The organism is Methanosarcina sp. DH1 (assembly GCF_020804205.1).
In the GTDB taxonomy this organism is placed as follows: domain Archaea; phylum Halobacteriota; class Methanosarcinia; order Methanosarcinales; family Methanosarcinaceae; genus Methanosarcina; species Methanosarcina vacuolata.
Window position 1 is genome coordinate 57,672 of sequence record NZ_WJBJ01000021.1, and the last position, 57,671, is coordinate 115,342.

Here is a 57,671-nt window from a genome sequence, read left to right on the forward strand (position 1 = left end):
GAGCCCTGGGTGATCCGGTTTTATCCTGGAGGCACTTTCAAACGTTTCAAGGGCCTCTTCATAGCGTTTGAGTTTTAACAGGGTATTTCCCTTATGAAAAAGAGCTGGAAAATGCCTGGGATTTTCAGAAAGTACCGTATCGAAAGCCTCAAGTGCAAGCCTGAGCCTGCCCTGCCTATAAAGAATTACTCCTTCCTCATAGAAGCTCTCTCCACTTTTCGGGTTACTTTCTTCCGAACCCTCACCTTCAGGATAGCTTTTTCTGAGTCCGGTTTCTGAAAGGTATCTGAAATCCGGGGATGTTTCCGAGCCAGGCCTTGAATCAAGGAATATGAATTCTTCTTTTGGCACAAAAGACTTGCAAATCCATCCAGATTCAACTTTCCGGTTTGTAACAACGCAGTATCCGTTAACGCGCCTGGAACATACCTCACAGCAGTAGATTCTCCTTTTCAGTCGGTACCGGATCTGGTCAAGCTCAGTTGTAACCAGCCCCTCATTCAGCCGTGCTTTGAAAGTCTCGTACGGGATGTTTTTAATTTTGATATAGACTGTTGAAGGGGCAGGTGGGTCCCATTCAGGAGGGTTTGAGGTCGGTTTTTTGCAAATCATAGTTTTGACAGGGTTTTTTCTTGTAGAGTTTTTTCTTTTTACCTGAAATTTTTCGTTTTTTGGAAGTTTTTGTACTGAAAATGTTCTTTCTTTATTGGAGACTACGTATTGAAATCAAATGCTTATCTCAGTTTACAGATTTAATCGTAGATTAACTCTTTTATTATGTCCCATTCTCAGAAGAGTCAGTCCCTGAGGTTGAATCATTGAGTTTTGTCTCATTATCCGTTGAGGGCTGTTCTTGCGTTGAAGTTGATGTACTAGAGTTAGAAGCCGTTTGTTGAGAAGAAGACGTGGAGGACTCCTTTACAAGTACGACTTTAGTAACCACCGTGCTTCCAACCTCATTTGTGGCTGTCAGGGTATAAGTTGTGGTTTCACTGGGGGATATGCTTTGGCTGCCAGTTAAACCTACGGTTCCTATTCCAGGTTTGATTGAAACTTTCGAAGCCCCAGAAACGCTCCAGACAAGCTTTGAACTATCTCCTTCCTCGATAGTATCAGGATTCGCATTAAACGAACCGATAGATGGAAGGCTTTCTTTAGATGTTTGACTCTCCGTAAGTGCCGAATTATTTTGTGATGCTTGATTATCTTCCGATGACTGGCTTTCCTGCGATGTCTGAGTATCCTGGGAAGCCTGAGTATCTTCCGATGTCGGATTTTCCTTAGTCGATGAACTCTCCTGAGATGTCAGGCTTTCTTCCGAAGACTGAATATTTGATGTGGAAGTGTTTTCGGAGGAGGCAGCATTTTCCTCAACTGCAACAGTACAGTAAGCTTCGTCTTCTTTCTCGCCGTTTGAAGCTGTAAGTTTGTATGTCGTAGTACCGGCAGGAGACACATTAAATGTTCCGGTGGGATCTGTAACTCCTATATCAGGCTCGATAGTAACATTCGAGACCCCGGAAACGTGCCAGTTGAGAACTGCACTCTCGCCTGGTGTGATGGAATCAGGACTTGCATCAAATGAGCTGATAAGAAAAGGCTCTTGAGATTCATTAGATTCATTATTGACCGTAACCGTGCAGAGCGCGACTTTTTCATTTCCTCTACCAGCCGCTATCAATTTATAGGTTGTAGTCTCTGAAGGGGATACAGAAATGGATCCATTTGAACTTACAGGTCCTATACCAGGCTCTATTGTAATATTATCAGCTCCAGAAACGTCCCAGTTCAAAATAGAAGATCCTCCAGGTACGATAATTCCCGGCCCGGCATCAAAATTGCTAATTCCGACCGCCGCCGCAGGAAAAAGAGCTTTTAGAGCTATAGCTATACTCAGGATGGTACCTAATAATTTTAAAAATTCTGGCAATGAGTTCCACATTGACTTAATTTTTTCCCCAATTGAATTATTACTATCCTCTTTATCCATAATTAGACTCCGTACAACCTATAAATTAAAACAAACAACCATGTTTAGCAGGTTGAAAAACAATATTTTTCAGGAAAGGTAACCTGAAATGTAAGTTACACATTCGATTCTTTTTTGCATCGCAATTAGAATATATCTCATAGTTTAATAATATATATATTTATTAATTTGGGGATATATTTTCAAAAAGTTAGAAGAAAGGATAAAACTTAAGGATTAAAGCTAAGGGTTCAACTTAAGAGTTCAACTTCAGAATTTTTCAATTTAACGCCCAATTGGATCAATGTTATGATCTTCAAGATCGTCATCGAAATCGAATTTTTAATCGGAATTATTGTCTGGATAACGCAGATCTACGATGCCTATGGTGCATTAAAAATAAGTTAAGAAACTTTTGTAATAGATGCTTAATTCATTTTTAAGATATCTAATTCCTTTTAAAAAGTATGTTTTTAGAGGGGGACTATTTAAAAAGAAAAGATTTTTATATTAAAGGGAAAGGTCTTTTTATGTGAACTATTTATACACACCCTTTTATTAAGTACTTAAAGAAGGTAAGTTCTATGAACTATTGCAGAACACACGGAATTCCAGCCTTATTTTCTTTTTTCTTCCCTGGCCTGGGCCAGCTTGTAAAGGGCCATCTTTTCAAGGCACTGGGCATCTGGATAGCCTTCATTATCACAGGGACGATGCATATTTTCGGGGCTGGATTTTTATTATGGCCGATTATATGGGTCTGGCAGCTCTATGACGCCTACAACTCCTGAATAAAAGTAGACCTAAGAGCAATCCCGAAAAGGTAATCTGAAAAGGATATAATCTGAAAAGAATAAAACGAGTGTATAGTAAGCTAAGTTACTTAGCTATACATCAAACTTTTTTAAAACTCAGAGGAATGTAATTCTATTTTTTCAATTATTCTCTATGAGTCAGCTTCATCTGGTTGAGTCTAATCTATCTCTTTATTTTACGATTAATATTTATAAATATCTGTTAATATTTATAAATATTTATAAATGTCTATAAATATCTATCAAATTGATATAACTCAAAAATGAGAACGGCATCATTAAGCTGATCTCATAGGTATTTACAACGAATTTTCAAATGTATTAATACCTGCGTACCATTTCCGCCTGCCATTCTGTTTCCGGCCAGCCTCTGAAGCCTCTGAACTTGTTTATATCGTCCAGATAATTTATCACTTCATCAGCCTGAAAACCAAGATCTTTGAGCACACAACCAAGAACGGTTCCAGTTCTGCCTATACCTCCCATGCAATGGACAACAATGCCTTTTCCTGCGTCTATTTCTTTTAATATTACATTAGTTGCCCTTCTTACAAGCCATTCCAGTGTGTCAGGATCATATGGAAAATTACCATGATGAAGGTCTTCTAATTCTGCAGAAAAAAGGACCTTGAGAGGATAGGGGTTATATGATACTTCGGAATCACAGAGACATACAACGCTTGAGAAACCTGCACTTCTAATTTTCTCCCAGGGCGTGTACATTCCAGGATAAGACATGCCAGCCAGAGGTACAGGCTCCTTAAGAACTACATAAAAATTCATTGGGATTCGGATGCCTTCTATTTCAGGCATCGCCAGAGGACTCAATAAAGAAGATGCCATGCTATAAGAGTATGGAGTTAGAAGATATAAACTTCATTTAAGGACAGAAGATTTGAAGTATATGTATAACAGTTAAGGAATTTACTTAATATAAAATAATTAATGAGGTTTTTAAACAAGAAGCCGATGTAGAAAAAATAAGATTGTACAGAAAAGTAAGCTTGTACAGAAAAATAAGCTTGTACGGAAAAGTAAGCTTCTACAGAAAAGTAAGCTTCTGTAGAAAAAGGAAAATAACCCCCGCTGTTACCCACTACTGTTTTTCATTTTTCATAGTTTTTCAATTTAAGGCACTCATTTCCCTTATGCGACTTTGACATAGTCAAATACGGATTTAGTGCCGCAGTAGGTATTGTTTTTCTCTGTTAAGGTAACGGTATATTGTCCTGAGCTGTTGTACGTGTGCACAGGATTCTCTTCTGTCGAATTCGTCCCATCTCCAAAGTCCCAGTTCCATGATGTGGGCGATCCGGTACTATTATCAGTGAAAGCAACTTTCAGTGGTGCATTTCCTGAAGTTGGAGATGCTGAAAAATCAACTTTCTGAAGGTTCGAGTCAAGAGAATCCATGCGTAAATCGTCATTCAGAAGGTCATTGAACCAATCATCTGAATTAATGTCATTATTGAAGTCCTTGTTTATGAACCCGTTGAACCAGTTGTCCCATATTGTCCTGTCATTTGAGATAAAAGGTCTCAAATTATTTATTTCACTGGAAAGAAATGGAACATCCGACAGCCACTGATTAGCCTCATTTGAGACTATCTGAACATTTCTGGAAGTGGATAAGTTGGACGCATAAATATTCACACTATCTACACTCCCATTATCAGTGCTATTGTCATAATGCCACACGACTTTGCTGCTGTAGACGATAGGAGAGGACTGCGAGGACGACTCATTGATTACTGTCCCATTGCTTGTCATAACCTGAGTCTGAGTAACAATTACCGGACCATTCTGATCACTCGACGCCGATGCAACGGATAAAGCAGAAACTGAAAAGGATAAAATAAGGGCTGTTGAAGCTAAAAGTACATACAACTTTTCCCTATTTTTCATTTTTTATTGCCTTCTTTGTATTTCATTTATCCTTGTTTGATTGTTTTTCATGGGACTTACAGAGCTGCTGAGGGAAAATTATAACATTAAACTTCGAATTGTCTTGACTACAAGAGAATAATAGAGTCTCTTGTGCTTGATTACGCCCCTCAAACGTGTAAGTCCTGTAACACTAATTTTTCTTTGTTTATAATTATTTCCTGGCCTTTTGTTGCTCGTTAATGATTAAAGGTGTGCTGAAATGGCCAGATATAATCTGTAGACTAGACTTATCAGTTTGATAAAATGGAAGGAAAAAATGAATTGATAGAGAAAGTGGATGTAAGCTTCACAAATCGCAGAAAATCTGAGAATTATGAGCCACAATAAAGAGTCTTGAAAAGGAATAAGTGTGGCATATAGTACTGTCACTCTTCAATGTTTTCTTCTACCTCTTCACCCCACCACTTTTTTAGTTCCTTAACTGCACTCATCCGGACATACTCATTCTCATCGGTCGTGGCCCACTGTTTGATAAATTTGAGTGTTTCAGGGTCGTCATGCCAACCACGAGCAAGTTCCTSARCTGCACTCATMCGGACATTATAAGATTCATCGGTCGTGGCCCGCTGTTTGATAATATTGAGTGTTTCAGGGTCGTCATGCCAACCACGAGCAAGTTCCTGAACTGCACTCATCCGGACATYATAAKATTCATCGGTCGTGGCCCGCTGTTTGATAAATTTGAGTGTTTTAGGGTCGTCATGCCAACCACGAGCAAGTTCCTGAACTGCACTCATCCGAACAAAATAAAATCTACTTTGAGCTGAGATGTTTAAAAAGAGACGAAATAATTCTTCATCTTTTGGCTCATATTTTCCTAAGATTAAAACACCCAGAAGACTAGAATATGCTTTATTATTTATTTTTCTCGAAGCTTCTTCACGTAACTCTTCTGAGTTAGAATCCACTCCCGTTATAAATTCTGCCCATGTATTGTTAAGATCTATGTCAATATCTGGAGAAGCTAAAAAAGGATAATATCGCATATAGACCTGACTTCGTGAAAACTGATCAATTATAGTATCCCGGTGAGGCCAGCCATTACCTAACAGTTTTGCAGCCGGAACCATTTCTTCAGCAAGGAATTGATTGATGTCCTGCGTCCAGCGGACCATTTCAAACAGTCTGAGTACTCTTTCAAGCAGCTTCTTTGCAGTTTCTCCAATCGCATTCGGTTTCGGATTTCACTCAAACATTTGATCGCTAAAACGATATTCAAAGGAGGTCTATTGCCAAAATATTGGGGATCGTATATCTGCATCAGGCATCTTATAATGTCGTCTGCAAAATCTTCTTTCATGCCGCATACAAGACTCAGGACTTCGTGCCATGTGGGATCTTCCCAATATTTTTCAAAATAATTTAATTTCAAGGTTTCAATATTGAGTTCATGATTGTCGAATTTCTGGACGATATCCATTGCACAGAAATACTCAAGGAAGGTACGATGGACGAATCCGTAAAAATCGGCTCCGTAAAGACAGAGGATGAAATTTACTCTTCTTAGTTGGTCAATAATCGATTCTGCTATCTCTTTTGAGTCAGATGGATCTTTTTGGTAGCGACTCTGGAGATAAAACTCAATTTCTTGCTGAAGCGTTTTCCTGTGAATAAAATTGCCTGCGAGTCCGTCGGGGCCGGACTGCATTTTGAAGGCGATTCTCATGAGAAGCTCTTTTTTGTCGTCCTCACCGATAAAATCCATCTCTACAGAGCTTCTTTTCAAGTGTTTGTTAAGGTGTTTGTTAACTTCCCAGTTTTCTACAAGGACACTGGCAGCATGATCGAAAAGCTTCCACCTTTCTCTAGGAAGTTCCTGATGCTTGCCTATTATCGCCAGAATTGTCAGCAGTAAGGGGTTTCCGGCAAGCTGTCTTATTGAGGGTGAATCCTTAAGGGCTCTCAGAATCCTTGATTTTCTGCTTTCTATTTCGGTTTCATCAATAACACAAGGATACCATCTGTCAAGGAAGGTTTCTATCTGCTCTTTTTCGAAATCCTGAAGTGTAAAGTGAGCAAAACCTGCGTCATCAAGGATTTTACGTTTGTAGCCGATAATCCTTGAAGTTACAATTACCCTGACTTTAGGGTAGTCAAGTGTAAATCCTACAATCATGCGGTTTATTCGTTCCCATTCCTTGGGATCAAAAATCTCATCAAGTCCATCAAAGATGACTATTGCTTTACCGTCATTTTTGAGATAGTTGCCAACTTCCTCTTTTGTTAAACTGTAACCCTCAGTTTCTGAAAGGTTTTGAAAGTAATCAAGAAAAGTCCTGCATTCTTTTTCTGCACACAAGCCCGCAAATTCCCTGAGTTCGACTCTAAGGGGAAGATAGGAATTGAAAAGACTGGAAAGTTTTTCGTCATTGTTAATTTGTAAAACTGATAAAATAATATATTTTGTAAGTGTGGATTTGCCAGCACCGGGATCTCCAAGAATTACAATATATTTGTTACTCTCATCACGTATGACATCAAGTACGGCTTTTGAGTCCTTTGAATAATAAGATTCTTTTGCGCGTTTAAGATCTTCTGCGGTCAAGCCTTCTGGAAAACATTCTTTTTCAGGGTCCCATTCCTCATGCATTTTATTCCATATCTCTTTTGGAAGTTCAACTGGAGGTGGATTTTCTCTTACGTTCTGCTCGACAAACACGCTGCTGAGCTTGATCTTTAGATAATCTTCTTTTTTGGAGGGGGTTAGAGCATCGAGATCAATATTACAGTATCTTTTGGAAACAGCTTCTCTGTACTGTGTGAGATCAAGTTCTGCGATCTTCCCCTCTTCCAATATTGAATTCCTGTTTTTAGTTTCCCACTTGTGAATAGCTGCTCCTACTAAACTGGAAAGTTCATCAGCAGATTTAAAAAAGCTAACAATGCATTTAGTTGATAACTCGTTTCTCAAAGATGCGATTTTTTCTGCATCTTTTCCTTTGTCTACATATTTCGGTAGCCACGGTGCATCTTCATTGAGTAAAAATATTAGGCAATCTTTTCCTTCTTTTATCGCTTCTCTATACTCAAGTTCTGTTATGGATTTATCGTATCCTTCAGGTGTGTACCCATATCTCCACGCAAAAATACCTATGTAAAGGTCGCATGAAGCAACATCTCCCAGACACTTGTCAACAGGTATTTTATCTTCTGCGACAAAATATTCCATTGCTACATCTTCATGGCTCATCCTCTTCAGATTGAGCCTTACCTTTTCACGGCATTCTTCCAGATCCTTAAATGTAGAAGATACAAATACACGGGCCATTCTATCCACCAATCTTCCAGTTAATTTTTCCAGAAACAGATATAAAATAATAAAAGTTAAATCTTTTGAATTAATTTGATTATCTTAAAATAAAAAATCATATGGAAGTTCACAGTTTTCATTTATCCCATACCTTTTAATATTCCAAATACCGTAACTATGAAAACTTACGCACGCCAATCATCTTCAGGTGACTTTATCAATGTACTCTGATAGAATCAATGCACTACCCCCATATCTTTTTGCTACTATAGACGAAGCGAGGGACGAACTGATTGCCAGGGGAGTCGATGTTATCGACCTTGGCGTAGGAGATCCTGACCTGCCGACGCACCCGCACATTGTGGAGGCTATGCGAGAAGCTGTCTGCGACCCAAAAACGCACGATTATCCATCTTATGCCGGGATGCCGGAATTCAGGAAAGCAGCAGCGGACTGGTGTAAGAAATACAAGGGGATTGAGCTTGACCCTGCAACTGAAGTCCTTGCCCTGATCGGGTCAAAAGAAGCGGTTGCACACATTCCGCTCGCTTTTGTCAACCCTGGAGATGTCGTGCTCTATACTGAGCCCGGGTATCCGGTTTACAAAATAGGAACAATGTTTGCGGGTGGAGAGCCGTATCCGCTGCCGCTGACTGCTGAAAATAATTTCCTGCCTGACCTGGACTCAATTCCTGAGAATGTCCTGAAAAAGGCAAAGCTATTCTTCTTCAATTACCCGAACAACCCGACTGCTGCAACTGCTGATATGCAGTTTTTTGAAAAGGTCGTTGAGTTCTGCAAAAAGAATGACATCATTGCAGTGCATGACAACGCCTACTGCCAGATGACATACGACGGGTACGAATCTCCCTCTTTCCTTGCTGCCGACGGGGCAATGGATATTGGCATGGAACTTTATTCTCATTCCAAGACCTATAACATGACAGGCTGGAGGCTCGGGTTTGCAGTCGGAAATAAAGACCTTATAAAAGGGCTCGGCAAGGTCAAATCCAATGTGGATTCAGGTGTCTTTGACGCTATTCAGATCGCGGGCATTGCAGCTCTCTGTTCTTCCCAGGACTGTGTCGAAGAAACAAATAAAATCTATCAGGAGAGGCGGGATGCTCTCATAGAAGGGCTTACAGCGATAGGCCTTAAAGTAAAGCCGCCAAAAGCTACTTTCTACATATGGGCTCCGGTACCTGAAGGTTTTACATCAATGAGTTTTGCAAAACTCCTGCTCGAAGAAGCCGGAATCATTGCAACCCCTGGTGTCGGGTTCGGAGACGCTGGAGAAGGTTACATCAGGTTTGCCCTTACAAAACCGGTCGATAGAATTAAAGAAGCAGTCGATAGGATGAAAAAACTGAAATTCTAACTGACTGTACTTGAAGAAGTTCTGAACTTTAGAGAGGCTCTCATCACCTTTACACCTTTAGAGACGCTTTCATTACTTCTAAAGATTAGAACATTAAAAATAATCTGGCCAGACACACTGAATGCCAGGCCGGAATAAATTTCCCTTTTATATAAAATCTGTCTTTTTAGAGAGTCCTTATATGAGCCTTATTTTTACAAGTCTTGTATTCTTACAAGCATTATTTTCTATCGAAAAAGATATTTTTCCCGGTTACACTCAGCGGAATTCCAAAAACGACATCTGCATCAAGCAAACCAGAAACCCTGGCAGCTGCACCAATTGAGTACATTACTCTGTTGTCGATGCAGAAATCCTTGGCCTTTGCAACGGCTGCACCTATAGCTATTCCCAGGTCTACATATTTGAGCATGCAATTCGGACCCCTGAAATCTCCTTCTATCTTTTGCCGGTTCAGCATCTCAGCACAGGTTTCAGAGCCGCAGGCTCCACAGTCCAGGCCCGCAGCCCCGCTGGTTTTAACACCGATAAGAATAGCAGCCCCTGCGTTTCGAAGATTTGCAGCATCCCTTTTCAGAAAAGCAAACCCTGCGCTTTTTTCCTCTGCCAGCCTTTCCATTGTCGAGGCAAGTACTTCGATATCAGGTATCTCAACAAGGGCAGTCACTATATCATCTACGCCTTTGGCTTTCGGGGCAGTCCGTGCAGCTAGAAGTATACTCTTTGCAAGTGTTTCAAGCACTTCGGATTCAGGATTGAGAATCATATTCAGTTAATGGAACTTCTGGAGTTTAAGGCTTTGCAGATGACAGCTCCCGCGAGTAAATCAGGAATCTATGGTATTTCAACCAATGCTGTACTGTCCTGGAGCAACTATTTATTCATGTTTTGCTGCCATCGTTTCAAGTTTTACCTTTGAAACTTCTTCAAAGAACCTTATACCTGGAGTTTCAGAGCAAAGTCAAGCGGCTTCTGTAGTATTTGCAGCTTCCAGCACAAAACTTGACAATAGAATATAGTATAAGTGAAAGTGCTAACATCAATTCTAAAATCAATATATGATTCATACCCCAATTCTAAGATCAACACATGATTCATACCCATTGCAGCTATGAACATGAACATTTAATAAAATGTAAGAATAGCTGCATCAGCATCCTCTGTCAGCAGAATTCCGCGTCCTTCTTTATATAAAAAGCTAAAATAAAGTAATTCGCGGTTCCTAAAAAGTTATTTCCCTTATGCTTCAAAAGTTAAAAATTTTAACAGTTGCAAAGGCTGAAAACGCTTTTTATCATTTTCTATGCATTTTAATGTAAAAGTTCATTATCTTCATTAAAAAGTAAACAACTCCCCGTTTGCGGGCGCATATGCATCCACGCCGATTTCTTCCGAAATCCACTGTGCAAAGCTTTCGGTTTTGTCCCCATGCATTACAAAGACTCTTTCCGTACCTTTCCTGCAGAAATCCTTCACAACCTTTTTGAGCTCGCTATCGCCGCTGTGTGCTGAAAAGTCATACTGTTCTCTCCTGGACTTAAGAGTGAGTATATCTCCTCTGATCTCGACAAGTCTGTGTTCAAGTGCTAACCTGCCGTTTGTGCCTTCAACCTAGTAGCCTGTGAGCAAGACTTTGAAATTGGGATCTTTGTAAAGTCGGCTCAAGTAGTAAAGTACAGGCCTTCCATTCCGCATTCCGGCTGTAGTGACAATAACTCAAGGATAAGAGTGTCTGCTTCGGTAAATTTGGCTGCCTCCGGTACAAGCCTGTTTTCCTCCAAGTTGAAATCTCCCGTATAAAAAAGACTTTTTCTGGATTTGGATTCGAGATGAATTCCCTGAGCTTCCGGAATATGGCCTGCGTTGTGGAAGCAAGCCCTGTTGCCGTGTATTTTGAAAGTTTCCCCATAATCTTTTTTCTGGTTATCTGTAAAAGTTTCTGGAGTTCATCAGGGTCAAATGGGCTACACCCGAAAGCGTTATCTCTGCAAGTTTGAGGGTATCTCTCCCAAGAAGGAAGGAAACTCTGCTGTAGGCGGAGTCGTGAAGACCTCAGGATTCAGGTACATAAGGTTAGGGACAGAACCGCAGTGGTCCAGGTACTCATGTGAGATCATGATTTTTTTCGGCTCAATACAATTGTAGAGGATATTCTGAAAACTCGACTAGATAACGTCGGCTTTTCATTAATATCGATTCATGTTTTCAATATTGATTTCCTTATTTACAATTCTTATTATATTATATTCTCTAAATAATAATCTTGCTATCATTTAGACCCACTTCTTCGGCATATAATATGGAGATAGAGTTTATCCAATATTAATCTTCTAAAAAACGGACCTGGATGATTAATTGATAAAGCAAAATCTGCTTAATGTATTCATAAAACAGACCAAATGGTCTATTCACATACGGGGGGTAAAGAATGAAAATTGGATTGAAAACTGGATTGAAAACTGGATTGATAGTTTCTCTACTATTGCTATGCTTAGCTATTCCTCCTAGCGCCGCACAAGCATCAGAACCTGCAGGAACCATCGCAGTCAAAGCAGATAATGAAACTTCAATGAACACAACAACTTCGGCCCAAGGATCTGCACCGTGGCTCACGAGCCCAGGGCTGAACACGGAAGAACAGGGACTCTACCACTTTCCCAGGGACCACCAGTGGCATAGCGGACCTACCTACCACTTTAACGATTTCGATGAGTGGCACTACTTTACATTACTGGGCAAGGACCTGACGACAGGCCACAACATATCTTTGTTTGTGTGCAATTTACAGCAGGGGTGGCGAAATGACATACAAAGACCCAATACCAGGGTTCTCATGGCCTACCTCGACAAAGATGAAGCCAAGTTTTATGGTCATGGAATTGACCCGACGGGCAAGTTTGTGACCACGGGATCCAATGGAGATTTCAATTATACGGTCGGTGAGGTTGGCAAGGATCAGGGTTTTGCCACGAACTACAGCTATTCCCAAGAACGGTGGAATTTCAAAGGATGGGCGACAAACGAGAGTAATATAACCGTCGGCACTCCGTACAACTTTGACGTCACCGGGATCGTAAAGGCCCCAGGCTACATTCCAATGGCCTATTGGGGGCTGGAAAACATTGGATTCAACGATCAGTACGACCAAAACCCTTCGACTATGTACGGTCTTTCATACTACTATGTAGCCCCGGAGATGGAAATGAACGGTACGGTAACCCTGGATGATGGCGTTGCCCATGAGATTGAAGGCATAGCCTGGTTTGAACACCAGTGGGGTAACTTCCAGTCACCTGAACAGCTCCGATACTTCTGGGGGTATGCCCGTTTCCCCAACGGGGATTCATTTACCTGGAGGCAGTATTACGGTAGTCCTGCGGGAGTTGTAACTACCACCATACCTTTCAACATAACAGCCGCTATGATGGGTTGGGACTCTCCACAGATTCAACAAAACCGGTTCGCTTTTGTACCCAAAGGTCAGCCACCGCAGTACGCGTTCGGACCGTCCATCGTGTACACGCCGATCAAATGGTGGACATCGCCTATAACGAATATGTCGTACCCGTGGTGGGGCGAACTAAAGACGCCTAAAGGAACGTTCTTCATATCCCCATCTGCCACCCCCTCTCAGGAGAGCCCGGGAGCTGCGGGTCCATTCATAGAGGGAGCGTTGGAGCTCCATAGTGGCTCGATTGACGGACCAGTGGTAGCAGAAGGGTTCTGTGAACTGGCGCAGCTACCCCCACTAGGAGCGCCAAACGCCCGCGGGCTTCCCGAAGCTACTGCTCCGGGAGATATCCGTTTCGACGGTGGTCTGAACCACAGAGTGCAGAAACAGAACTGAACCTCTCGTGTGGGACCTGGACAGGTAACCGCGTCGCCGATATGGAACATCGGCGACGCTAAATCGACTGGGACAGCTTGTCCTTCCGTGGTATGAGAGGCTTGAAGACCTGGGAATCCCCAGTGACAGGACTTGATTACCCCCGACCGAGGGCTTTATAATGACTGGGTCAAGGGCGTCCGACTCACCACCGGAAGGTAACCCTGTTGATAGCGCTCAGCGGACATCCAACTTTCTTTAAGGAGTAGTTCTACCATGATGATCCATCAGTGCTCTATGAGTGTTTTTAAAATGGATGGTTATCAAGCCCTTGTTGATAATAAAGATATCTGGATGATTTAAATGCCAGAAATCCTGTCCAACGAGTGCAATAAAACCACAAATAGAAAAAGATGTTTAAGAATCATTTTTAATAACTGTTTATCCTTTCCTTTGATCTTTAAAAGGTAAAAGATTCCCCGTTTGTGGGTGCATAAGCTTCCACACCAATTTCCTCCAAAATCCACTCTGCAAAAGCTTCGGTTTTATCTCCATGCATTACAAAGACCCTTTCAGTGCCTTTCCTGCAGAAATCTTTCACAACTTTTTTGAGCTCACTGTCTCCACTGTGTGCGGAAAAGTCATACTGTTCTACCCTGGGTTTGAGTGTCAGGACATCTCCGTTGGTTTCTATCATCCGGTGTTCCAGAGCCAGCCTGCCGTTTGTGCCTTCAACCTGGTAGCCTGTGAGCAGGACTTTGGAACTGGGGTCCTTGTAAAGCCGGCTCAGGTAATAAAGTATCGGTCCTCCGTTCAGCATCCCGGCTGTAGTAACAATAACCGAAGGCTCTTTAAGTATTGAATCCCGCTGATGGTCTTTTACGGAAATGGCACGCCCGAAAGCCCGGTCAAGGAGCTCGGGGTTTTTAAGGTATTCCGGATATTTTTTAAGGAGCTTGTAAACGTCCCTGCCCATGCCGTCCACATAAGCCTGAATTCCGTGGGCATCAAGCAGCATAAGTATCTCCTGAGTTCTGCCTATGGCAAATGCAGGGATAAGGGCAGTGCCTCCCCTGTCAAGAGTGCTAAGGATCGATTCGATAAACCTCTCTTCGGTCTCTTTTCGTGGGATATGTTCTTCCCCAAAATATGTGCTCTCGAGAACAAGAGTATCGGCCTCGGGAAATTCGGCTGCACCGGGCACAAGCCTTGTTTCTTTAAGGCTAAAATCCCCGGTATAAAACAGGCTTTCTCCTGATTCCGACTCAAGGAAAATTCCAGATGCTCCAGGGATGTGACCTGCGTTGTAAAAACAGATTCTGTACCCATGACTTTTGAAAGGTTTGTCATAATCGATTTTTTGTGTCCGATTGGCAAGCTTCTGGAGGTCATCGAGATCAAAAGGAGACACTCCTGACAGCGTTCTTTCTGCAAGCTTCAGGGTGTCTTTTCCAAGCAGGAAAGTTAGATCTGCAGTCGGCGGGGTCATGAAAACCTCAGGATTCTGGTACATGAGGTTTGGAACAGCCCCGCAGTGATCAAGATGTCCATGTGAGACGAGCACAACCTTTGGTTCCATGCCGTTGAGAGGATATTCCGGGATATCCCCAGTCTTTATGCCGTAATCAAACAGAACATCCTCGTTTACCAGCAAACCCGAACGTCCTACTTCCCTGCACCCGCCTTTAAAGGTAAGTTCCAGAATAAAACCTCTTTAAAATTTATGAATTTATTAAATTTAATAAATTCTATCGCATTTATTCAGCTTATTAAATTATTAAGCCTAATAGTTTAATAAGCTTAGTTCTCAATAATTTTGCTTATTTTATTATTTCAAGCGGTTCTCTAGCTGTTTTCAACTGTATTCACTCTCCAAAAAGCAAAGTTCCATTGTATACTGCTGTATACTGCGGTCATATGAAACATGTCAATTTTATCTTCTTTATGTTTCGTCTCACGGTTTTCACAGTCATGCAAGACTCTGACCAGGGACAGTTTGAAAGAGTTATGCAGTTTCAAGGAGTTTAGTTTCAAGGAGTTTAGTTTTAAGGAGTTTAGTTTTAAGGAGTTTAGTTTTAAGGAGTTTAGTTTTAAGGAGTTTAATTTCAGGAAGTTTTACAGTTATATAGACAAAAAGTAGGCAATTTCAAAACGATTATATCTGAAAAATATTTCATTTTTAACTATTCAAGTACCGGTGAAAGATTAACCATAGGTACTAAAGTCTTGAGGAATAATAGAACAATATCCATGCCAGAATGTTAAAATGGATGAGTGATAGATTTGCAACAGAGCAAAATAAATGTTGATTTAAGTGGCATACCGCAAACTTCCTTATTGATCCTGTATGGCCGAGCAAAGGTGAGTAAAGAGCACGGCTCATTGTTCAATGATGACAAAGCACTTGAGCTCGTTGAACGATTGGATTACGATTTTTCAACTGAAAAGGCAATTACTGATTATTTATTGTTTGCTTCCGCAGCACGAGCGATGCAATTTGACAACAAGGTAAAGGAGTATATCACAAAGCATCCTCTTGCATCTGTGGTTAATCTTGGGGCTGGGTTTGAGACGGAATTTTATCGCATTGATAACGGCAAAATTCGCTGGTATGATCTCGACCTTCCCGGACTAATTGAAATCCGAAAGCGGTTGCTTCCGGAAACGGATAGGTCAACATGCATTGCAAAATCGTTTCTCGATCCAGGCTGGTGTAAAGATGTTAACACTCAAAACGGCCTACTTATCATCGCCTGTGGACTCCTGCGTTACTTTGATGAAGCAAAGGTACGCCAGCTATTCCTTTTACTTGCAGATCATTTCCCGGGTTGCGAAGTTGTGTTTGATATAGAATCAAAATCGAGCAGTGATGCTGATGGAGGAGGCTACGGAGCAGGATGGAGCAATGATGAACCTGAAAAACGAGAAGCAATGCTAGCAGAGCGTTTCAAGTCGTTTAAGAACGCCTGGAAGGCAATTCCACAAAGTTTGAAAGATAAAGTGCTAAGTACTCTGACAACAGCTACCAAACCCAGCGGAACAGAATGGGTTGATATCGAAATCTGGTGGAATGAGCTAAATGCTCAGGAAAAAAGCAAGGCGATGCATGAGTTTGGAGCATCCCTTGGAATCACCTGTAAATGGGCACTGGATGATGCAAATGAAATGATAAAGTGGGACAACCGCATTAAAGTTGTAGAACAGTTTTCCATGTTTAGAAATATTCCACGTGATCCTTCGCTGAGTACGTCAATCAGGCAATTCATGGATTACACGGATGAGAAAGGAAGAATGAAGATAATTCACTTACGAATCTGAGAACTATAGATAGTCTTTTCTTAAGGCGAAGAAGCCGGAAAAGGTAAAACTAGAAACATGAAATCATATAATGAAGAAATGGGCTCTTCATCCATTCGATATTTCAATTTTTTTGTTCATCCCTCAGGCCTTTTTAGCTTCTCGATTTTTCAGAAATAGGTGAATATTTTTATCATTGCCTTAAATGGCTCGGGAGTTCTCCTGCTTTATACATTAACCAAGCAGAACCTTCTAATTATAGGCAGATCCGAACATTACACAACAAATTCAATATTCTTATATAGTAACAGCGTGTAAATTTTTACATGGAAAACTTTTATCCGTGTCTGTTCTGTGAAGCAGTGTTTGTAGACCTTGGAGACGCAAAAGATCACATTAAGGTATGTCACTCTGAAGATGGGAGAACGTGTAATTTCTGTTCAGATATAATAGATTGAATTCAGGTATAATAGATTGAATTCAGGTATAATAGATTGAATTCAGGTATAATAGATTGAATTCAGATATAATAGATTGAATCATAATTCTCTTTCCTAATTACTGAGAGACAAAACCTTAATTAATTCACAAGTTTTAATTTCTATTTTTTCCATCTAACTGATCAACAGGATTACTTACTAACTGCAATCCGAGTGGTTCAAGCCTTTTTAACTCCATATTTTCAGGAATCCCTTTTCCATTATCTGAAATATTCAGCCTGGAGGTTCAGGAGATAAGAGATCATCTGTATGTTGTTCTTTATTATATGACCGATTTCTTTTTTCTGGCATCTTCAATTTTCGGATCATGTCTAAAAAGCTGCAAGGTTAGGAGTCCATAAGAACTATAAATATTGCACAGCTAAAATAAAGATGATCAACCAGAACCAAAAAAGAAGTAACACCTATAAGTAGCACTTATTTTACTGCAGAAAATGCATAAATCACGTCTAAAAAGATAGAGAAAGAAAGAGTTCAATTTTCGATATTTATTTCCATAGCACGATCACTTTCAAACTGAAAAATTACATTCGGCCTGCGAAAAAGTGAAGAGTGATTTAAAAGAAAATAGGGGAGATGGGAGAGATAAAGTGTCTGATATTATTAGTTCTGATACGGTTATAGTAGGGGGAGGCATCACAGGTCTTTATACCTGTTACAAACTAAAACAGTTAAAAGGCGTTAACCATACCGTTTCTCTATTTGAAGCTACAGGCCGATTTGGAGGTCGAATTGAAACTGTAGAAATGGGCGGGTTTTTAGCAGAATATGGTCCAATGCGATTTGAGAAGCTTGCACAGCCCCTGCTTATGGACCTTATATCCGAACTTGGTCTGGAGACAAAACCCTTCGTACCCTATACAGCGGCAAACGATCCTGATTCTCTTTTTGAGATAACCTTTGACGAATCTGGAGGTAAGCGTTCCGGGAGTAAATTGACAACAATTGAGCTATTGAAACTGGGCATTCTGCGCCTGTTAAATGCAAGCGGTGGAGATATGAACAACCCGAATGACCCCAGACATCGGGCATGGTGGGCTACTCTTGACGAGGAATACTACAGCTATGTGCGTAACAAGGCGAGCTACAATGGAAAATATCTCTACGAGATAGGTTTCTGGAACGCACTCAGTCTTGTTCTCAGCCACCGTGCAGTGAATAAGATCATCCATTATGGGACTTTTTATCATCTTATTCATTTTAACCCGAATGCAGCAGAATGGGTTATTTTCTGGCTGCGTGGACTGCATCCAGACGATGAACTGGTTGGCATAAAACAGGGTACTGAGTCTCTTGTTCAGGAGTTAGTCCGTAAATTGGACTCCAGACCCGAACCTTCGGTCTCATTGCATCTTAATCACAGGCTAACAGCCCTCTTTTCCCAGCCTGATGGTAGGGTTTTACTGGAATTCAAGACTGACAATAAAACCGACAATATAACTGACAATAAAACCGACAATATAACTGACAATAAAACCGACAATATAACTGACAATAAAACCGACAATATAACTGACAATAAAACCGACAATATAACTGACAATAAAACCGACAATATAACTGACAATAAAACCGACAATATAACTGACAATAAAACCGACAATATAACTGACAATATAACTGACAATAATGTAGTTAAGGTACTGGCAAAGCATGTTGTACTGGCATTACCTCGCTGTCCTCTGATGCAGCTTCGTCCTCAGTTACCTGAACATATTGGAGAAATGGTGGATTCTGTAATCCCAATTCCACTGGTAAAATGTTTCTTTGTTAATGAGAATCCGTGGTGGAATGAATTTACGCCGCCACAGACACGAGCTTCGTCCACTCCGGCAAGAGAAATCCATTACACCTTCAGGAAAGACGGGAATTGTAAACGCGGGATTGTAATGGTTTATTGTGACCCGCCCAGTATGCGCTACTGGACGCCATTTGTACGGCAGCAGGAACATCTTAAGGCAGAATTGAATCTCGATAAACGTCTTGTTGGAGGCTACCTCCAGTATTTACGATCAAGTCCTGACAATACTGACGTTAGAAAAATAGAAGCAGAGGCTGAATTAATAAGTTGCTTCGGCATAAGAGACTGGAGCCGTGAGCCGTTTGAAGCGGGTTGTCATATATGGAAAGCTGGCATCCGTGCTGAAGAGGCAATAAAAAAGTTAACTGCGTTCTCATTACCGGATTCACCGCTATCAAATAAAAATATCCATATATGTGGTGAGGCTTACTCGGATTTCCAGGGCTTTATCGAAGGTGGTTTGCGCACGGCTCTACAGGTTATAAAACAAATTACCTGAACTTAGAGATCGTTTTCTGGCTTTGTAGAGATTCCTTATTTTCTTAATAGTTACCCTTCTGCGATATTAGTCGCACTTCAGGCAAGATTTCTCTTTTGACCGGACTCCATAGAAAAGATCTTATCTATTAGTAACAGTATAAACATATTAAATCAGTTTTTTATTACAAGGAGTTGAACTAAGATGACAAAATTATGTCCAATGCGTCCGAATTCTCCCATAGGAAACAGAGCACCTGACTTTGCAGCATGCCTTGAGGAACAATGCGCATGGTTCGATAATGGAGAATGCGCAGTAAAACCGTCTACGGGCTGGCGTGTTCGGGCGAGAAGTGGTTTGTGAAATATCCTCATTGAAACAGGTTGTTTTTGGGGTTATTATCGGGGTTATTATCGGGCAGGATACGAGAAGAAACGCAGAAACGCATTCAACTTTATAAATGTATGATAAAATATTGCATGTTTTTCGAGTTGGAAAATTATCCATTGAATTTGAAGAGGAGATGTAAAAAGGAGTAAAAAGAGGCAGATTACTATTTGCCAATTCTCTTCTTTTTCTTCTATTTTGCAAGACCGCTCTCCTTCGTCGAGCGTGATAAAAACGACATGGGACAGCAAATAAGGTTACATGGATCAGAATTTAGATTCAATTTTCAAACCTTGTACTTTTGCCAAATACATTAATTATATGACAACAGGCAAAAATAAGAAAAGACAACGACATTGAGGACTATTTTCATGCGTCCTCAACTGTACAGTTGCCTTTAACTGTACTACTGCCCTTAACTATGCTACTGCCCTTAACTATGCTACTGCCCTTAACTATGCTACTGCCCTTAACTATGCTACTGCCCTTAACTATGCTACTGCCCTTAACTATGCTACTGTTAACTATGCTACTGCCCTTAACTGTACTATTGCCCTCAATCTGTGCTGTTGCTTTCTACTGTAACTGTGCCGTTGCATGAGACCTGCCAGTTTTTAACCTTCTTTACACTGGTCTTTATTGCTTTTGCAAGCTCTACAGGGTCGGCTTCTGCCAGGGCTTCTACGCTTGTAATACCGGCTTCTTCCAGTTTTACTGCTGTGGCTTTTCCAACGCCTTCCAGGTCCTTAATTGATTTGGGCTTTTCTTTTTTGGGCTGCTTTGCCTGTTCTTCCTGCTGGGTTTTCTGCCATTCTATGAAATTACACTGAGGACAGCCAAGGTCCCAGGGCCGTTTTCCTGAATTAATTATACGGATATGGTGCAGGCCGTGAGCTTCACAGACCTTGTCAGTAACTATAATCTGTCCGCTTCTGGGCAGAGGGAGGGAAAAGGTACAGTTAGGATAATTGTTGCAGCCTATAAAACGGCCTCCCCTTTTCGAACGCCGGATAATAAGTTCGTTTCCGCAGCCTGAGCAAATGCCTATGATTTTGTCTTCCCTGAGGCCGGCCTGGAGAGATTCCACGATTTTTTCCCGGTTTTTATCGAGTTCCGAGAAGACCTGCTTTAATATATCCCGCGATTCTTCAAGAACAGCAGACTCTTTGATCTTGCCTTCAGCAATCAGGTCCATGTTTTCTTCAAGCAGCTTTGTCATGTCCGGTTTTGTGATAGTAGGGGAATACTTCTCAAGAGTGTCCATTACTGCAAAAGAGGTATTCGTAGGCTGCACAGGATTTCCGTGGATGTAGGCCCTGGAATAAAGCTTGCTGATTATCTCATGTCGCGTTGCCTTTGTTCCGAGCCCGAGCTCTTCCATAATATTGATAAGTCTTCCCTGTCCGTAACGACCTGGAGGCTGGGTTTCTTTATCCAGCATCTCTGTTTTAATCACTTTAAGGGACTCGCCTTCGTGAAGTTCAGGGAACAGCCTGTCTTCAGGCGCATTGTAAGGATAGTACCATCTCCAGCCCGGTTCAACAAGCCTTGCCCCGTTTGCCCTGAACTCTTCTCCGTTGATATCGAGCCTCAGGCGCATAGTTTCCCACTCGCTTGGCCCGGCAAAGGTCGCAAAAAAGCGCCTGACTACAAGTTCGTAGACTTTCCATTCTTCCTCTTTTAAGTCGGACTCTTTTGCAAGGGAAGCCGGAAAAATAGGTGGATGGTCGGTAGTTTCCTTTTTTCCTCGCGTAGGAGTGAGTTCGGCTTTCTCAAGCAGGGCGTCTGCGTATTTTTTAAAGGGGCCTTCTTTGAAAATCTCAATCTGCGCCCTCAGGTCAAGGGTCTCGGGATAAACCGTATTGTCAGTTCTGGGGTACGAAATATAACCGTTAGTATAGAGAGATTCAGCTATGCGCATCGCGTTTGCGGGGCTGAGCCCGATTGAGTTTGCTGCGCTTATGAAACCTGTGGTATTAAACGGAGTCGGTGGCTGGTCAGTCTTTTTCCCTTTTTCGATTTCCTTTAATTCGGCCTTTTTTCCCAGTTTTTTGAAGACTTCTGTTGCCTCCTTTTTATCCAGGAAACGGCGGGTTGAGTGCTGAGTTGAGAAGGTTTCTCCGTCTGTATTTTGAAGTTCGGCATAGATTTCCCAGTAAGGAATTGGGACAAAAACATTCCTTTCTTTTTCCCTGTCAACAATAAGAGAAAGGGTTGGTGACTGTACCCTGCCTACGGAAAGGAACATCTTCCCTAGCCTGCCTGCAGCAAGAGAAATATAACGGGTAAGGGCTGCACCCCAGACGAGGTCAATAACCTGTCTGGAATGGCCGGCGTCTGCGAGATTAAAATCAACATCTGTTGCATTTGAAAATGCGGCGTCTATCGCCTTTGGGGTTATTGCACTGTAGCGCACCCGGTCAAAAGGAACATCCTGATTCACCTTTTTTATGATATTGAGGGCTTCGACTCCTATAAGTTCTCCTTCTCGATCATAGTCAGTAGCAATCGTAACCCTGCTCGCCTCTTTTCCCAGGCTTCTAAGGGCAGTTACGATCTTTCGGTTGATAGGAGTTGTTATGATGTCGGCGTCGATAAGAGTTTTAGCCTCCACTTTCTGCCAGTTATTATACTCCTTGGGAAAATCGATCCCCACGATATGGCCCGACAGCCCTACAACTACAGTCTCCTGCTTCTCTCCATCGGACACAATCTCATACCGGTATACGTCTACTCCGCTGACTCTATCTTTCTTTGGGTTTTTTGGAGCCAGAATCGCAGCTATCCTCCTTGCTGCTATATTTTTTTCCGTTACAATAAGGTGCATCTAACACTCCGGTATAATTTTTTAAATTCTCTGGAGGAATACTAGCGTACCCCAAAACTCCTTCCAGTCTGAGACAAAGCCTGCCTCCTAATTCTTTGAAGTTTCCTTTTCCAATATATATTTTTGGATTGAATCATAAAATACGCTGTCATCCGTAACTATAATTAGGCTCAGAGCTCTTCATCTGCCTTTCAAGAGTCTTCATCCATCCGTTAAACTCTTCTACTTATCTATCCTTATTCCTCTCTTCACAACTCTCTGGGATACGATTTTCTATGGGATATTTTTCCTGTTAATTCTTTCAATATTTTAAATTTTCCCAAATTTTTCAGCTATTTTTAGCTGTATTTAGCTGTTTTTTAACTGTATTTAGCTGTTTTTTAACTGTGTTTTAGTTGTATTAAGCGGTATTTAGGTATCCTCTTCAAATTGTATGGGCGAAAGCAGTAATGTATTTTCGACCACATAAAAACTATAATAGTAGTTCCATTTTCCCTTATCATATTTTGGAGTAGAAAAATGGAACTTGAAGCTTTAAAACAATTGCTTGCTTCACTGGACATCAATCCTGATGAAATTAAAGATGAAAGATATGCCAAAGCTTTTCGCATTTTGTTTGCTATAATTGAAAAACAGAATGAAGAGATTGAATTCCTCAAGGCAGAGAACCAGAAGCTTCGAGATGAAATCAACTTACTCAAAGGTGAAAAAGCCAAACCTAAGATTCGTGGCTCTAAAAAGCATGAAGACATTTCTTCTGAAAAAGAGAGAAGAAAAAGAAAGATTCCATAGGATAAAGAGCCTAAATCTAAACTGGACAAAGTAGAGGTTCATCGAACTGAAACATGTAAAGTTAATAGATCCAATTTACCCAGTGATGCGTATCTTAAAGGTTATAGAGACGTAATAATTCAGGATATATCCATAAAGCCTGAGAACACAAAATACAGGATAGAGATATTTTATTCTCCTTCTGAGCATAAAACATATGCAGGAAAATTGCCACAAAGCGTAAAGGGTGAGTTTGGTCCTGGGATCAAATCTCTTATAATCACTCTTAATCATGTTGCTAATGTTTCAGAACCCAAGATACATGAATTCCTAAAAAATATTGGTGTCCATATATCTAAAGCCACTATTTCTCGAATCTTGACAAAAGATATTGATATTTTTCATCAGGAGAAAGCCGAGATTTTTCTGGAAGGTCTTAAGGCTACGCCTTATCAGCAGATTGATGATACAGGTGCAAGAGTCAATGGTGTCAATTATTATACTCAGATTCTTTGTAATCTTTATTATGCTGCTTATTTTACAGTTCCAAATAAGAACCGGGAAACCATTTTAGATGTGCTTTTATGTGGAAAAGAAAAAACGTACTGCTTTAATGAGGAAGCATTTGATCTGATGAAAACGTTTAATGTTTCCCAAAGATGGATAGAAAAGCTCTCTTCTTTAAAAAACAAAATATTCAGTGACGAGGAAATGCGTCGAAAACTGGATTGTATTTTTTTGCATGGTAGAAAAACTACTAAGAAGAAAGTTCTTGAAGCCGGTGCAATTGCGGCATATCATCAGATGACAAACATACCTGTGGTTACCACACTTTTGAGTGATGATGCACGTCAATTCAGGCAAATTGCATATCATCATGCTCTTTGCTGGATTCATGATGGTAGAAACTACAAGAAATTGAGGCCAGTAGTTCCTTATCATAGAGAAAAGCTGGAAGCTTTTCTGGACAGGTACTGGGACTTTTATGGTGAGCTTTGTAAGTTTAGAATAAAACCAGATTCAGAGGTAGCGGAGCAATTATCCATTAAGTTTGATCAGTTGTTTTCTACCAAAACAGGATATGAACAGCTGGATGAAAGAATCGCTAAGACGAAAGAGAACAAGGAACAGTTGTTAAAGGTACTGATTTTGCCAGAGATTCCGCTGCATAACAATGCAGCGGAACTGGCAGCAAGAGCAAAGGTCAGAAAAAGAGATGTGAGCCTTCAAACCATAACAGAGGAAGGAACAAAAGCAAATGATACATTTATGACGATTATTCAGACAGCAAAGAAACTGGGGGTAAGTGCATATCAGTACATATGCGATAGAGTCAGCAGTATATGTGAGATGCCATCTTTAGCTCAAATCATCAGAGAAAAAGCTCAGTGAGTGGAAATTGAGGGGTTTCCACTCAATTTGAAGAGGATACGATATCTTTGCAAGTCAAGTCAGAGAAACCTTTGCAAGTCAAGTCAGAGAAACAATTCGCCCTTTGTCCAGAGTTCATCAAATTTTGTCTTGAATCGCTTAGCATATGATTCATCATATATTCGTGCCATACCGAGATTTCTACTCATATTGAACTGATCTTCAATATCTATCAGGGTTATCTTAGAATCAATGATTGTAAAATTGTATTCGTTTTCTAAAATTCTTACTTCCATCAGATCCTTAAAATAGCGTTTAAACGACAGGTCTTCTATCGAATCAATAAGCTCTTTTAATGATGGCAGTAGTTGTGATCCCGGGTCTAAAATTTTAACTTTTATGCCACGTTCTATTAAACTCAAATAAGCTTTGCTAAAGGTGGATACTGAGGTATCATATAGCTCCGATCTTCCAGGCTTGTACTTCATATGGATTACAACACATATTTCATGCTCGATTTTCTCAAAAGATGAATTTACCATTTCTTTTAGTTCATTATTACGAAATCTGTCAGGCCAGAAGACAGTTTCAGCATTTTGTGGTGAATTGTCGTTGCAGAGTTCCCTTTCGATTTCATCAAATGTTTCTTTGAGCATTTTGAGCTCATTGAGTGTTTCTTCCTCTTTTCTTTTGTACATAAGTTTAAATGCGCTTTTAGGATCAACAGCTCGGTATCTCTGTGGTCTTGACGGTTGGATTTCAACAAGCTCATAGTTTTTGAGGGCTTTGAGAACCTCATAGATTTTTCCTATAGGGACTTTCGATGCATGTGATAATTTGCTTGCTTCAATAAAATCTTGTTTTAGAAGTGTTAGGTAAACTGAACTCTCATACCTGTTCAATCCAATTTTTGCAAGTAATTTTTCATTCATCTTTTCACTACTTTTCAGTTTATTGTAGAGTAAAACGGTTATCTTTCTGAACGATATTAAGACTACTGTTCAAGCATATGAAGGTAAAGTTGTTAAGTTAAAGGCTATACTGACTGAATACATCCGTTCAAATAAAAGAACAATATGTGATGAAGGTTGCCTCGAAATCTATAGAACAATTCTAAATAAAAAACTCCATAAAATAATATGGGATAGATTAACTAAAAGTGGTCAAGATGATGTTTACAAAAAGTAACAAATATGATTTTGATTTTGCTAAAGAAAACATGATGGGACCAAACTCAATGAAGATTCTTGAAGAAGTATCAGAATCTTTGAAGCTTGAGAAAGGCATGAGAATACTCGATCTTGGATGTGGGAGAGGGCTGACCTCGATATTCCTGGCAAAAGAATATGATGTTACAGTTTTTGCAACTGATCTCTGGATAAGTGCAACAGATAACTATGAGATAATTAAGTCAATGGGACTGGAAGATAAAATAATACCAATACATTCAGAAGCCCACGATTTGCCGTTTGCACATGAATTTTTTGATCTTGCTATAAGCGTAGATGCCTATCATTATTTTGGAATCGAAGCAGATTATTTGACAAAGCATTTTGCTCCACTCGTAAAAAAAGGAGGGCAAATTGCAGTTGCAGTTCCGGGCTTGAAGCAGGAATTTACAAATGGAATTCCAGCAGAATTAGTGCCATACTGGTTTGATGATATGACTTTAACTCTACACTCACGTGATTGGTGGTATAATTTATGGAAAAACTCTGATTTGGTAAGTATTAAAGAATGCAAAGAATTAAATTGTTTTGAAGAAGCATGGAAAGACTGGCTTATGTGTGACAACGACTTTGCTCGTAGGGATATAGGAATGATGGAAGCAGAAGGTGGAAACTACTTTAATCTGGTTTCAATCATAGCTACAAAGTTATGATTCAAAATCTGTTGAGGAGCTCACGACTTGGCCTACAAAGTTCCGTTCATTAACTTCCTTAGATCGGCATGAGATCTTCAGGGATGTGGTTTTGGAGAGAAATAAGGTTATATGGATTCCATAGAACATCATCGATTTCATAGACGGACATAAGTCTATATTTGTAATTTCATTTGTAATTTCAACACAATGTTAGTTTGGGATAGATTCTACTTAAAAATTTCAAGTAAAGCAGAAGAACATAGTGATATTTTTAAAAACCAAACATGAAATTATTCAAATTAGAGGCGAAAAGAAACGAAAGTACTTTTCAAGTCATATTGCTTTCATTCCAAACAGATAAAGGAAAAAAATGAGTGGTTGGAAACTGCTACTCTTCAACTGTATGTTGCAGTGTTTTCGGAACGTGAAGAGAGGTTCATTTAAATCTAAAAATTCCTCCCAAAAGGAAAAGATCACTTTGGGCAAAAAGGCCTTGCAAAAGACCCCTTTTAAACTCCTTTTAAACTCCTTTTGAATCTGCGAAATTCACGAACTTTCTATTTCATTTTGATTTTACAACCGTATTAGGGAAAGATTCCAGTAGTCCGTCGGCTGGAAAAATATATTAAAACTGAACTAACCATGAGGAAAAGTTCACTTTCTATAAGAAAAATCCTTCCCCAAAAGGAAAAGATCACTTTTATCAAAAAGGTCCTGCGACGGGCTCCTTTTAAACTTCGTTTGAATCCGTAAAATTCACGGTTTTTTGATTTCACTTTTCCTAACAACCGTATTTGGGGAAGATTAAGCAGACCGCTAGCAGGAAAAATATATTTTGTAAAGTATTAGGGATAAGATTTTCATTTTATACATGGCGGTCAATTATCCTTATATTTTTTTACTCACTGTGCAAAACTAATGGCAGAGATCTTTTTCTTAAAAAGGTGGCAAATAGACCGAAAGCGGCAGCTGCACAGATTACTCCTGCAGGATAAGTGATACTGCTAGGTAAGCCGAACCCCTCAGGAGCCTGTAAGATATACGTTGTCACCACTGCTGTCATAAATGTGGCCGGAATAGTGGTGATCCAGTGAAATTTGTCGTTATTAGACAGATATACCGCAGATGTCCAGAGGACTATAGTAGCCAGTGCCTGATTCGAGAAAGCGAAGTAGCGCCAGACTATAGTAAAGTCGATCATTGTCAGACTGACTCCTATAGCAAATAGTGGAATAGCTATTATCAACCTGTTCTTTATAGGTTTCTGATCCAGGCTCATGGCATCGGCTATGGTCAGACGTGCACTTCTGAACGCTGTATCTCCAGATGTAACTGGGCATGCAATAACGCCCAGGATAGCAAGAATTCCTCCTGCAGGCCCTAGCAAACCCAGTGATACATTTTTTACCACCAGGGCAGCACCTCCTGCATCGACAACTTCACTCAGGCCGGCTATTCCTTCTGGGAAAAAAGACATTGCAGCAGCAGCCCAGATGAGAGCGATAACTCCTTCTGCTATCATGGCTCCGTAAAAAACACGTCTGCCATATTTTTCATTAGGCAGACATCTGGCCATTATCGGGGACTGGGTTGAATGGAACCCACTAACAGCTCCACAGGCTATGGTTATGAAAAGCATAGGCCACAGAGGAAGGCCGTCAGGATGAGAACTTTTTAAAGTTATCTCTGGTATATCATATCCTTTGATGAGAAGCGTGGAACAAATACCCAATGCCATTATCAATAGGACTGCTCCGAATAAGGGGTAGATACGGCTTATGATCTTGTCAATCGGAAGAACAGTAGCCAGGAAGTAATAGAGAAGGATAATAGCTAGCCAGAAGTTTGGTTTTGCCAGTAGCCCTGTAAACCCCAGACTTGCCAGAAGTCCAGCAGGTCCGGACATAAATACCGTCCCTATAAGTATGAGTAATATGACGGAGAACGCAATCATGACAATCCTTGCCTGTTTGCCTAAATATATCCCCACAATCTCTGCAATGCTCTTTCCCTCGTGACGGATGCTTAGCATTCCGGAAAAGTAATCATGCACCCCTCCTGCAAAAATGCTGCCCAGGACAATCCACAGGAAAGCAGCCGGACCGTATAAGGCTCCTAAAATAGCGCCATATATAGGGCCCAGGCCAGCAATGTTGAGGAACTGGATGAGAAATATCCTGGGCCAGTTGAGAGGGACAAAATCAACACCGTCTTCCTGGGTGTATGCAGGTGTCCTTCGTGAAGGATCAGCTCCGAATACTTTTTCGGCAAACGCACCATATAATAAATAACCCAGTATCAGAAAGATCAGAGAAAGTAGGAAACTTATCATATTATTTAGCGATGAAATTTTTGTTATTTGTTGGTTTCTATTTAGCAATGAAATTTTTAATATTTGCTGACTTCCCTCAAATGTACTCAAAACCCGTTTGTTGTCAATAAGTTTGGGAGTAAAACAATAGTACCAGTTACTATCGGTTATAGTTTTACGTGACGTATTCTGTGAATTATTTACCTGGCCATTTTGGTTGTATCAATTGACTCCAGTGACCAAACTAAAGGTGATGAATATATTACAATTATATCTGGGGATAATTAAAGTTCACAAAACTCAGACCAAAACCAGAGAAATAATCTATTCCATGGGACTTCCACAATCAGGAGTAAGCATTACAGGAGAAACTGTTCATATTTTCAAAACAGAATATAAAGGTAAACTTTTGGATGTAATTTCTCTTGAAAAAGAGCTTAAATGTGAACTTAAAGTACACAAAGATGCAAAAGCTAAACTAGAAACAAAAGTTGGAATATTATAAAATAAGAATTTATAACACCTATTAAAAAAATGTAGTAAATAATGTGGGCCCGCTGAGATTCGAACTCAGGATCCCCGCCGTGTAAAGGCGATGTCATGACCGACTAGACCACGAGCCCATTTTGCCTGTATTTTCAGAATCGCTCTAAGAGCAAGACCAAAATGTCACTAGTTATATATATCTCTTTTGTTAGGAGAGAAAAACAGGACCTATCTGAAAGTTAGTTATCCCATTAAATAAAATCCATCTTCACTAAATAATATTATAATTATGCCAAATTATACTGGCATTACTTTATAAATTAAGACATCATACAAAACAAGGTAATGCTATTACATATAATTATTTTTTTCGTAAAAGATGAATTGTGACTCACTTATATACCACATTTTCACTATATGTCCTAAAATATATAATAAAAAATGCTCATTTAATATTTTATTTCTATAGTTTAATATTTATCTACACAAATAAAAGAAAATTAATGAATACTTTGTGTTATAAAACCCAAATTATTCTATTTATACCCCATACTGAAAGAATTCAGAATGGATAAAAAAGCTAAGCAAAATATATTTATATGAGATTAGCATGAAATAACTTGTGAGCGGGTCTCTATTTTATATGATAACCCCAACACCCAACACCCCAATTCATACTCCCAACCCGCTCATCTTATTCTCACAAAAATAGAAATATATATTTAGGGAAACAATTCAAAGACTCAAAGTCACGAATTTATATAATAAAACTGGGCACTAAATCGTAATTTCTGGCTATATCTTTTGCACCCGAGACTCATTTAGAAGCAAACTTAGTTATTAAATGATTAAAAAAAGGGAATTTGGATAGGTTCAGTACTTAACTCTACCTGATAGTCATTTATAGACTTTTAATCCTGAAAGTAGAGTTTCTAGCTAAAATAAAAAACCGTAAACTATAAACTAGTAATTATAAATCATTAACTATATAAATGAAAAGCTATTTATAAGATGAATAAGTATTCATCTCGAGTGAGCGGGTCTCTTTTCCATAGTATAACCCCAAAACAATATCCCCCAACTATTTCCCCCAACTATTCCCCAAACTCTCCAGCCCGCTCACAGATTTTACTTAATTTATATTGACTGTGTTCAGCAGTTAAGAAATTTTTCAGCCAATTTATACTAACTCGCCCAGTTTTGCATCTAAACTTTCTTCGCATTTATTCACATTATCTGGAAAATTGATATGCTACATATTAGCAGTAGTCAGAAAGACCAATCAGAAAAATCAATTCGTCTCTTACTTAACAAAAGGTAAGAAAACTAAAGGAAATTAACAAAATAAAAAAGGTCAGAAAATTAGAAGTCGAAAAGCGTTTTTTGTGTTTTCGACTCGACTTTTTTAGGAGTTTCGCTGGCTGTGATCTCAGTTTTTTCAGACTTATCTGAAACTTTTTTGATAATGGGCTCGCGGTTTATAGATTTCCTGACTCTGGATAATTCGAGAGAACTGCTGTTTTCTGTCGGTTCGGAGTCAGAAAAGGCTTCCTTCTCAAAGGTCTCGGGCAGGGATGAAGAATTCTTAGCCTTAAGATCATCGTGTTCAGGTAAACTGAATGTAAGGCTATCAGATTTGAGCCCAATCTCATCAATCCCTGCCTGATCCTGCTCCGGCATAAGAGTATCGGAAGTAAAATTATCAGGTTTTAAGTTATCCGATTTTAGGTTATCCGATTTTAGGTTATCCGATTTTAGGTTATCCGATTTTAGGTTATCAGGTTTTAGGTTATCTGATGTTAGGTTATCTAATGTTAGGTTTTCCGATTTTAGGTTATCTGATGTTAGGTTATCAGGTTTTAGGTTATCAGGTTTGAAGGTATCAGAAGCATCATTTCCCGAGTTCGTAGTTTCTGGAGAAATCTCAGATAAGACAACAAAACCAAAGTTAAGAGTCTTCTGCCCACCCTGGGAAGTCCTGGAGTCAGGAACTTCAAGCCCCTCAGAATGTTTTTCATCTTTTTCTTTAGAGGTTTTAACCGAGAAACCAGCAGGGTCTTCTTTATTATTGCCTGAGGGAGCAGGAGCCCTGAAAAACTCCGTTCCATCAGCTTCTTCTTTTCCTTCAAGGAGAAGTTCCTGCGCCCTGTCATAGATTTTCTGCAGCTTTTTACTGGCTTTTGTGCTCCCCGAGAGATATATCAATTCCTCAAGTTCAAGCTCGAGGCCTGCAGTAATTTCAACCGCGGATTCTTCATTCTTTAACATCTGAGAGTAAAGATCCAGAAGGTTATTTCTTGAATAGCGCATGGACTCGAAGTTGTGTTCTCCAACTTTAGAAGCTATATTATCCCTGAGGTCTCGTTTCGAACGTATCTGCCCCATTTTCTTCCAGAGAGACGGAGGCTGGTACTTAATAAATCCGGGGTAGGGCCTTGTCTTTGAGACCGCAGTTCCGCAGACCATCAACATGCTCGCATACCTCCACATCCTATAGTTCTGGCGTTTTTTTACGCGCCCAAGATAGAGATCAGCTCTGGAGAGATAACCAAAGCCAGTTTTTATATCCTCAAGATTTCCATCTTTAGAGGCGTACTGGATAGGCAGGTTTTCATCTATCCAGTGTACAAGGTCTTCAGGGCTTTCATCAAGCCCGCGAGCTACTTCCAGAGCCTTTTTACAGTCCGTGCTCTTAAATATTCTCTGCATCGCCTTGAAGATGTTTTCCTTGACGTCTCTGCCTGAAGTGCTGATGTCCTCAACTTCCAGAGTTTTTCTCCCGGTAGCCACAGCCTGAAGGTCGTTAATTGCACTTCTTAGATCGCCTCCCGCCCCTTCAGCGATTTGCTGGACTGCATCCATACTGCATGAAATTTCCTCGCTCTCGCATACCTTCTTCAAAGCAGGAACCATGGAGCGGCTCTGCACTGAGCCGAACTTTATTTCCAGACAAAGATTCCGGATAGTGGGAGTTAACCCATAAACATCGTTTGCAATCAACACTATGGGTTGAAGCGTACTCTTTATAATTCCTGCAATAGCCCGCATTCCGCCCCTATCTGCAGTCCCGTGAATATTATCCGCTTCATCCAGGATAATCAGGCGTTTTCCTCCAAAGAGGGTATTCATTGAAGCTGCCGATCCAGCAACCTTTTCAATAACACCTGCAGTTCTCTGGTCACTTGCATTGAGTTCAATTACTTCCCAATCCAGATCACGGGCAAGAGCGTGGGCAGTAGAAGTCTTCCCTACTCCTGCAGGCCCATGAAGGATCACTGCCCTTCTCTCTGGAATGCCTGAAAGCCATTTCTCAGCCCAGGTCCGCAAATCCTGTACCGCCTTCCTGTTCCCTACAATCTCCTTCAGGGTCCGTGGGCGGTATTTCTCAGCCCATTCAATTGCCAACGTCATCTTAAACCATACCAATAAAAAAAGAACTCATTCTTAACTCTATACATTTTAATTTCTTCATTATGTAATAATCTTTATCCCTACAATCCTCTGATACCGATTTTTAAATAACAATGATAAATTTACACTTTGATATGTATTAAAGTCTTTTTGCTCCCATAAAAACAATACCTTCAATTGCCAGAACAAATTTAAAAAGAAAACCTGTTATTCATACCTCCTTTCGTCCCGGCTACTGATACCTTCCGTAATTTTAGCTCACTAACATATTATAAACCACGAGTACGAAAAAACTCAATTTGACTATACCCTTGGGTGAGTTGAAAATCAGTTTCTCTAGCCCATAATTCAGCCCTCTTGAGCGAACGAAGTGAGCGAAAAGGGCACCGTCCTCCCGAGACGGGACTCGGGGGACAAAATTAATTAATGATCGTGTTTGTACTTCTTTGAACTACTTAAAATCTTACACAGCAGTCAGGATGGATATGGAAAAGAATAGCATGGATGCCCTCCTTGAGGCTATCGAAATGAGGGCCAGGGCTAACAGGGCCAGAGTAGCTATGGGAATAAGGGATCCAAATCCCAAAATGCTAGAGAGTGCCTGGAAAGCCCAGGAACTGGGATATGCACAGGTCGTCCTGGTGGGAATTAAGAAGGAAATTGATAAGATCGGCACAGAACTCGAGGTAGTGGACACAGACGAGCCCGAGAAGACTCTTGCAGAACTTATGATTTCAAGAAAAGTCGATGCAGCAATAAGAGGCACTGCAAAGGCATCGGGAGCTCTGGCTAACCTCAAAGAAGCTCTAGGAAAGAAAAGAATCTGCCGGCTTGCTCTGCTCCTCACGGTTGACGGGACACCTTTCTTTCTCGCCCCTGTAGGGATCGATGAGGGGAACACCATTTCAGACAAACTCAGGATGATAACGCTAGGTGCCGAACACATAAGGAGATTCGGGATAGAGCCTAAGGTTGGTGTGCTGTCGGGGGGCAGAATTGGAGACATAGGAAGAAATAAACGTGTGGACAGGACTCTTGCAGACGGAGAATTCGTGACAAGGCGGGCTGTTGAACTCGGGATCAATGCTAAGCATTACACAATTCTTATTGAAGATGCCATAAAAGAATCGAACTTTATTGTTGCCCCTGATGGAATTTCGGGAAACCTCATTTTCAGGACAATTGCTTTCCTGGGTGGAGGTGACGGGCTTGGAGCGCCTGTGCTTATGGACGATTATGTTTTTGTAGATACATCAAGGGTAGGTGGACATTTTACGAAAGCCATAATGCTTGCAAGTGCACTGTCTCACCTTAATAAGGAAAGACAAAAAAGGTGATTTGTTGAAAAACATTGCAGAGACATGGCCGATAGTAAAAGGTGACTACACGGTAGGAAATCCGATATCCCGGATTGCAGTGGTAACTCTTGCGAGCCAGATAAATCCCTCACCTGAAGCGGCCCTATGGGGGAGCTCAAAAACCGAAAATCTGGGAGTCGAAAAAATAATCGTAAATACTATCTCAAATTCCAATATAAGGTACATCCTTATCTGCGGGACGGAATCCAGGGGGCACCTGGCAGGCCATTCCCTGCTCGCAATCCATGCAAATGGGATTGACGAAAAGGGACGAATTATTGGTTCTGAGGGGGCCATCCCTTTCATAGAAAACATATCTAAAGAAGCAGTCAAACGCTTTCAGCAACAGGTAGTGCTTCTTGACAGGATAGGACTGACAAACCTCGAGGAAATAATGAAAATTGTGAGAAAATATAAGGATCGGGGGGAAGTTTATCCAGAGGAACCTCTTGTAGCTATTTCCCAGAAGAAAAGACAATCTACTTTCACGATTCCTCATTCAGGTGATATAATAGTCTCCGAAGAGTTTGTTATGGACTCAACTTCAGGAGTTGTTCGTCCTACAGAGGATTTTTAATTTTCAATTAAGAGATCTACTTCGAGTGTACATTATTCGAGTGCAAATTACCATATTTTGAAACAAAATACTAGCCTGTAGATTGTGAGGGTGTAAAAAATGTTTAAGTTTCAGAAAGAACAGGAAATCGTTAACATCGCAGGAGTGAAGATAGGTGGACAGCCAGGAGAGCTTCCTACCGTGCTTGCAGGTACTATCTTTTATGATAAGCATGATATCGTAAAAGACGTTGCAAGAGGCCTGTTTGACCGGGATGCTGCCGAAAAACTGATAAATCTGCAGGAATCGAGTGCGGAAGAAACAGGAAACCCGCATATAATCCACATTTTCGGTACTACCCCTGAAAGCATTACCCGTTACATTGATTTTGTGGCCGAAATATCAGAAGCTCCTTTTCTTATCGACTCCCCAGAAGGAACCGTGCGTTCCCATGCTGCAAAATATGTTAGCGAGATCGGGCTTGCAGACAAAGCAATCTATAACTCTATAAACATGAGCGTAAATGCATCTGAAATTGAAGCTCTTGCTCTATCTGATATTGACAGCTCGATAATCCTTGGCTTCAATGCAACAGACTCATCTCTGAAGGGCAGGATGGAAATGCTGGAAAATGGAGCAGGCCTTCTGGAAGAGGGATTACTTTCAATTGCAGACAGATGCGGGATAATTAACAAGCTTATAGACCCGAGCATCACTCCTATGGGAAATGGGGCAGGTGTAGCCCTGAAGATGACGATCACCGCAAAAGCAAAATGGGGGCACCCAACAGGCTCGGGAATCCACAATGCACCCTCGGCCTGGAACTGGCTGAATAAGAAGAAAGAGAAAGACCCTATTCTCTACAAAATCTGTGATGTAGGTTCAACCTGCTTGCAGCAAGCAGCAGCCGGAGATTTCATCCTCTATGGGCCCATCGAGTATGCTCCCTACATATTCCCGATGGCTGCCATGAGCGATATAATGATTTCTGAAGCCGTAGCTGACCTCGACACAGAGCCTGCTTCCCGGCATCCTATAAACCTGCTTGTATAATTCCCACGTTTCGCAAGCCTTTTTAAAAAACTGCTCGCCTGCAAGCCTTTTCAAAAAACTGCTTGCCCGCAAGCCTTTTTAAAAAAGGCTTGAGCGAAAACCTCAAGAAACATTTGAGTTTGAGACTCTTGTCCCCGGACCCTATTCGGCGTGATCAACCGGCGCAACGGTTGGTTCAAGACAATGAATTATGGGCTAGATAAACTGATATCAACTCGCTCCGAGACTGATTTTCCCAAGTTTCGAAAGCGAGGTAAGTTAATACCACTGAAGATGCTAAAAAACAGGAGCGTAGTCTTTGGGTGCTTCCCGCATCTTCGGTGGTTTCTACAGTTTAAGTTGGTTTTCCGTCCAGTTTTTTCGTGGTTACCGGGCTTGTAGTATTTAGATATTAAGTTCGTTTGCTTTTAAAACTGAGGTTAACTCGGTGCTCTCTGTGGTTGTGGCGTTTTGCTGCTTTTATGCTTTAGCTTTTCAGCAATGTCAACTCCAAGCCTTTTGCACTCCTGTAAGTCCTTGTCTGTGGGCTTGTGCAGTATCCTGAGTACAGGGTCTATGACAGTCATTCCCATGTCTCGCATTTTTTCGGCTATCAGTATAGGTGCTTCTCCGCTCCATCCATACGATCCGAAAGCAGCCCCTAATTTTCCTTTTGGATTTGTGGAAGCTAGAGTTTCATCCATGAATTTTTCCATGGGCTGAAGCATCCGGTAGTAAAAAGTCGAGGAACCGACTGCAATTGCATCGGCTTCGTAAAGATCCTCTAGTTTTACGTCATAAAAACTAATAGCTTTTGCATCCACATGTTTTGACTCAATTCCGCTAGCTATTGCTTCTGCCATAGCTTTTGTATTCCCCGAGGTACTGAGATAAACTACTATCGCCTTCAATCTTATCCCCCACTATGTAAGATCTTATATTAATGCAAGTAACGGACAAAAAGTGATCAGAACAGGTTTGCGTATTTCCCAAAAGCTGGAAAACAGGGCGAAACCCAAGATATTCTCACTTTTCAACCCTGCATTAATTATAAAAATTAATTTAGATAAGGATTTCGTCCAGGGTCAGGTTGACTTTACGTATGAAAAAATATTATCCAAGGTCTGCCACAATACGGAGAGGAGCTATATAGTTCACTACCTGGAGGGCTACACTCTCAAGAAAATTGCGTATGTTCTGTGGAATCCTGTCTGTAGTATGAGAAGCAAAATTAAGGCTGCCTATAATTTCTCCTCTGTGCTTCATAGGAATCACGGCGATTGCAGTAAGTTTTTCTTTCCTGATTAAATCTGCCATTCTATCTGCAAAAAAATCCATCCTGTAGACTGGCTTCTCAGTCCATATCTGCCGAGCTTCAGGAGAATCTGCCCTATATATCGAAATACTTTTCACAAATTCGGGAGAAAGTCCCCGGTGTGCAACCAGATTAATCTGGTCCAGAAGTTCGTCTTTCAAGTATATGCCTGCAGCATCTATCTCTTCTATTTTCAGGCAGGCGTCAAGTATCTGCTTAAGCATGGTCTGGAGATTCCAGGTAGTACTGAGGGATATTCCCAGCTCTCTCTGGATTTCGAGCATTTTCTCAGCTTCTTTTCTCTCAGTGACATCGACGACTATTCCCTGAAAATGAGTGACTTTGCCTTCACTGTCTCGCTGGATAAGTGTTCGGTCTTCGACCCAGCGTATACTTCCGTCTCCGGTAATAATTCTATATTCCATCTCAAAGGAATCGTATCCTTCTCTTACCGAGCGTTCCAGACTTTCAACTACTGCCTGAATATCTTCTCTATGGATTATGTTCCCATAATGTACTTTTCCGGAGAGAAAATCTTCTACTGAGTACCCAAACTGCGTTACGTTTTCAGAAATATAATCCACAGGCCAGTATTCTAAATTTACAGGCAATTTTTCTAAATTTGCAGGTAATTTTTCTATATTTTTCCTTAGAAAAGCTACTGCAGGGCTTTTATTAATTATGCTTTTCAGCATTTCCTGCGTTTTTAGTGATTTTCTCAGGGCTTTTTCAGTTTTCTTTCTATGAGTTATATCCAGCACTATTCCCTGAAAGCAGGATACTTTTCCTTCTATATCTCTCTGGATAAAGGTTCTCTCGTTTACCCACAACATATCTCCGGCTTTTGTAAAAATCCTGTACTCAGAGTTGAAGCTTACCTCCCCTTTTTGAATGCTCCTTTCCAGCTCTTCTTCTACTCTTTTCAGGTCGTCAGGGTGTATGATTTTTCCATACTGAATTTTTTGTGATAGAAAGTCATCAACTGTGTATCCAAACTGTACTACATTATCGGATACAAAAATCGCAGGCCAGTACTTTTCATTCTTCCAGAGAAAAACCACTGCAGGACTATTATTAACTGCTATAGTCAACACTTTCTGCATTTTAAGAGTTTTTTTCAGTTCTTCTTCGCTTTCTTTCCGCCTGGTGATATCGAGAACTACGCCCTGGAAGTGTGTCGCCTCTCCGCTGGTATCTCTCTGGATAAATGTCCTTTCGTTTATCCATCGGATATCCCCTGTTTTTGTTACAATCCTGTACTCAAGGCTGAACGCAGAAGCCCCACTTTTTACTTTTTTCTCAAATACTTCCTCAACCTCTTTGAGATCATCTAAGTATATTATATCTTTATATCGCATCCTGCCAGAAGTGAAATCTTCTACCGAGTATCCGAATTTCGCCACATTTTCGGAGACAAACTCCACAGGCCATTTATCTTCGTTTTTCAAGAGAAAGAGCACTACGTGACTGTTATTGATCATCATTCTCAGAGTTTCTTCTTTTTCCAGAGCTGCGTGGAGAGCTTCTCCTCTTATGTTATTTTTACTGCCTGCAATAGGGAAGTTCGCATTTAAAGCTCCATAGTCCTCTGAATCTTTATCCATCTCTACAATCACCCCTCACAAAGCATTTTTCCTTGCAAACTTAGCAATCTTTGACCTCCGACCCTCATCCATCCATATAATTATCTTCACAGGGGTTCTTTAACATCCACTTCCTGTGTTCCTGTATTCTTGCTTTCTTTATTCTCGTTTTCTGTATTTTCGCTTTTTATCTATATTTCATTTATATAATACATGCCTATATAATATCCATTTTTTGATTACAATGTTTTATTTGTTTAGCATGAAAATGCTGCCATCTGCAAGTGATTTCATTGGGTGTGCATGTTATTCAAAGAGTGCCATGTTCGTTTTCTTGTTATTATTAATGCTAAAAATGCTAAAAGCGATAACTATAAATAACCAGTTTTTTTAGCTCCCCAATACTCGGCTTTATGTATCGAATTTTGATATACTGCTTCAAGGGAAAAATATATATAATAAATGCACGGTAATAAGAATCCGTACTCCTAATTTGCAGGTATCAGTCTGCAGCTAGAGAAACTCTGGTGTTAAGCTTCCATCACTACACCACCATGAATATACTCTAAAATCTGAATGTCTATCATGAACCCCTTCATTGATCAGACGTGTAAAAGTTAAAAGATCTCAAAAAGGGACTTTTATCTGCAAGCGTGAAGCCAAAGTGGATTTCTAGAGGACTATACAGTAATTGAGTAAACCGGTAAATCTGGAGTACAATCAAGAAATATGGCAAAAACCCAAAAATGGCGAAAGTCTAAAACAACGTAAAACCTCCATTCAAGAAAAATGGCAAAAGTCTAAAAATGGCAAAAGTCTAAAACAACATAAAACCTCCATTAAAGAAAAATGGCAAAAAACCCAAAAATGGCAAAAAGTCTAAAACAACATAAAACCTCCATTAAAGATCTGCGGTAGGGTAAGAGGGAGACCCTACTTCAGTTTCTTTATGTACTACTTATATTGTGATCTGCTCTAATGGCTCATTTTTCAGAAAAAGCCTTAATTTCCAACCTCATCGTGAGGACATGGAAAACTAAATTTCCGGACCCTCAATATACCATAAAAACAATTTGTTTTACTCAGATAATACTTAATTCGGTTTTGAATAGATATCTACAGTTCTAAAATTATAACTGGTAAGAGATAGTAAATAAGTACTAAAACAGAACTTCTTTTCAAAGAATTCAATAAAAAATAGAAGAAACTGTGAACGGGTATAATTTCCTCATGGTTAGTTTTTGTAGTTTATTAGGGTGTGATCTTGTAGATGTGGTCCAGAGCATGCCCGTTCACTATGCAATTGATACAAAAACCTTCTTGGTTATATAAATATTTGGATATTATTATATTATCTTGCCTTTTTGTGAAAATACTGGAAACTTTTACGGCTCAAAAATAGACTTTTATCCAATTGTGATATCTAGTCACGCCTGTAATTGTTGCAACAAAAAAACTTCATTGTACCTCATTGGGCAGTTGCATTATTTAGTTTCGTGGCTATAAGGTAATGACACGATCGAGAGTCAAAAAAGGGTAAGGTGAAAAGTACTTTCATTTCTTTGTGTCTGTTATTCGAAGAATATCATGTGTGTTCAGGAAATGAATGTCAGTAACCCGCTCGAAACAGCAGGATGCCATAACAAAAACTGGTTAATGTTAAATGTAGTGGTTTTCATTCAAACAATCAATAAACATTTCCCAACTATTTATTTCCGGTGTTCCCGGTATTTTAACATGGTTGTTTAAATAATTATTATATGCTTCAAGATCGATTGAGCAAATGTCACTCATATCAATACTTGTTTCATCATCAATGTTGATGGGTATTTTGTTAAAGCATTTGGCCATATTCATTATTATATTATTATGGTCAGTTTTGATGATTTCATCTGTGGTCATAAATATAACAGGCTTTTTATATAATGCAACAAAATTAAGAGCTGTACTCGAATGAGCAACAACAAGTCTGGATTTCCTAACCAGCTCTAAGGTATTATTGTAAATAACTTTTCTGTCCCCAAACAAATTTTTCCGAGAGGATCTTGGGTGAGCGGCTATGACTACCTGCAACATTGTTTTTTGTTCAAGTTTATCAAAAAACCTAGATATACTTGTATAATAGTTCATTGGCGTCACAGGAGGCTTTGATTTCATCACTTGAAAATCAGGGTGATATGGAAGATATTCATCTAAAAAAACAATTATATTTTCAGGAGATACTTTTTTGTCCAGATTTGCTAAATATTTATCATAGTCTGAATGATGAGTGTAAAGTATTTTTGTGTTTTTACCAATTATAGGATCCAGTATATTAGAAAAGTAATTTGGAATTAATGCAAAATCTGCTTTTTTGATCAGAAATTGATTGAAAGTATTGGAATTGACTAATCGAATTATTAGATTTCGAAAATTTAGTCTTTTTATTCGTTCTTGTAATGACTTTTGGGGTGATTCGAAGGTTCTTGATGGATGGTACGATATATCAAAAACGATATAAGGAACATTAAATTTCTTGTATAACCTATAAAGCCAAAGAGTTTTATATGTGTAATAAACTGCACTAACTATAATTAGGTTTTTTTGATTTAAAATATTATATAGTTCTCTAATTTTGTTAATTTTTATAACTATTTTGTCATTGACCACCGGAGGGTCATATTTTAGATTTGGGGTTAATATTTTAGATATATCTATAAAAAAAACATTAAAACCATTTTTTTCAAAAGTCTCTACCCCAAACAACTCGAACTCAGTTCGCATTGGAGGATAAAAAGTAACAATTCCAATATTTTTTATTATTTTGTGTGACATAGATCGACTCAATTCCGAAACTCAATTCTAAAAGTAAGTATAACACCATTAAATAATTTGTAGTCACATTAATAGTTGTGTAATTATAATAGTTATTATGTAATAATTATAAAGGGTAGAATTTTACAAGTTATAATACATATTTTCAGCATTTCAAATCAAATTACATATAATAGGAAGCATTACTAGCTTATTTTCAAGATAAAATAGAGACTTTTTATTATCTTCTCGTCTTTTGAACTATGTTGGTCAACTGCCATCGGAATCAATGTCAAATTTTGGTGATCACATAAAATATTAAAAAGTCTCATAAAATACGTCAAACTCTAACAAATTACAGACTTTTCCGGCCCTTATTGGCATCATGAGACAACATTATATACTAAAGTTAACCTTAATAACTTTGATGGCTGTCACCATGAAGTAACATGAAGATCTTATTAACTCTTAAAATCCATAATGCCATTTCATTTGTATTCGGTTAAGGAATCTGTTAGCGTTAAAATGACTACTGCAATCATCTATACATTTCGATTTACATTTATAGGTTTACAGAAATGACAACAAAAATAACACATTTCTTATAGATCACATCTTAACTGAGATCACATCTTAACTGAATACAAATGAATTTTATTTAACATCCTATTTGGAACTATAGAAATTTGAGAAAATTTTATATCAAAATATGGTAGTCTAAACCACCTTGCCAATCCAAAAATTAGAACATATCATTTTATTTAAACCGATTAATATCAGGTTTGATCACAAAAGGATTCGAGAAAAAAATGGCTGAATATAAACTATTTTTACAGAGAATTGGGCTAATAGGTATTACTCAATTGCTAACAAGTTTTAGTGGAGTTATTTTACTTCCAATTCTTACAAAAAATCTCCCTATCGAAGAGTATGGTATCTGGGCACAGATGCTGGTTACGATAGGAATATTCCCCGGAATTGTGATGCTTGGACTGCCTTATACTATGGTTCGATTCTTAGCTGCTTTAAATAAAAAAGAGGAAATCCAGGAAATTTTTTATTCCATATTTGTCCTGGTCTTACTTACAAGTGGAATAGCCTCATTATTTTTGTATATTTCCTCAGGTGTTGTCGCTCCAAAGTTGTTTGATGACAATATAAGAGTGGTTAAATTACTGTCTATAATTGTTTTCTTTGAATGTTTAATTAATCTGTTTGTAAGTTATTTAAGAGCTCGACAGCAGATCAAAAAGTATTCTTTTATTGTATTCTTTAATGCAGCGGCTCAGATTCTTACTGTAAGTACCATGGTTCTACTTGGAAAAGGAATCATTGGTGCTTCCATTGGTCTATTGATCACGGACCTACTTACATTTGTAATTCTGGCTTTTATCATCATTCTGGATGTGGGAATTAAAATACCTAAGTTTAAGAATATTAAAGAGTACTTAAACTTTGGAATACCAACAGTTCTGGGCAATTTTTCAAACTGGATTGTAAATGCAAGTGACAGATATGTGATTGGACTTCTCATTGGGACTGCTTATGTAGGGTACTACTCGCCAGGCTATTCCCTTGGAAATTTAATAAATATATTTATAGGGCCGCTTGTTTTTTTACTTCCTTCTGTTTTATCAAAATATTATGATGAAAATAATGTATACGAAGTACAGACAGTTTTAAGTTACTCACTCAGGTACTTGATGGCTATCTCAATACCTGCAGCTTTTGGGCTTTCTTTTCTTTCAAAACCCATTTTAACGATTTTGTCAACTCCAGAAATCGCAGCTCAAGGATACCTAATAACACCTTTTGTTGCTTTAAGTACCCTATTATATGGAGCCTATGTGATAGTCGCTCAGGCAATAGCCTTAAAAAAGAAAACAGTAATCTCAGGTCGAATATGGGTTATTGCAGCCACGCTAAATCTTGTACTTAATTTTCTCATAATCCCTTATCTAGGAATTATTGGAGCTGCTATAACGACTCTATTTGCATTCCTGGTTAGTCTGGGTTTAACAATCCATTATTCCTCGAAATTCTTGAAGTTTGATACAAATTTAGCATTTATGCTAAAAAGTATCCTTGCATCAATTTTAATGTCTCTTATAATTGTCCTATATACGCCAGAGAGTCTCTTTGAAATTATGCTCACAATATGTGTATGTGTGCCGGTTTACTTTATTGCTTTATTCCTCTTGAAAGGTTTTGGAAAACAAGAATTTAAACTTTTATATGATATAATAAAAACCGACACCTGATCATGGTGAAAATCAGGCATAGTTTTGAGACCGCCTGAATGGAGTATTCACGATTATGGGAAAAGAGAATGAAATGAGCACATGAAAATGATACCTTGTGCACTTTCATGCTGTGCGAAAAGAAGTTATGCCATGAAAATTGCTTTAATGCTGCCCTTTCCATTTGGGGTAACCCTACCAGAAATGCAAAATAACTGATGCCTGATACTAACTGATGCCTGATACAGAGAGAGTTTGAAAATATTTGAGCCGTATGAAGGGAAACTTTCAAGTATGTTTCCCTGGGGAGAAAGGAGGAGTAATCCTCCCGACTACTCGAAAAACGGTTAATAAATTGAGAATCTGCACAGTTGGCTTTAGGACATCTTTTTTATCACATATATATTAGTTTAATATGTGCAAAAGTTTCTTTAAATATTCATTGTTAATATCTCGACAACTTCACGAACGACTCCTTCTCCGCCTTTCCTGGACAAAATATAATCAGATACATTTTTTACCTCATCTACGGCGTCATTCGGACAAAATGAAACTCCAGCCTTTTCCAATACGGGAATATCGTTTATATCGTCGCCAATGTAAACTATTTCTGAACATTCAAGACTGTATTTTTCTCTGAGCTCTTCAAAAATACTTAGTTTATCTACTATTCCTTGATAAACTTCATCTACCTTCAATTTATTCGCTCTGGCTTCTACAATCTTTGTTTTTTCTTTCGTAACTATTGCAGTTTTAATACCTTTTTCTCTTAATAATTGGATGCCCATTCCGTCTCTCGTATTGAATTTCTTCAACTCATCACCGTTTTCGGAGTAGTACATTCCACAATCTGTCATTACACCATCAACGTCAGTAATGAACAATTTTACATTTTTTAATTTTGATTTAAGATCTTTATTTACCTTATTTCTGGACAAAAGTAATTTTTCTATTATCTCCCAATCCGCAAGTTCGTCTATCTCATAATAGGTCTCTTCTGGCATTTTGTAATAGGCTATATTTCCTGAAATCCTGCACTTAGTTTCTTGCAATAGTTTTTTTGAAGTAATATAGAATGCACCGTTTTCTACAAGATAACCTTTAAAATCCTGCCTTCTGGGTCTATTTAGCGGATCATAATTCAAAGGTTTTACAAAATGATCGGAAGATTTATTCCATATAAAGCGCTTCTGCTCAACTACTGATAGGAGAGAGTCAGCTTCATAGCTCTCAAATGTCATTATTGCTTCTTCCAAATCTTTTGATGTTAGAAGAGGTGAAGTAGCCTGAATTAAAATTATGTTTTCAAAGTCATGGAAGTTGGCAAATTCTAGCATCACAGATTCTGTACTTGCTGTATCGGTAGCAGTTTCAGGGCTTCGGTTTACAATTACTATTTTTTCATTTTTGATATTTCTCGCTACATCAATTATTTTCTCGGAGTCAGTGGATAAGTATACTTTTTCAATTTTGCTACAATTAATTGCAGCCTCGATTGTCCAGTAAATTAATGGTTTACCGGCAATTTTTTTGATATTTTTTAGAGGTATGCTCTTGCTTCCTCCTCTTGCCGGAATTAGTGCAATGTACTTTTTCAAGTTAGAACCTCTTTAATTTCTGTCTCTGAGTGTCTTCAATATCCAGAATTTCTTTTTGTTTGTATGTTAAGGCTTTCGATACATTCTTTAAATCTCTTGTTAGTCTTCTCATTCCATCAGGTTCCAGGCTTGCAGCATGATCCGTTCCTTTCCACGTCCTATCAAGTGTAAAATGCCTTTCGAAATACTTTGCACCATAAGCAAGAGCAGCTATGTCTGCAGCAATTCCAAGGTGATGGCCTGAAAAACCAATGCTTTTTACTCTATTCTCAAATGTCTTCCTTATTCTTAATATCTCATTGAGACAAATATCCTCAAAAGGAACAGGATAACCGGAAGTGCAACTGTATATTACAAGATCTTTTGCACGACCTCTATCTTCAAAAAATTTTACAACATTTTCTTCTTCTTCGTGTGTAGTCATTCCAAAAGATAAATGGATTTCTCCATCGTATTCTTTGCAAAGGTAATCAAGCATATTAAATTTAAGATTACATGCTGAAGGGATTTTGATCAATTCAGGATTAATCGATGTAATTTCCTTCGCAGACGTCATATCCCAGACAGATGTGGAATAAACAACACCCCAATCTTCACACCATTTTTTTAGTTGCTTGTGTTGGTCCAGGTCAAATTCTAGAAATTCTCGATGTTCACCATAAGTTTTTCCGTAGGAATTATGAGGTACTGGGTGAGGTGCATTATATTCTTCGATAGTTAACAGCTCTTTAGGGGTTCTTTTCTGGAATTTAACAATGTCTACTTTACAGAATTCAGCTGCAACTTTTATCATTTCATGGGCAACTTCCATCTCACCTTTATGATTACAACCAACTTCAGCAATTACTTTTATGTCCTTCATTTTCTCCCTGCCTTTTATCTCTTGTTTGAGAGTAAGAATTAGCATGAAAATGCTGCCATCTGCAAGCACTTTCATTGGTTGTGCATATTATTCAAAGAATATCATGTTCGTTTAGGTTGTGATCTCAACAAAATATACCACTCATAAGTTTCCCGAATCCCTTCCTTCAATGAGATCTTAGCTTTCCATCCCAACTTATTCAGCCTTGAAACATCCATCAACTTTCTCGGAGTCCCATCAGGCTTTGAAGTATCATACTTAATTTTTCCTTCAAATCCCACAATTTCTCTTATCAATTCAACAAGTTCACTTATAGTAACATCTTCTCCAACCCCAATATTCACAAATTCCCCTATCTCAGAATAATCATAATTCTCCATTAAATAAACACATGCGTCCGCCATATCGTTTACATGCATAAATTCCCTGAGAGGCTTTCCTGTACCCCATACAATAACCTCAGGCTCATTATTTATCTTAGCCTCATAGAACTTTCTGATCAATGCAGGCATTACATGTGAAGTTTCAAGGTCAAAATTATCATTCGGCCCGTAAAGATTGGTCGGCATTACCGAGATGAAGTTAGTCCCATATTGCTGATTATAATGTTTGCAAAGCCTGATCCCTGCGATTTTTGCAATTGCATAGGCTTCGTTCGTTTCTTCAAGAGATCCGGTTAATAGATATTCTTCTTTTAAGGGCTGCGGAGCTAATTTAGGGTAGATACAGGAAGAGCCCAGAAAAAGTAATTTTTTTACTCCATATCTATACGAAGCATGAATAATATTTGCTTCAATCATAAGATTTTCATAAATAAATTCGGCAGGATAGGTGTTATTGGCAAGAATCCCACCCACTTTTGCAGCGGCTAGAAAAACATATTCCGGTTTTTCCCGTTCGAAAAATTCATTGACTTCCTGCTGGTTTGCCAGGTCAAGCTCTTTATGGGTGCGGAGGATAAGATTGGAATAACCTTTAGATTCAAGTCTTCTTTTAAGAGCTGAACCTACAAGACCCCTGTGACCAGCTACGTAAATTTTTGAGTTTTTATCCATAATCATCACCTTTGCTTTATTCAAAAGAGTGATTTTCCTTTGCAGCCTTTTCGTCGGCTTTTATCATAATCTTTACCAGCTCTTCCAATTTTACTTTAGGCTCCCAGCCAAGCTTTTCCTTTGCTTTTGAGGGATCTCCAATCAGTATGTCTACTTCGGTAGGTCGGTAATATCTGGGATCTATTTCTACTATAATTTTACCTGTACTGGAGTCAATTCCAACTTCTTCACTACCTTTGCCTTTCCACAAAATCTCAATGCCGACTTCCTTAAATGCCAGCTCTGTAAACTCCCGTACCGAATGAGTCTCTCCTGTAGCAATTACATAATCATCTGGTTTTTCCTGCTGGAGGATCAGCCACATTGCTTCCACGTAATCTTTTGCAAATCCCCAATCTCTTTTTGCATCAAGGTTTCCAAGGTAAAGTTTTTCCTGCAGTCCATGTTTTATTTTTGTGGCTGCCATCGTTATTTTTCTAGTAACAAACGTCTCTCCTCGAATTGGGGATTCGTGGTTGAATAAGATACCATTACATGCAAAAATCTCGTACGCTTCCCGGTAGTTGACCGTAATCCAGTACGCATACAGTTTAGCCGCTGCGTACGGGCTTCTTGGATAGAAAGGAGTTGTCTCTTTCTGGGGAATTTCCTGGACCTTCCCGTAAAGTTCACTGGTTGAAGCCTGGTAGAATTTTGTTTTTTTCTCAAGACCCAGAATTCTAATTGCCTCCAGAAGGCGCAGAGTTCCCAGCCCATCGGAATTTGCCGTATATTCTGGAGTTTCGAAGGATACCTGTACATGGCTTTGAGCAGCCAGGTTGTAAATTTCATCCGGTTGAGTTTCCTGTATTATACGGATAAGGTTGGTAGAATCCGTAAGGTCACCATAATGCATGAAAAAATTTACGTTTCTTTCATGGGGATCTCTGTAAAGATGATCGACCCTTCCGGTATTAAATGAAGAAGATCTCCGCTTTATACCATGCACAGTATATCCTTTATTAAGAAGAAATTCAGCTAAGTAAGCCCCATCCTGACCTGTAATTCCAGTAATTAGTGCAACTTTATCCATGCTATTTCCCTGATTTTAATGGTTAGTGCAAGTTTCAAGAATAAAAATATTATTAAGTGATTCAAACCGAAAGAGTTGTCACAGAATAAACTATACATAAATTTTGATTTGTACTTTGATTTTCAATATCAACGTCACCAATTAAAAACCAATTTTATAAAAAAAATCTATATAATTTATTTTGTGACATTTACTAAGGTTCTGAATACTTTTTATTTCCTCCCATAAACATCGTCAAACCTGACAATGTCCGCTTCGTCTACAAGCTCCCCCAGCTGCACTTCAATAATTTCAAGCGGAATTTTTCCCGGATTTGACAGTCTGTGTTTCTCTCCTGCGCTGATAAAAGTGCTTTCTCCAGGTCTCAGGAAAAACTGCTGTCCGCCTACTTCCACACAGGCCATACCTTTAACAACCACCCAGTGCTCGCTGCGATGGTAATGCAGCTGGAGGCTTAACTTATGGTCAGGAAGTACTGTTATATTCTTAATCTTGTGCTCCGGAGATGTTTCAAGTAAGGTATACGAGCCCCAGGGCCTGTAAACAGTTTGTCCTATGTATGCCCTTTCATCATTTCTGTCTTTAAGGGCTGAGACAATATTCTTCACCTTCTGGCTACTGGATTTAGGGCAAACTAACAGAGCATCACTGGTATCAACAATAACCATGTCTTTAATATCAATGAGCGAAACAAGCTTACCGCAACTTGAATATACGAGATTTCCATCGGAGTTCAGCATTAGAGGGTCACATTCATGGACGACGTTTCCTACAGGGTCCTTTTCAAACTCGTCATAAATTGCTGCAAAATTTCCCAGATCGCTCCATTTCTGTTCAAGTTTTACAACTGCAACTCTCTCGGATTTTTCCATAATTCCATAGTCAACGGAAATCTTGTCCACGCATGTATAAATCTCATTAATATCCTTTCCGTTTTCAAAACAGGCGAAAACAGAAGGTGCATATTTTTTAACTTCGTCAAAGAAAAGCTCCGTATCGAACAGGAACATTCCACTGTTCCATAGGCAACCTTCCTGAATATACTTCTCTGCAGTTCTCAGGTCCGGTTTTTCTCTGAATTCCGAAACCCTGTAACCTGGCTCACAGGCTTCTGAGGGTTTAATATAGCCATATCCCGTGTGAGGATAACCAGGGACAACCCCGAAAGTAACCAGATAATCCGAAGCAAGCTCTTCAGCTGAAGCAATTGTCTGCATTGCAACTCTATCAAGGACATGGTCCGATGAAAAAATCCCTACTACAGAGCGCCCATATTTTTTTTCAATTTCTTTCATTCCGAAGAAAATTGCAGGGAGAGTATTCTTGCCTTCAGGCTCGATTAATACATTCTCTGGAGGGATTGAGTGCCCTATTTCCTCAATCTGCCCGATTACGAAAAATTTTTGATCTTCGTTCGTTACAACGAAAATTTCAGAAATTTCAGAAATTTCAAGGCACCTGAGGATGGTTTCCTGAAAAAGAGAATTATTTCCAAACTTTAAAAACTGCTTGGGGTACATTTCCCGGCTGAGGGGCCAGAGCCGTGTTCCTGAACCGCCTGCAAGAATTATTGATTTTATACCTGTCATCTCCTGTAGATATTGGTTAAAATGGATGCTATCTTAATAATCTAACTGAAGGTATATAGATTGGTTTCTAGACAATAGTATACGGATACGCTGAAAACACGAGTTAGAGCAATATAATGAAAGTTGTTAAATAAGCTTTGCCCAGAAAAGAGTTGAGCCTACTTGAGTCTTGGATAACATACAGGATATTCTTTCTAAAAACAAATATGATATTCTTCGAATAACATGCACAATCAATGAAAGTGCTTGCAGATGGCACATTTTCATGCTAAATAGCTGATTGCTAATATCTACTCTTAACAAAGTGCACCTGTTGAAGCTGCCACTGTAAGCTATGAACCTTATCGCAAACATTAATGAGGCTTTGATTTTCTCGGCTGGAACATCAGCAAGTATAAAGATAAGATTCTGATCCAATCTTCCAAAGAGGCTCTTCGTTGTTTTGTATGGATATTCTCATAATATTCTCATAAAAACCAATGCGGTCTTGAATTGAAAATCATCTTAACCATAGGAAATGATGAAGAGCCAAATAATATATTAAAAATTTTTATGAAACACTATCTAATATAATACTCAAAATTTAATGTTTTTCTTCCGAATATAAGTTACATTATATTTTGAGAGATTTATTAATATAGTAACATCCTCACAATTTCACATATAAATATTTTTAAATACAAATATGATATAATTGCGATTGTTGAGTTCTGTTAAGATATAACGTATATTTTTCAAAATTCGACGGGAAATTTTCTAACAAGTTTACTTCACATTGTGAAGTTGAATTCGTTTTTGAGTCAGTTACACATACAATTAAGTAAACTCTATAAAATATATACGTATGTTATTTTTTGCTATGTATAAAAAGGAGATCTTAAAAGGTGAAATATCAAAAAGCCAACGTTTTTAAGATAACGTCATTATGTTTGGTTTTATTGTTTCTTGGACTGATGAGTGCGTCTGTTACGCATGCTGAAACTTATCACTTTGTTGCAAAGTGGGGTTCTGAGGGCAGCAGTGACGGACAATTTTCTAGTCCATGTGGTGTCGTTATCGGTCCTTCTGGTAATGTTTATGTTGCCGACACTTCCAATCACCGCATTCAGGAGTTTGACAGCAGTGGCTCATTCATTAACAAATGGGGTTCTTATGGCAGTAGCAGCAATGGGCCGTTTTCTTCTCCACAAGGTGTTGCTGTAGATTCTTCTGGAAATGTTTATGTTGCCGATACGTACAATCATCGTATCGTGAAGTTTGACAGCAGTGGGAAATGCCTTACCAAATGGGGTTCCGAGGGCAGCGGTGAAGGGCAATTTTCTTTTCCACAAGGTATTGCTGTAGATTCATCTGGCAATGTTTATGTTGCCGATACGTCCAATAATCGTATTCAGGAGTTTGATAGCAACGGTAAATACATTACCCAATTGGGTTCTGAGGGTACTGGTTACGGAGAATTAGATGATCCGCGTGGTGTAGCTGTAGATTCTTCTGGTAATATTTATGTTGCCGATACATATAATAATCGCATTCAAAAATTTGACAGCGACGGTGAATTTCTAGCTAGTTGGGGTTCTGGGGGCAGTGGTAACAAACAATTTAGTAGCCCATCCGGTGTTGCTGTAGATTCTTCGGGTAATATTTATATTGCTGATTTATATAATAATCGCATTCAGAAGCTTGACAGCAATGGCATATATCTTACCCAATGGGGTATTTATGGCAGCGATGATGGACAATTTAACAATCCACCAAGAGTTTTTGTAGACTCTTCAGACAATATATATGTTGCCGATACGTACAATCATCGCATTCAGAAATTTGATAGTAGTGGAACATTCCTTACCAAATGGGGTTCTTATGGCAGCGAAGACGGACAATTTGACTCTCCACAGGGTGTTGCTGTAGATTCTTCTGGAAACTTTTATGTTGCCGATACAAATAATAATCGCATTCAGAAGTTTGATAGTAGCGGAACATTCCTTCTCCAATGGAATACTTCTGGCAATGATGGAGATTTTTCTTCTCCACGAGGTGTTGCTGTAGATTCGTCTGGCAATGTTTATGTTGCCGATACGTCCAATCATCGCATTCAGAAATTTGATAGTAGCGGAACATTCCTTACCAAATGGGGTTCTGAGGGCAGCGGTGAAGGAGAATTTGAATCTCCACAAGGAATTGCTGTAGACTCTTCAGGTAATGTTTATGTTGCCGATACATATAATTCTCGCATTCAAAAATTTGATAGTAGCGGAACATTCATTACCAGTTGGGGGGAATGGGGCGGTGGCCACGGACAATTTTGTGAGCCAACAGGTGTTGCTATAGATTCATCTGGCAATGTTTATGTTGCCGATGGGTGGTACAGTTGTCGCATTCAAAAATTTAACAGCATTGGCAAATACATTATCCAATTTGGTGGTTATGGCAGCGATGACGGACAATTTATTGATCCACATGGTATTGTTGTAGATTCTTCTGGCAATATTTATATTTCCGATTCTGGCAATAATCGCATTCAGAAATTTGATAGTAGTGGAGCATTCCTTACCAAATGGGGCTACTCTGGCAGTGACGAAGGGCAGTTTTCTAATCCACAAGATATTGCTGTAGATTCTTCAGGCAATGTTTATGTTTCCGATACGTCCAATAATCGCATTCAGAAGTTTGCTGCATCATTACTTCCTCTTGCAAACTTCGGCAGTAATGTGACCAGTGGTTATGCTCCTCTGTCAGTCCAGTTTACCGATAAATCTGAAAATGCAACTGGATGGGACTGGAACTTTGGAGACGGAACTAATTCAACCGAGCAGAATCCAGTGCATATTTTTTCGGTAGCAGGGAACTATACTGTTAACCTGACAGTGAGCAATGCATATGGTACAGACTCAAAGTTGGCCACAATAAGGGTTGATTCACCTTCTTACTATTCGGTAAATGGCCATTATTATAGTGCAATATATGCACCTGAAGGCATTACCTGGACAGATGCAAAAACGGCGGCTGAGTCTTCTACTTATCTTGGAATGAATGGACATCTGGCCACAATCAATTCTCAGGGTGAAAACGATTTTATATACAATAATCTTATCGTAACACCAAATTATTATTGGTTGGGGGCCTTTCATCCAGAGGATAGTCCGGAACCTGAAAGCGGTTGGCAATGGGTAACAGGCGAACCGTGGAATTATACTTACTGGGATTCAGGCCAGCCGGATGGCGATTATGAAGGTGTGCTTCAGTTCTTCTATAATGACAAATGGAATGACCTTTCTCGCTATTCTGGCGAAAGTGGCTATGTCATAGAATACGAACCATCTAATAAGGCACCAGTACTTCCTGTCGCAAACTTCAGTGCCAATGTCAGTGAAGGTTATGCCCCTCTGTCAGTCCAGTTTATCGATCTGTCAGAAAATGCAACTTCATGGCTCTGGGACTTTGGGGACGGTACCAACGCTACCGAGCAGAATGTTTCTCATACATATACATCAGTTGGTAACTATACCGTCAATCTTACTGTTTCCAATGCAGACGGAAGCGATTCTGAAGTCAAGACTGATTACATTGTCGTAAGTGAACCACTACCTGGAGCACCAGTTGCAAACTTTACAGCAACGCCAACTTCTGGAAATGCACCACTTAGTGTTAACTTCACTGATGCTTCRACYGGCACTGTCTCATCATATGCATGGGACTTTGATAAYGATGGAACTGTAGACAGTACTAAGCAGAATCCAGTCTACACTTATGCTACGGCTGGTAACTACACTGTCAATCTCACTGTTTCCAATGCAGGCGGAAGCGATTCGGAGGTAAAGACTGATTACATTGTCGTAAGTGAACCACTGCCTGGAGCACCAGTTGCAAACTTTACAGCAACGCCTACTTCTGGARATGCACCACTTAGTGTTAACTTCACTGATGCTTCRACYGGCACTGTCTCATCATATGCATGGGACTTTGATAAYGATGGAACTGTAGACAGTACTAAGCAGAATCCAGTCTACACTTATGCTACGGCTGGTAACTACACTGTCAATCTCACTGTTTCCAATGCAGGCGGAAGCGATTCKGAGGTMAAGACTGATTACATTGTCGTAAATGAACCATTACCTGGAGCACCAGTTGCAAACTTTACCGCAACGCCTACTTCTGGAAATGCACCACTTAGTGTTAACTTCACTGATGCTTCGACTGGCACTGTCTCATCATATGCATGGGACTTTGATAACGATGGAACTGTAGACAGTACTAAGCAGAATCCAGTCTACACTTATGCTACGGCTGGTAACTACACTGTCAATCTCACTGTTTCCAATGCAGGCGGAAGCGATTCGGAGGTAAAGACTGATTACATTGTCGTAAATGAACCATTACCTGGAGCACCAGTTGCAAACTTTACCGCAACGCCTACTTCTGGAAATGCACCACTTAGTGTTAACTTCACTGATGCTTCGACTGGCACTGTCTCATCATATGCATGGGACTTTGATAACGATGGAACTGTAGACAGTACTAAGCAGAATCCAGTCTACACTTATGCTACGGCTGGTAACTACACTGTCAATCTCACTGTTTCCAATGCAGGCGGAAGCGATTCTGAAGTCAAGACTGATTACATTGTCGTAAATGAACCATTACCTGGAGCACCAGTTGCAAACTTTACCGCAACGCCTACTTCTGGAAATGCACCACTTAGTGTTAACTTCACTGATGCTTCGACTGGCACTGTCTCATCATATGCATGGGACTTTGATAACGATGGAACTGTAGACAGTACTAAGCAGAATCCAGTCTACACTTATGCTACGGCTGGTAACTACACTGTCAATCTCACTGTTTCCAATGCAGGCGGAAGCGATTCTGAAGTCAAGACTGATTACATTGTCGTAAATGAACCATTACCTGGAGCACCAGTTGCAAACTTTACAGCAAATGTTACAAGCGGTATCACCCCACTTACTGTGAACTTTACTGATGCTTCAACTGGTACTGTATCATTATATGCATGGGACTTTGATAATGATGGAACTGTAGACAGTACTGATCAGAACCCAATATACACCTACACCGCAGCTGGTAACTATACCGTCAATCTTACTGTAACCGGACCGGGTGGAAGCGATTCTGAGGTGAAAACTGGTTACATCGATGTCTCCAATCCATCTCCATCAAAGCCGGTAGCTAACTTTTCTGCTTCTCCAACTTCTGGAAAAGCTCCATTAAAGGTTGCCTTTACTGACATAAGCACAGGAACACCGACAAAGTGGATATGGGACTTTGGAGATGGGTCAAAGTCATACCTCCAGAATCCGACTCATAAGTATTCAAAGGCAGGGGTCTATACTGTTAGCTTAMYAGTAAAGAATGCTGCAGGACGTAATACGGTAACAAAARCAGATTATATAAAAGTGATAACAAAACCTGTTGCAAACTTCACCAGCAGTGTTACATCAGGAAAAGCTCCATTAAAGGTTGCCTTTACTGACACAAGCACAGGCTCTCCAACTTCATGGAAATGGAATTTCGGAGACGGAAGTACTTCAACCCARCAGAATCCAACGCATAGATATTCCWTWGCAGGAAACTATACGGTAGTACTTACGGTGAGCAATGCGGCGGGCAGTAATACAGTAACAAAAGATGGCTATATACAAGTGATAKATAAACCGGTAGCTAACTTTTCTGCTTCTCCRACTTCTGGGAAAGCACCATTAAAGGTTGCCTTTACTGATACGAGCACAGGAACACCGACAAAGTGGACATGGGACTTTGGAGATGGTTCCAAGTCATACCTCCAGAATCCGACTCACAAGTATTCAAAGGCAGGAGTATATACTGTTAACTTGACAGTAAAGAATGCTGCAGGAAGTAATACGGTAACAAAAACAGACTATATAAAAGTGATAACAAAGCCGGTTGCCGAATTCTCTGCTTCTCCGACCTCAGGAAAAGCTCCATTAAAGGTTGCCTTTACTGACACAAGCACAGGCTCTCCAACTTCATGGAAATGGAATTTCGGAGACGGAAGTACTTCAACCCAACAGAATCCAACGCATAGATATTCCTTAGCAGGAAACTATACGGTAGTACTTACGGTGAGCAATGCGGCGGGCAGTAATACAGTAACAAAAGATGGCTATATACAAGTGATATATAAACCGGTAGCTAACTTTTCTGCTTCTCCAACTTCTGGGAAAGCACCATTAAAGGTTGCCTTTACTGACACAAGCACAGGCTCCCCAACTTCATGGAAATGGGATTTTGGAGATGGAACAACTTCAACCCAGCAGAATCCAACCCATAAGTATTCCAAAGTAGGGAATTATACTGTTAAGCTTACAGCAATAAATGCTGCAGGCAGTAACATGGTAACAAAAACAGATTATATAAAAGTAGTAACAAAGCCGGTTGCCGAATTCTCTGCTTCTCCGAGCTCAGGAAAAGCTCCATTAAAGGTTGCCTTTACTGATAAAAGTACAGGCTTGCCAGATAAGTGGAAATGGAGTTTTGGAGACGGGACAACTTCAAGGGAACAGAATCCAGAACATGAGTATTTACAGGAAGGAAAATATAAGGTTGTCCTTACAGTAAGCAATGCGGCGGGCAGCAATACTGTAACAAAAACAAATTACATAACAGTGACAACAAATACCAGACCTGGAATATATTCTGAAAACGAATAAGCCTTTAAACTGAAAAAAGAGAAAAAATCGAGACTAAAGGGTGAGAGGTCATTAACAAATCTGGCAAACAAACCCTTTAGCCTCGTTGACCAGAGTTGAAAACCAACTCTGGTTTGCAATTTTTAATAATTGGTTCCCATGAATCAATCTTGGTTCCAGCAATAAATTGTAGAAAATCTGTTTTAGAACTTAGATCTGTTTTAGAACTTAACTCTGTTTTAGAACTTAAATCTGTTTTAGAACTTCTAATTTATCTTTAACATATTGGCATTCTATTTTGAGTATTTTATTCGAGAGCGTTTCTTAAATATTACGTGATTATTTATTTGATTGAAAATTGGTAAACATAATAAAAGTATCCAAAAGTAAAGAAGTAAGCAACAAGTGCTTAAAAATACAAGGAAAGAAAAGAAAAAAAGTCGAACAAATACCTTTATTCAAGGATTTTTCCTCTGCCCCTCCTTTTCCATACCTCATAAAATTCAGTACTCTATTTCTTCCCCATAAAGAGTCTTTCGTTCTTCTTCATCGTATTTGTCACAGCTTATGAGAGGCTTTTGCCTTGCTTTGACCTCTTTTTCCCTAGGACCCGGAGATTCAGTATCAGTTTTCTGTACCATAAGAGTTTCCTCTTATATTTCTTCAATCTCTCAGCGTCTTCAATCTCTCAGCGTCTTAATTGTTCCGGCAAAAAAGTAAAAAATAAGTGAGATTATTTACAGGTATCAAGGAGCGATCTCTTCTTGCCACCCCTGGCTTCGGTAGGATGTATCGGATCGACATCAGCTACTTCTTCCCCTTCTTTTTTCTCTAACTTCTCTCCCTTTGTACCTTCTCTTCTTTCTTCAGGCATTTGTTTAACCCCCATATCTATAAATTCGTTTCAGTTGTCTTTTCCTGAATCTGCCTGTCAGAACGAACTCACTCATCTTTTTATAGCCATTCAGCTTTTTATAGAGTGGACGAATTCCTCAAGCGAGTAAATCTCTCTTTCAGGCAAAGGTTTTAAATTTTCAAGCTCAAATACGGCCATAAAATTCGGTTATCTAACCGATATAGTTTGTACTGAGTTTGCTTTATCCCTCCTCTCCGCCAATCGACTACCTGATATAGTCTGTTCAGGGATTACCCCTTAATTTATTATACCCACTAGATTTATTAAATTATTGCAACAATGGTCAAAAAGTTGAAGAATACTCAGACTCTTTTAAAAAGAAGTATTGGCAGAAAGGTCGCTTATAAT

General features: G+C 39.5%; 41 protein-coding genes and 1 tRNA gene (1 of these 42 only partly in view). 17 read left to right on the top strand and 25 right to left on the bottom strand.

The features are described from left to right. Together FXW07_RS11550 and FXW07_RS11555 are read right to left on the bottom strand one after the other, a co-directional pair. Positions 1-612, bottom strand: the 5' portion of a protein-coding gene (locus FXW07_RS11550; protein ID WP_229395567.1) for a tetratricopeptide repeat protein. Its footprint begins 582 nt before the window's first position; the window shows 612 of its 1,194 coding nt (coding positions 1-612); the start codon lies at positions 610-612; its stop codon lies off the left edge, out of view. A 163-nt stretch (positions 613-775) separates the two neighbouring features. Further along, on the bottom strand, positions 776-1,990 hold the full coding sequence (locus tag FXW07_RS11555) for a hypothetical protein (RefSeq protein WP_229395568.1): 1,215 nt from the start codon (positions 1,988-1,990) through the stop codon (positions 776-778). Between the two features lie 563 nt (positions 1,991-2,553). On the opposite strand from FXW07_RS11555, the gene FXW07_RS11560 reads away from it, so the two are divergent. Further along, positions 2,554-2,760, top strand: coding sequence for a hypothetical protein (locus FXW07_RS11560; protein WP_048155471.1), 207 nt, complete (start codon positions 2,554-2,556; stop codon positions 2,758-2,760). A gap of 345 nt (positions 2,761-3,105) precedes the next feature. On the opposite strand, the gene FXW07_RS11565 is transcribed toward FXW07_RS11560, so the two are convergent. The 4 genes from FXW07_RS11565 to FXW07_RS11580 all read right to left on the bottom strand — a co-directional run bounded on the left by FXW07_RS11565 (position 3,106) and on the right by FXW07_RS11580 (position 7,999). Further along, positions 3,106-3,627 (bottom strand): hypothetical protein, encoded by a 522-nt coding sequence (locus FXW07_RS11565; protein ID WP_229395569.1) that lies wholly within the window; start codon positions 3,625-3,627, stop codon positions 3,106-3,108. Between the two features lie 303 nt (positions 3,628-3,930). Further along, positions 3,931-4,689, bottom strand: coding sequence for a PKD domain-containing protein (locus tag FXW07_RS11570; protein WP_229395570.1), 759 nt, complete (start codon positions 4,687-4,689; stop codon positions 3,931-3,933). A 407-nt stretch (positions 4,690-5,096) separates the two neighbouring features. Continuing rightward, the gene (locus tag FXW07_RS11575; protein WP_229395571.1) at positions 5,097-5,846 is read right to left on the bottom strand and encodes a HEAT repeat domain-containing protein; all 750 of its coding nucleotides are present in this window, start codon (positions 5,844-5,846) and stop codon (positions 5,097-5,099) included. Further along, on the bottom strand, positions 5,777-7,999 hold the full coding sequence (locus FXW07_RS11580) for a DUF4062 domain-containing protein (protein WP_229395572.1): 2,223 nt from the start codon (positions 7,997-7,999) through the stop codon (positions 5,777-5,779). The genes FXW07_RS11575 and FXW07_RS11580 overlap by 70 nt, the downstream gene beginning before the upstream one ends. A 202-nt stretch (positions 8,000-8,201) precedes the next feature. On the opposite strand from FXW07_RS11580, the gene FXW07_RS11585 reads away from it, so the two are divergent. Further along, positions 8,202-9,359, top strand: coding sequence for an LL-diaminopimelate aminotransferase (locus FXW07_RS11585; RefSeq protein ID WP_229395573.1), 1,158 nt, complete (start codon positions 8,202-8,204; stop codon positions 9,357-9,359). Positions 9,360-9,579: 220 nt separating this feature from the next. Here FXW07_RS11585 and FXW07_RS11590 read toward each other — a convergent pair whose 3' ends face one another. Continuing rightward, the gene (locus FXW07_RS11590) at positions 9,580-10,125 is read right to left on the bottom strand and encodes a DUF2148 domain-containing protein (RefSeq protein ID WP_229395574.1); all 546 of its coding nucleotides are present in this window, start codon (positions 10,123-10,125) and stop codon (positions 9,580-9,582) included. A 569-nt stretch (positions 10,126-10,694) separates the two neighbouring features. Further along, the gene (locus tag FXW07_RS19525; RefSeq protein WP_346655653.1) at positions 10,695-10,922 is read right to left on the bottom strand and encodes an MBL fold metallo-hydrolase RNA specificity domain-containing protein; all 228 of its coding nucleotides are present in this window, start codon (positions 10,920-10,922) and stop codon (positions 10,695-10,697) included. 396 nt (positions 10,923-11,318) lie between these two features. Between FXW07_RS19525 and FXW07_RS11600 the strand changes: the two genes are divergently transcribed. Beyond that, positions 11,319-11,504 (top strand): hypothetical protein, encoded by a 186-nt coding sequence (locus FXW07_RS11600; RefSeq protein ID WP_229395575.1) that lies wholly within the window; start codon positions 11,319-11,321, stop codon positions 11,502-11,504. A 283-nt stretch (positions 11,505-11,787) separates the two neighbouring features. Then, positions 11,788-13,206: a carotenoid 1,2-hydratase gene (locus FXW07_RS11605; protein WP_229395576.1), complete on the top strand. Its 1,419-nt coding sequence runs from the start codon at positions 11,788-11,790 to the stop codon at positions 13,204-13,206. Between the two features lie 439 nt (positions 13,207-13,645). On the opposite strand, the gene FXW07_RS11610 is transcribed toward FXW07_RS11605, so the two are convergent. After that, positions 13,646-14,839 carry an MBL fold metallo-hydrolase gene (locus tag FXW07_RS11610; RefSeq protein WP_229395577.1) on the bottom strand — a complete coding sequence of 398 codons (1,194 nt, stop codon included), beginning with the start codon at positions 14,837-14,839 and terminating at the stop codon, positions 13,646-13,648. 620 nt (positions 14,840-15,459) lie between these two features. On the opposite strand from FXW07_RS11610, the gene FXW07_RS11615 reads away from it, so the two are divergent. After that, positions 15,460-16,503, top strand: a complete 1,044-nt coding sequence (locus FXW07_RS11615; RefSeq protein WP_229395578.1) for a class I SAM-dependent methyltransferase — start codon at positions 15,460-15,462, stop codon at positions 16,501-16,503. A 679-nt stretch (positions 16,504-17,182) separates the two neighbouring features. On the opposite strand, the gene FXW07_RS11620 is transcribed toward FXW07_RS11615, so the two are convergent. Beyond that, on the bottom strand, positions 17,183-17,227 hold the full coding sequence (locus tag FXW07_RS11620) for a hypothetical protein (RefSeq protein ID WP_229395661.1): 45 nt from the start codon (positions 17,225-17,227) through the stop codon (positions 17,183-17,185). A 345-nt stretch (positions 17,228-17,572) separates the two neighbouring features. On the opposite strand from FXW07_RS11620, the gene FXW07_RS19530 reads away from it, so the two are divergent. Both FXW07_RS19530 and FXW07_RS11630 read left to right on the top strand, forming a co-directional pair. After that, entirely contained in the window at positions 17,573-19,282 is a 1,710-nt protein-coding gene (locus FXW07_RS19530) for an FAD-dependent oxidoreductase (RefSeq protein ID WP_229395579.1), read from the top strand. Between the two features lie 183 nt (positions 19,283-19,465). Beyond that, positions 19,466-19,624, top strand: a complete 159-nt coding sequence (locus tag FXW07_RS11630) for a hypothetical protein (protein ID WP_229395580.1) — start codon at positions 19,466-19,468, stop codon at positions 19,622-19,624. A gap of 580 nt (positions 19,625-20,204) precedes the next feature. Here the strand turns inward: FXW07_RS11630 and FXW07_RS11635 are convergent. Continuing rightward, entirely contained in the window at positions 20,205-22,475 is a 2,271-nt protein-coding gene (locus FXW07_RS11635; RefSeq protein ID WP_229395581.1) for a DNA topoisomerase I, read from the bottom strand. Between the two features lie 519 nt (positions 22,476-22,994). On the opposite strand from FXW07_RS11635, the gene FXW07_RS11640 reads away from it, so the two are divergent. Then, positions 22,995-23,267 carry a hypothetical protein gene (locus FXW07_RS11640; RefSeq protein WP_052727877.1) on the top strand — a complete coding sequence of 91 codons (273 nt, stop codon included), beginning with the start codon at positions 22,995-22,997 and terminating at the stop codon, positions 23,265-23,267. Between the two features lie 357 nt (positions 23,268-23,624). Next, a complete protein-coding gene (locus tag FXW07_RS11645) occupies positions 23,625-24,638 on the top strand; it encodes a transposase (protein WP_229395582.1) in 1,014 nt (337 codons plus the stop codon). Positions 24,639-24,721: 83 nt separating this feature from the next. Here FXW07_RS11645 and FXW07_RS11650 read toward each other — a convergent pair whose 3' ends face one another. Beyond that, positions 24,722-25,549, bottom strand: a complete 828-nt coding sequence (locus FXW07_RS11650; RefSeq protein WP_229395583.1) for a TrmB family transcriptional regulator — start codon at positions 25,547-25,549, stop codon at positions 24,722-24,724. 236 nt (positions 25,550-25,785) lie between these two features. On the opposite strand from FXW07_RS11650, the gene FXW07_RS11655 reads away from it, so the two are divergent. Further along, positions 25,786-26,499 carry a methyltransferase domain-containing protein gene (locus tag FXW07_RS11655; RefSeq protein WP_229395584.1) on the top strand — a complete coding sequence of 238 codons (714 nt, stop codon included), beginning with the start codon at positions 25,786-25,788 and terminating at the stop codon, positions 26,497-26,499. Between the two features lie 880 nt (positions 26,500-27,379). On the opposite strand, the gene FXW07_RS11660 is transcribed toward FXW07_RS11655, so the two are convergent. Then, positions 27,380-28,813, bottom strand: a complete 1,434-nt coding sequence (locus tag FXW07_RS11660) for a carbon starvation protein A (RefSeq protein ID WP_229395585.1) — start codon at positions 28,811-28,813, stop codon at positions 27,380-27,382. 205 nt (positions 28,814-29,018) lie between these two features. On the opposite strand from FXW07_RS11660, the gene FXW07_RS11665 reads away from it, so the two are divergent. After that, positions 29,019-29,297: a hypothetical protein gene (locus FXW07_RS11665; RefSeq protein ID WP_229395586.1), complete on the top strand. Its 279-nt coding sequence runs from the start codon at positions 29,019-29,021 to the stop codon at positions 29,295-29,297. A 44-nt stretch (positions 29,298-29,341) separates the two neighbouring features. On the opposite strand, the gene FXW07_RS11670 is transcribed toward FXW07_RS11665, so the two are convergent. Continuing rightward, positions 29,342-29,415, bottom strand: a tRNA-Val gene (locus FXW07_RS11670). Positions 29,416-30,640: 1,225 nt separating this feature from the next. Further along, the gene (locus tag FXW07_RS11675) at positions 30,641-32,689 is read right to left on the bottom strand and encodes a replication factor C large subunit (RefSeq protein WP_229395587.1); all 2,049 of its coding nucleotides are present in this window, start codon (positions 32,687-32,689) and stop codon (positions 30,641-30,643) included. A gap of 485 nt (positions 32,690-33,174) precedes the next feature. Between FXW07_RS11675 and mtxX the strand changes: the two genes are divergently transcribed. From mtxX to mtrH, 3 genes are all read left to right on the top strand, one after another. After that, positions 33,175-34,026 carry a methanogenesis marker protein Mmp4/MtxX gene (mtxX, locus tag FXW07_RS11680; RefSeq protein WP_229395588.1) on the top strand — a complete coding sequence of 284 codons (852 nt, stop codon included), beginning with the start codon at positions 33,175-33,177 and terminating at the stop codon, positions 34,024-34,026. A 4-nt stretch (positions 34,027-34,030) separates the two neighbouring features. Next, positions 34,031-34,624, top strand: coding sequence for a tetrahydromethanopterin S-methyltransferase subunit A (locus FXW07_RS11685; protein WP_255679046.1), 594 nt, complete (start codon positions 34,031-34,033; stop codon positions 34,622-34,624). Positions 34,625-34,723: 99 nt separating this feature from the next. After that, positions 34,724-35,656 carry a tetrahydromethanopterin S-methyltransferase subunit H gene (gene mtrH, locus FXW07_RS11690; protein WP_229395589.1) on the top strand — a complete coding sequence of 311 codons (933 nt, stop codon included), beginning with the start codon at positions 34,724-34,726 and terminating at the stop codon, positions 35,654-35,656. A 419-nt stretch (positions 35,657-36,075) separates the two neighbouring features. Here the strand turns inward: mtrH and FXW07_RS11695 are convergent, their stop codons facing one another. After that, complete coding sequence (locus FXW07_RS11695) at positions 36,076-36,546, bottom strand: flavodoxin domain-containing protein (RefSeq protein WP_229395590.1); 471 nt, start codon at positions 36,544-36,546, stop codon at positions 36,076-36,078. Positions 36,547-36,748: 202 nt separating this feature from the next. Further along, complete coding sequence (locus FXW07_RS11700; RefSeq protein ID WP_229395591.1) at positions 36,749-38,554, bottom strand: PAS domain-containing protein; 1,806 nt, start codon at positions 38,552-38,554, stop codon at positions 36,749-36,751. A gap of 670 nt (positions 38,555-39,224) precedes the next feature. Here FXW07_RS11700 and FXW07_RS11705 point away from each other — a divergent pair. Then, positions 39,225-39,416: a hypothetical protein gene (locus FXW07_RS11705; RefSeq protein ID WP_229395592.1), complete on the top strand. Its 192-nt coding sequence runs from the start codon at positions 39,225-39,227 to the stop codon at positions 39,414-39,416. 776 nt (positions 39,417-40,192) lie between these two features. Here FXW07_RS11705 and FXW07_RS11710 read toward each other — a convergent pair. Further along, positions 40,193-41,347, bottom strand: coding sequence for a hypothetical protein (locus FXW07_RS11710; RefSeq protein WP_229395593.1), 1,155 nt, complete (start codon positions 41,345-41,347; stop codon positions 40,193-40,195). 761 nt (positions 41,348-42,108) lie between these two features. Between FXW07_RS11710 and FXW07_RS11715 the strand changes: the two genes are divergently transcribed. Further along, on the top strand, positions 42,109-43,587 hold the full coding sequence (locus FXW07_RS11715) for a flippase (protein WP_229395594.1): 1,479 nt from the start codon (positions 42,109-42,111) through the stop codon (positions 43,585-43,587). A gap of 410 nt (positions 43,588-43,997) precedes the next feature. Here the strand turns inward: FXW07_RS11715 and FXW07_RS11720 are convergent, their stop codons facing one another. The 5 genes from FXW07_RS11720 to FXW07_RS11740 all read right to left on the bottom strand — a co-directional run bounded on the left by FXW07_RS11720 (position 43,998) and on the right by FXW07_RS11740 (position 49,742). Next, a complete protein-coding gene (locus FXW07_RS11720; protein WP_229395595.1) occupies positions 43,998-45,164 on the bottom strand; it encodes an acylneuraminate cytidylyltransferase in 1,167 nt (388 codons plus the stop codon). Between the two features lies 1 nt (position 45,165). Further along, positions 45,166-46,101, bottom strand: coding sequence for an N-acetylneuraminate synthase family protein (locus FXW07_RS11725; RefSeq protein WP_229395596.1), 936 nt, complete (start codon positions 46,099-46,101; stop codon positions 45,166-45,168). Between the two features lie 26 nt (positions 46,102-46,127). Continuing rightward, positions 46,128-47,081 carry a GDP-L-fucose synthase gene (locus FXW07_RS11730; RefSeq protein WP_229395597.1) on the bottom strand — a complete coding sequence of 318 codons (954 nt, stop codon included), beginning with the start codon at positions 47,079-47,081 and terminating at the stop codon, positions 46,128-46,130. Between the two features lie 16 nt (positions 47,082-47,097). After that, entirely contained in the window at positions 47,098-48,153 is a 1,056-nt protein-coding gene (gene gmd / locus FXW07_RS11735) for a GDP-mannose 4,6-dehydratase (protein WP_229395598.1), read from the bottom strand. 212 nt (positions 48,154-48,365) lie between these two features. Beyond that, positions 48,366-49,742 carry a mannose-1-phosphate guanylyltransferase/mannose-6-phosphate isomerase gene (locus FXW07_RS11740; RefSeq protein ID WP_229395599.1) on the bottom strand — a complete coding sequence of 459 codons (1,377 nt, stop codon included), beginning with the start codon at positions 49,740-49,742 and terminating at the stop codon, positions 48,366-48,368. 953 nt (positions 49,743-50,695) lie between these two features. Between FXW07_RS11740 and FXW07_RS11745 the strand changes: the two genes are divergently transcribed. Then, on the top strand, positions 50,696-56,428 hold the full coding sequence (locus tag FXW07_RS11745; RefSeq protein ID WP_276573349.1) for a PKD domain-containing protein: 5,733 nt from the start codon (positions 50,696-50,698) through the stop codon (positions 56,426-56,428). A 482-nt stretch (positions 56,429-56,910) separates the two neighbouring features. On the opposite strand, the gene FXW07_RS11750 is transcribed toward FXW07_RS11745, so the two are convergent. Both FXW07_RS11750 and FXW07_RS11755 read right to left on the bottom strand, forming a co-directional pair. Beyond that, complete coding sequence (locus FXW07_RS11750; RefSeq protein ID WP_229395600.1) at positions 56,911-57,048, bottom strand: hypothetical protein; 138 nt, start codon at positions 57,046-57,048, stop codon at positions 56,911-56,913. 92 nt (positions 57,049-57,140) lie between these two features. After that, positions 57,141-57,296 (bottom strand): hypothetical protein, encoded by a 156-nt coding sequence (locus tag FXW07_RS11755; RefSeq protein ID WP_156150955.1) that lies wholly within the window; start codon positions 57,294-57,296, stop codon positions 57,141-57,143. Positions 57,297-57,671: the final 375 nt, after the last annotated feature.

Bases quoted from the DNA above. Each gene is read 5' to 3' on its own strand.
- FXW07_RS11570 (WP_229395570.1), bottom strand. From the start codon at position 4,689: ATGAAAAATAGGGAAAAGTTGTATGTACTTTTAGCTTCAACAGCCCTT.
- FXW07_RS11590 (WP_229395574.1), bottom strand. From the start codon at position 10,125: ATGATTCTCAATCCTGAATCCGAAGTGCTTGAAACACTTGCAAAGAGT.
- FXW07_RS11635 (WP_229395581.1), bottom strand. From the start codon at position 22,475: ATGCACCTTATTGTAACGGAAAAAAATATAGCAGCAAGGAGGATAGCT.
- FXW07_RS11730 (WP_229395597.1), bottom strand. From the start codon at position 47,081: ATGGATAAAAACTCAAAAATTTACGTAGCTGGTCACAGGGGTCTTGTA.
- FXW07_RS11725 (WP_229395596.1), bottom strand. From the start codon at position 46,101: ATGAAAGTGCTTGCAGATGGCAGCATTTTCATGCTAATTCTTACTCTC.
- FXW07_RS11675 (WP_229395587.1), bottom strand. From the start codon at position 32,689: ATGACGTTGGCAATTGAATGGGCTGAGAAATACCGCCCACGGACCCTG.
- FXW07_RS11755 (WP_156150955.1), bottom strand. From the start codon at position 57,296: ATGGGGGTTAAACAAATGCCTGAAGAAAGAAGAGAAGGTACAAAGGGA.
- FXW07_RS11700 (WP_229395591.1), bottom strand. From the start codon at position 38,554: ATGGATAAAGATTCAGAGGACTATGGAGCTTTAAATGCGAACTTCCCT.
- FXW07_RS11580 (WP_229395572.1), bottom strand. From the start codon at position 7,999: ATGGCCCGTGTATTTGTATCTTCTACATTTAAGGATCTGGAAGAATGC.
- FXW07_RS11605 (WP_229395576.1), top strand. From the start codon at position 11,788: ATGAAAATTGGATTGAAAACTGGATTGAAAACTGGATTGATAGTTTCT.
- FXW07_RS11585 (WP_229395573.1), top strand. From the start codon at position 8,202: ATGTACTCTGATAGAATCAATGCACTACCCCCATATCTTTTTGCTACT.
- FXW07_RS11640 (WP_052727877.1), top strand. From the start codon at position 22,995: ATGGAACTTGAAGCTTTAAAACAATTGCTTGCTTCACTGGACATCAAT.
- mtxX (WP_229395588.1), top strand. From the start codon at position 33,175: ATGGAAAAGAATAGCATGGATGCCCTCCTTGAGGCTATCGAAATGAGG.
- mtrH (WP_229395589.1), top strand. From the start codon at position 34,724: ATGTTTAAGTTTCAGAAAGAACAGGAAATCGTTAACATCGCAGGAGTG.
- FXW07_RS11655 (WP_229395584.1), top strand. From the start codon at position 25,786: ATGATGTTTACAAAAAGTAACAAATATGATTTTGATTTTGCTAAAGAA.
- FXW07_RS11555 (WP_229395568.1), bottom strand. From the start codon at position 1,990: ATGGATAAAGAGGATAGTAATAATTCAATTGGGGAAAAAATTAAGTCA.
- FXW07_RS11740 (WP_229395599.1), bottom strand. From the start codon at position 49,742: ATGACAGGTATAAAATCAATAATTCTTGCAGGCGGTTCAGGAACACGG.
- FXW07_RS11600 (WP_229395575.1), top strand. From the start codon at position 11,319: ATGGGCTACACCCGAAAGCGTTATCTCTGCAAGTTTGAGGGTATCTCT.
- FXW07_RS11750 (WP_229395600.1), bottom strand. From the start codon at position 57,048: ATGGTACAGAAAACTGATACTGAATCTCCGGGTCCTAGGGAAAAAGAG.
- FXW07_RS11710 (WP_229395593.1), bottom strand. From the start codon at position 41,347: ATGTCACACAAAATAATAAAAAATATTGGAATTGTTACTTTTTATCCT.
- FXW07_RS11650 (WP_229395583.1), bottom strand. From the start codon at position 25,549: ATGAATGAAAAATTACTTGCAAAAATTGGATTGAACAGGTATGAGAGT.
- FXW07_RS11565 (WP_229395569.1), bottom strand. From the start codon at position 3,627: ATGGCATCTTCTTTATTGAGTCCTCTGGCGATGCCTGAAATAGAAGGC.
- gmd (WP_229395598.1), bottom strand. From the start codon at position 48,153: ATGGATAAAGTTGCACTAATTACTGGAATTACAGGTCAGGATGGGGCT.
- FXW07_RS11630 (WP_229395580.1), top strand. From the start codon at position 19,466: ATGACAAAATTATGTCCAATGCGTCCGAATTCTCCCATAGGAAACAGA.
- FXW07_RS11560 (WP_048155471.1), top strand. From the start codon at position 2,554: ATGAACTATTGCAGAACACACGGAATTCCAGCCTTATTTTCTTTTTTC.
- FXW07_RS11660 (WP_229395585.1), bottom strand. From the start codon at position 28,813: ATGATAAGTTTCCTACTTTCTCTGATCTTTCTGATACTGGGTTATTTA.